Genomic DNA, 57671 nt, shown 5'->3' with positions numbered 1-57671 from the left:
CGATCTGGAAATCCTCGAAATCCAGGTAGCACAGGAACGGCGCCGGATTGACCCGGCGCAGAGAGCGGTAGAGCGCGAAGGCGGGCAGGGGAAAAGCCGACTCGAACCGCTGCGACAGCACCACCTGGAAGATGTCGCCGGCGCGGATGTAGTCCTTGGCCCTGGCGACCATGGCCTCGAATTCCTGCGGCGTCGTGTTCGAAACCGGCGGCTCGAAGCGGATCTGGGTCGGGTCGCTGCGGTCGTCGATGGGAAGCGGGCGCTCGAGGGCCGCCGTGACGTCGTCCAGGCGCGCGAGCGCCGTTTCGTAAGCCGCCTTGGCCGAGGTCCCTGCCTGTGGGCGCACCGGGGTGATGAGTGAAATCTCGTCCTTCACGGCATCGAACACCACCATCACGGTGGGCCGGATGAGGATCGCGTCCGGGACTTTCAGCACGTCCGGATTCGGCTCGGGCAAACGCTCCATGAGCCGAACCATGTCGTAGCCCAGATAGCCGAAAAGGCCTGCCGCCATGGGGGGCAGATCGTCCGACAGGGGCAGGGCGCTTTCCTTGATCAGAGCACGCAGGCTCTCCAGGGGCGGCGCCTCCTCCACGGTGAATTCCTGGAGGCGGTTTTGCGCCTGACGGTCCATGGCGGCGATGCCGTCCTGGCAGCGCCAGACGAGGTCCGGATCGAGCCCGATCATGGAAAAGCGGCCGCGAGTCGCGCCGCCTTCGACGGATTCGAGCAGGAAGGCAGACCCTTTGCGGCCATGCCGCAGTTTCAGGAAAGCCGCCACGGGAGTGAGCAGATCGCCCACGAGCGTGGCGCGCAGGACGCCGGCCTCCCCAGCCTCATAGGCCGCTGAGAACGTCTCGAAATCGGGCGTGATCGTCATGGGTTACGATTCGCCGCCCGTTGCCCGGCGCAGCGCCTGCTGGTTGATGGTGACGCCGAGATCCTGGCGCACCTGGGCGATGTACTGGTTGAGCAGGTCGTCGCTGAAGCCGGTGCGGAGCTGATTTTCGGTGTTCTGCGCGGCCTGCGTGGTTGTGACGAGCGGCGGCACCGTGGCGGAGGTGACGCTGAACACAACGCGGGCATCCGTGCCGTTCGCGGCGTGGCCCGTCTTGCTGACCGGAACGGCGAAGATCCGGTTCACCGCCTCGGCCGTGAGGGCGTCCTTCGCCGTGTTGCGGGTAAGGTCGGTCGCGCTCTGCGCGGGCGCCCCTGCAGATTGTGCGACGGCATCGATGCTCTCGCCCTTTTCCAACCGCGCTGTGAGTTCGTTCGCCTTTTCCGACAGACGCTGCGCCACCTGGTCCTCTCGCCACTGGGTCGCGACCTGATCGCGGACCTCGTCGAGATTCTTCTCGCGGGACGCTTCGATGCCGGTCACGTCGTACCAGACATAGCCGGCTGAAGTGCGCAGGGGTTCGTTGTCCACCCCGATGTCGGACGCGAAGGCGGCCTTCACCACGGCGTCCTTCTCGGGGAGGTTGACCGGGTTGCCTGCCTTGTCCAGCCCGTTGGCGTCGACAGCCGGGATCTGGACCAGGGTCAGGCCCTTTTCCTTGGCGATGTCCGCGAGAGGCTTGGCGCCGGCGCGCAAGTCCTCGATCTCGTCGTGAATTCGCTCGATCTGGTCCTTGGCGCGTTCCTGGGCCACTTCCTGGCGAAGTTCGCCGGCGACCTCCTCGAAGGGACGGACGGCCTCGGGCTGGATCTGCGTCACCCGCACGAGCACGGGGCCGAAACGGCCCGTGATCGGTGCGCTGACGGCATTCTGCTCAAGGGCAAAGGCCGCATCCGCCACGGTCTGGTCGAGCATCTCGGCCTTGGTGAAGGTGCCGAGCTCCAGATCCTGCGGGGAGACGTTGCGCTCGGCCGCGATGGCGTCGAACGTCGTGCCCTCCTTGATCTTGCCGGCCGCAGCCTCGGCCTCCGCCTGCGACGGGAAGGTGATCTGCTGGATCGTGCGGCGCTCCGGCGTGCCGTACTTCGCCTTCTGCTGCTCATAGACCTGGCGGGCGTCGGCTTCGGACACGGAATCGGGCTTGGCGAGAGCGGCAGCGTCGAGCGCGAGGGCCGAAACGGCCCGATATTCAGGCGCCCGGAAGGCGCTCCTGCGCTCGTTGAAGAACGTTTGGAGCTGTTCGGCGGTCGGCGCCGGAACGTCTCCTGCCATGGCTGGTGTCAGGAGCAGGTAGGAGGCCGCACGGCGCTCGGTTCCGTAGCGGTGGAATGCCTCCTTGGCGGCCACCGGCACGTTGACGTCGCCGGCGATGGCCTCTGCCAGGTGGAGGCGAACCATGGCGGAGCGTTGCTCCTGCACGAACCCAGCTTCGGAGAGACCGGCATTGCGCAGGGCCTGGTCGAAGAGGGCGCGGTTGAACTGACCGTCGCCGCCCTTGAAAGCCGGATTGTTCATGATCGAGCCAGCGACGAGCTGGTCGGAGACGGAGAGGCCCATCTTCTTGGCCTGCTCGGCCATCACGGCTTCGGTCACGAGATTGGAAATCACCTGCTGGTCGATGCCGAAGGCACGGGCCTGCTCGGGGCTGATGACCGTACGGAACTGCCGACCGAGCCGCTGAAGCTCGTTGGTGTAGGCAGTACGGACCTGATCGACCGTGATTTTGGTGCTACCGACCTCTGCCACCGTGGAGGCAGGGGTCACCCGGAAGATGTCGCCGATGCCCCAGATGGCGAAGCTGACGATCAGGGCGCCGAAAAAGATGGTGGCGATGGCTTTGCCGACCACGGTCTGCCCAGCCTTGCGCATGTTCCGAAGCATCGTGAACCCGTTTTCCAAAAACTCGTTAAACCTGCCGATAACCGATCAGGGGCTCTACGAAAAGGGCAAGTCTGGTTGAAAGAAGGCTCAAGCCTCTGTACTGCCGAATTATCGAGCGTGACAGGAGTGCCTTAAATGAGCGTCGATAGGCCGCGCCCGCTGGTAGCGGGAAACTGGAAGATGAATGGGCTGAAGAGTTCGGCCAAGGTTCTGACCGAAATCCATGCCGGTTACACGCCTGGTCTGAAGGCCAAGGTCGAGCTGGCGGTCTGCCCTCCAGCGACGCTTCTCTCGCTCTTCGCTTATGCATCGGTCGGCTCCCGCGTCGCCATCGGAGGCCAGGACTGCCACGCCAAGGAATCGGGGGCCTTCACGGGCAACCTCTCGGCCGAAATGCTGGCCGATGCCGGCGCGACCTACGTAATCGTCGGCCATTCCGAACGCCGCGAATACCACAAGGAGAGGGACATTGACGTCTGCGCCAAGGCGGTGGCTGCCCACCGGGCGGGCCTGACGGCTATCGTATGCGTCGGAGAGACCCGAGAAGAACGCGAAGCCGGCAAGACGCTCGCGGTCGTCCGCAAGCAGCTGCGGGGCTCTATCCCGGTCGATTCGAACAGTCACAACCTGGTGGTCGCCTATGAGCCGGTCTGGGCCATCGGCACCGGGCTGACGCCGACCGTCGCGGACGTGGCGGAGGTGCATGCGCTCATCCGTGACGAACTGCGCCGCCTCGTCGGCAAGTCGGAAGCGCCCAAGGTCCGGATCCTCTACGGCGGCTCCGTCAAACCTTCGAATGCAGCCGAGCTCATGGCGGTGGACAACGTCAACGGCGCTCTGGTCGGCGGAGCCAGTCTCGTGGCGGCCGATTTCCTCGCTATCGCAGGCGCCTATCTCGGCTAACTGAGAAAAGGCGGCTTGCGGGTCTTTGATCCTGCGCCCACCTATGCTACAGGCCGCCGCAACGAACGGATTGCGAGCGGCTGACGCCCTGTGCGCAGCCGCTTGAGGTTTTTGAAAACGATGCAAACAGTTCTCATCATTGTCCATCTGGTCATCGTGCTCGCCCTGATCGGCGTGGTTCTCCTGCAGCGCTCCGAAGGCGGCGGCATGGGACTCGGCGGCGGTGGGGGCGGAGGCGGCGTGTCCGGCTTCATGACCGGTCGCGGGCAGGCCAATGCGCTCACCCGTGCGACGGCGATCCTGGCGGGCCTCTTCTTCGTCACCAGCATCGCGCTGACCGTCATGGCGACCACGACCCGGGCTCCGCGCTCGATTCTCGATGGCGCCGCGCCGGCGGCTCCCGCTCCGGGCCAGCAGGCTCCGGCGGCTCCGCAGGGTGGCAGCGTGCTCGAGCAGCTGCAACGCCTCCAAGGGGACCAGCCGGCGGCTCCGGCCCCCGCAACGCCGGCGCCCACAGCGCCTCAGCAGTAAGTGAAAACCAGGGCCGGTCCTCCGGCCCTCTCTTTTTGTGGATGGGTTTCGGGGCACGCAGTTCGCGATTGCGAATCGGCGCCCGATCTTTATGGATAGGGGTCCATGACGCGGTACGTATTCATCACCGGCGGCGTGGTGTCTTCGCTCGGCAAGGGTCTGGCTTCGGCGGCCCTGGGAGCGCTTCTCCAAGCACGCGGCTACAAGGTTCGGCTTCGCAAGCTCGACCCATATCTCAACGTCGATCCGGGGACGATGAGTCCCTACCAGCACGGCGAGGTCTTCGTGACCGACGACGGCGCTGAAACCGATCTGGATCTCGGGCATTACGAGCGCTTCACCGGCGTGCCAGCCACCAAGGCTGACAACATCACCACCGGGCGCATCTATCTCGACATTATCACCAAAGAGCGGCGCGGCGATTATCTCGGCGCCACGATCCAGGTGATCCCGCACGTCACCAACGCCATCAAGGACTTCGTGCTCACGGGCAACGAGGGCTTCGATTTCGTGCTGGTCGAGATCGGCGGCACGGTCGGCGACATCGAGGGCTTGCCGTTCTTCGAGGCTATCCGCCAGCTCGGCAACGATCTGGACCGGGGGCAGGCGATCTACGTCCATCTGACGCTGCTGCCGTTCATCCCGTCCGCCGGCGAGCTCAAGACCAAGCCGACCCAGCATTCGGTGGCGGAGCTACGCTCCATCGGCATCCAGCCCGACATCCTTCTCTGCCGCACCGATCGCGAGATCCCGAAGGACGAGCGGCGCAAGCTCGCCCTGTTCTGCAATGTGCGCGAGACGGCGGTGATCGAGGCGCGCGACGCACGCTCGATCTACGACGTACCGCTGGCCTATCACGAGGCCGGGCTCGACAGCGAAGTCCTGGCGGCCTTCGGGCTCGACAACGCCAAGACGCCGGATCTCTCCCGCTGGACGACCATTTCGGGCCGTGTCCACAACCCGGAGGGCGAGGTCACCATCGCCGTCGTCGGCAAGTATACCGGCCTCAAGGACGCTTATAAGTCCCTGATCGAGGCCCTTCACCACGGCGGCATCGCCAACCAGGTGAAGGTGAACCTGGAATGGATCGAGAGCGAGATCTTCGAACACGAGGATCCGGCGCCGTTCCTCGAAGGGATCCACGGTATCATGGTTCCCGGCGGCTTCGGCCAGCGTGGCGCCGAGGGCAAGATCCGTGCGGCCCGCTTCGCCCGCGAGCGCAAAGTGCCGTATTTCGGCATCTGCTTCGGCATGCAGATGGCGGTCATCGAGGCTGCCCGCTCGCTTGCCGGCATCAAGGATGCCAGCTCCACGGAGTTCGGTCCGACCTCCGAGCCGGTCGTCGGCCTGATGACCGAGTGGCTGCGCGGCAATGAGCTGGAGAAGCGCGCCTCCGGTGGCGATCTCGGCGGCACCATGCGGCTCGGGGCCTATCACGCCTCGCTCGAGCCCGGCAGCAAGGTGGCCGACATCTACGGCGGCACGGAGATTTCCGAACGGCACCGGCACCGTTACGAGGTCAACATGACCTACCGCGACAAGCTGGAGCAGAAGGGCCTGCGCTTCTCGGGCGTCTCGCCGGACGGCGTTCTGCCGGAGATTGTGGAATACGAAGACCATCCCTGGTTCATCGGCGTCCAGTACCACCCGGAGCTGAAGTCGCGCCCGTTCGAGCCGCATCCGCTCTTCAAGAGCTTCATCCACGCGGCCGTGGAGCAGAGCCGGCTGGTCTAAGCGTTTCCGTTGCTATGAAATCACCGGCCGTGCGCCGGTGATTTCATTTTGGGCTCGAGCGTTCCTCAGGTCATCGGAAGCATCTATCCTGGCCAAATCCGGATTCGTGCCTAAGTCTATGCTCTCGTTACAGGAAAGAGCCCGATGACCCGCCGGATCGACCATCTCGTCATTGCCGTTCGCGACCTCGATCGAGCCGGAGATTTCTATCGGCGGCTCGGATTCCAGGTCGGGGCCCGCAACCGCCATCCCTGGGGGACGGAGAATCGGATCGTCCAGTTTCCCGGCTCCTTCATCGAGCTGATCTCGGTGGGCGAGGGGGCAGCAATCGCGCCGCATCGGGCGAGCGCCTTCAGCTTCGGCGCCTTCCTCGAGGATTATCTGAGGGACCGCGAGGGCCTCGCCATGCTGGTCCTCGACAGCCCGAATGCCGAGGCGGACGCGGCTCTGTTCTCGCAGAAGGGCATCGGATCGTTCGAGCCGTTCCATTTCGAGCGCAGCGGAAAACGGCCTGATGGCAGCGAAACGAAAGTCGCTTTCACGCTGGCTTTCGCATCGGACAAGGATGCCCCGAAGGCCGGTTTCTTCGTGTGCCAGCAGCACTTTCCGGAAAACTTCTGGAACCCGCAATTCCAACGTCACGACAACAGGGCGACCCGGATTGCTTCGGTCACCCTGGCCGCGCCCGCCCCGGAGCGGCTTCGCGCGTTCCTGGCCGCTTTCACGGGCGTCGAGCCGGCCAGTCCGGACGGCGACGACCTGTCCTTCCGGTTGAGCGAGAGCCACATCGACGTGCTCACGCCCGACGACGCGGCCGAGAACTACGGTTCGGTCGAGGCCGAGCTCGACCAGCCGTCCTTCGTGGCCTTCGCGATCCGCGTCGAGGACATTCACGCTCATGCGAAGTGGCTGGATGCGGCCGAGATTCCCTATCAGCATATCGGCAGCAGGCTCATCGTGCCAGCCAGCGCGGCCTTCGGCGTCGCAATCGCGTTCGAGCCAACGTAATATTAACCATGATCCCCTAGACGATGGAAAAACATCGTGTGGGGGACTAATCGTGGCTTCATCTCTGGCGGGCTTGGCCGACTTCCTGATTTTCTTCGTACTCGCGGTCGCCCTCGTGGGCCTCTATCTGGCGGTGTATACGCTCGCGACCATGCACAACGAGTTCGCGCTGATCCGTGAGAACGTGATCTCGGCGGCGACCGCCCTCGGTTTCAGCCTCGTGGGCTTCGCCCTTCCGCTGGCGAGCGCCATCGTCCACGCTCAGACCATCGTCGATTGCCTGGTGTGGGGATTGGTGGCCCTGGCCGTGCAGATTCTCGTCTACTGGCTGGTCCGCATCGCCATGCCAAACCTGTCCCAGCGCATCGCCGGGGGCGAAATGGCAGCAGCGCTGTTCCTCGGCGCCGCGTCCCTCGCCGCCGGAATCATCAATGCGGCGGCGATGACGTTCTGAAAAACGACTTCAAATGCTCGCTTCGACCATGCGGGCGAATTGAACGGCCTCCGCACGCAGGGCAGGCGGCACCAGCATCGGGTTCTTGTGCCGCACGGCATAGAGCATGGCGATCCGCTCGATAGCCCTGAGATAGAGATCAGGGATCTCGCTCTCGCCCCATTCGAAGGCCTGGTAGTCGCGCAGATTCAGATCGATCTCATGGGCCATTTTGCTCTGAGTGAAGCCGAGCGCCGTCCTGAGAGCCACGAGTTCGTGCACCTTGTTGTGTTCGGACATAGGAGCGCCCCCCAAGCGCTGCGATATGGTTGAACGATCCGGTTCAGGATTGTTTTTAAGGTAAATTTTCTCAATCTTTCCATGCGCATAGGAGCATGTTTTAGAGTTCACCTAAAGTAAATCGACCTTTGGTCGGAAGGAAACGACCTTTCCGGCTTTTGGTTAAGGAAGGCCCGTCGTCGCTTATCGCCGCCCATCATGAGAAGAGGTGCTATGCACATGGCCGCTTTGCATGGTGTCGCAGACAGGATAGAGACGGCCCATGACCGATACCAAACCGCACCCCGCCATCGTCGAGGCCGGCAATGTCCGCTTCGGCAACCATCTGCCGCTCAGCATCATTGCCGGGCCCTGTGCCATGGAAAGCCGCGAGCATGCGCTCGAGATGGCGGCCGCGCTCAAGGAGATCACGGGAAAGCTGGGCCTGGGCCTCGTCTACAAGTCGTCCTTTGACAAGGCGAACCGTACATCAATCACGAGTGCCCGGGGCATAGGGCTGGACAAGGCGCTCGCCATCTTCGCCGAGGTGAAGGAGACCTACGGACTGCCGGTGATCACCGACGTGCACGAGAACGACCAATGCGCTCCGGTGGGCGAGGTGGTCGACATCCTGCAGATTCCCGCCTTCCTCTGCCGCCAGACGGATCTGCTGGTCGCTGCGGCGAAGACGGGCCGGGTCGTCAACGTGAAGAAGGGGCAGTTCCTGGCTCCGTGGGACATGGCCAATGTGGCGGCCAAGGTGACGGGGGCGGGCAACCCGAACGTGATGCTCACCGAGCGTGGCGCCTCCTTCGGCTACAACACGCTCGTTTCCGACATGCGCTCCCTGCCGATCATGGCCGAGACGGGCGCCCCGGTGATCTTCGACGCCACCCATTCCGTGCAGCAGCCCGGTGGCAAGGGCACGACCTCCGGCGGCCAGCGGGAATACGTGCCGGTGCTCGCGCGCGCCGCCGTCGCGGTCGGTGTCGCGGGCGTCTTCATCGAGACACACCAGGACCCGGACAAGGCACCGTCGGATGGACCCAACATGGTGCCGTTGAAGGAATTGGAAGGGCTGCTCGCGCAGCTCAAGGCGTTCGATGCCCTGGTGAAGGGCAGATCGACCTGAGTCGGCGTTCGGCGGCAGAAGCCACCGCAACAGTGGGACAGGACTCGCAGGTCGGGTCAAGTGCCGGCCGGATGCAGGCCTTCCGACCGCACGGGAGCTGATTCCGCTCACGTGAAGTCATCTCTCTCCTTTGCTGAGCCACATTTTTTGACGGTGAGCCGGATCCACTTCACCGAAAAATGCTCTAGCCTCAAGCGCAGGGAGGCAGCCGCGAAGGGCTGGTGCGGGAGCAAAGGCCGAATTCTTCGAGCAGCAGGCTTTTCAAGCCGCCCTGTTCTTGAGTGCGCCGATCAGGATGGTCAAAATTGCACCGCCGGCGCCGCCACTGACGAGGTTGGCGATGACTCCCCCGACGCTGAAATTGCCGCTCGCGAAAGATGCAGTGATGGCCGGCATGGCAAGTGATAGGATTTGTCCGAGCACTCCGCCGCCGACCGCACCGGCAATCAAATTTCCAGCTGTGCCGAGGTCGAAATTCGGAGAGGCTTTACCGGCTGCCCCGCCTCCCGCTGCGCCCGCAATCAGATTGATGAGGATCTGTTCCATGCGCACCTCCCGCTGACCGACCACTGCCGGTCGAGTGACGGCTCCGGCCCTGGAGAAAGCCATAGTTGGCCCTCAGGGTGTAATTCCCCTTTTCAAGCTTTTGCCTAAACTGCGCTCATCGAACAAGGTTAGCAAGCCGTATGGGGCGAGGCGATGTAGTTCATGTCGAGGTACCTTGAACTCTCCGCCCGGATTCGAAGTAACGGAAGCAACGTGAGAATGGGGCTTTTGCTGTCGAGGACCATTTCGAATGATTTATACGTTTGAGACTTCATCCTCGGGCAATGGCAAGTCGTTTGAGGTGGAGAGGCGGGACCTCTTTTCGCTAACGCGCCTCTTCGGATGCAAACGATCGGGCCACACATTCATGACTTTTCGGGAGGGCAGGTCTGCGTCCCTACCGCTCGCTCGATCGCGGAGCCATGATAAGGAGTGAATACCGCCTCGCGGCCTCAATCGTTAGAGCTCCATGTCCTCCCGCAACCTGATCCTTATTCTCGCCACCAGCGGCTTTGCGAGCACCTTCTCCGGCCGTGCGGTCGAGCCGATGGTCGGGATCATAGCCCGGGACCTGGGCTCCGAACCGCAAACCATCGCTCTCCTGTCGGCTGCCTTCGCCCTGCCTTATGCCTTCATCCAGCCGGTACTGGGGCCCATCGGCGATGCGCTCGGCAAGGAGCGCGTCATGAAAGTGGCGCTGTCGATCCTTTTCCTGGCTTTGGCCTGTTCCTTTTTCGCTCCGAATGCGGCGACGCTGTTCACTCTCCGCATCATTGCGGGCGCCGCTGCGGGTGGTGCGGTGCCGCTTTCCATTGCGCTGATCGGCGACAGGGTCGAGATGGAACGGCGGCAGATCGCCCTGAGCCGCTACCTGGTGGCCGTCATCATCGGACAGCTTGCAGGCTCATCCCTTGCGGGGCTCCTCGCAGAGTGGATCGGCTGGCGCGGCGTGTTTGGCCTTTCCACCATCATGATGGCGCTGGCGCTCGCCGCGACCGTCATCGGTTTTCGGGGCGCGCTGCCGGGCGGACGGTTCGATCCGCGCGCAGCCATCCTGCGCTACAAGATTATCCTGTCCAATCCGCGCGCGCTGTTCCTCTTCGGCTCGGTCTTCGTCGAGGCTATCGCCCTGTTCGGAATCTTTCCTTATGTGGCGCCGCTGCTCGAGGAGAGGGGCGGGGGCGGAGCGGCCCAGGCGGGCTTCGCCATCGGCGGTTTTGCCCTCGGCGGCCTGGTTTATTCCGCTCTCGTGGCCTGGATGCTGCGACGGCTCGGCATCGGCAAGATCCTTCTGGGCGGAGGGCTCTTCGCCGGATCGGCGCTCCTCGTGCTTGGAACCGGCGGCGACTGGAAGCTCGATGCGGCTGCCCTGCTGCTCATGGGGCTGGGCTTCTACATGCTCCACAACACCTTCCAGGCTCAGGTGACGGAGGTGGCACCCGGCGCCCGCGCCTCGGCGGTCGCGCTTCATGCCTTCTCGTTCTTCTGCGGACAAGCGCTCGGCGTCGTCCTGATGGGCTTCGGCCTGCGTACAATCGGCCTGACCGGGGCGACGGGAATCGCCGCCCTGATCATCGTCTGCGTCGGCGTGACGGCTTCGCTCGTCCTGACGAAGACGGCCGGTCAGCGGGCGCGATAAGGCGCCACGCCCTGGTCGGGCAGCCACAGGTTCTTCGGCAGCTCGCCGGTCTGCCAGAAGACGTCGATCGGGATGCCGCCGCGCGGGTACCAGTAGCCGCCGATCCGCAGGTAGCGGGGCTCCAGCAGGTCCGCGAGGCGCTTGCCGATGGCGACCGTGCAATCCTCATGGAAGGCGCCGTGATTGCGGAAGCTGTGCATGTAGAGCTTGAGCGACTTGGATTCGACGAGCCAGGGCCCGGGAACGTAATCGATCACCAGAATCGCGAAGTCCGGCTGGCCCGTGACCGGGCAAAGCGAGGTGAATTCCGGCACGGTGAAACGTGCGAGGTAATCGGTGTCGGAATGGGGATTGGGCACCCGGTCGAGCTGCGCTTCCTCGGGCGATTGGGGCAGGGCGGATGCATGGCCGAGCTGGAGGGTGGTTTCCGTCATCTGGATTTGACCTTGGATTGATAAAGGGAAAGCTCTTGCCGTCCTTGCTCACATGGGCATTTCGGTCAATAAGCCAATTCATGACGAGAGGCCGCACCCGTCGGCGAGACGGACACGGCGGCATTCAGCCAGCAGGAGCCTGCTCATGACCGCGATTATCGACGTTTTCGCCCGCCAGATCCTCGACAGCCGGGGGAATCCCACGGTCGAGGTGGATGTGACCCTCGAAGACGGCTCCATGGGCCGCGCCGCCGTGCCCTCCGGGGCCTCCACGGGCGCACACGAGGCGGTCGAGCTGCGTGACGGCGACAAGTCGGTCTATCTCGGCAAGGGCGTGCTCAAGGCCGTCGACGCGGTCAACAACGAGATCCTGGACGCCATCGGCGGCATGGATGCGGAAGAGCAGGTCGCCATCGACGAGACCATGATCGAACTCGACGGTACGCCGAACAAGGCACGCCTCGGCGCGAACGCCATTCTCGGCGTCTCGCTCGCCGTCGCCAAGGCGGCCGCCGAGGCCTCGACCCTGCCCCTCTACCGCTATGTGGGCGGCACCCAGGCCCGGGTCCTGCCGGTGCCGATGATGAACATCATCAACGGCGGTGCTCATGCGGACAACCCGATCGATTTCCAGGAATTCATGGTCATGCCGGTCGGCGCGCCGACCCTGGCCGAAGCCGTGCGCATGGGCGCCGAGGTGTTCCACACCCTCAAGAAGGCTTTGAAGGATGCCGGCCACAACACCAATGTGGGCGACGAGGGCGGCTTCGCCCCGAACCTGCCGTCCGCCGAGGCAGCCCTCGACTTCATCATGAAGTCCATCGAGCAGGCCGGCTACAAACCCGGTCAGGACATGGTGATCGGCCTCGATTGCGCGGCCACCGAGTTCTTCAAGAACGGCACTTACGTCTATGAGGGCACGGGCGAGAAGCTGAATCCGCAGCAGCAGGCGGAGTATCTCGCCAAGCTCGTCGCAGCCTATCCCATCGCGACCATCGAGGACGGCATGTCCGAGGACGACTGGGAGGGCTGGAAGGCCGTGACCGACCTCATCGGCTCGAAGTGCCAGCTCGTGGGCGACGATCTCTTCGTCACCAACGTGAACCGCCTCTCGCAGGGCATCAAAAAGGGCGTCGCCAACTCGCTTCTCGTGAAAGTGAACCAGATCGGCTCGCTCACCGAGACCCTGGCCGCCGTCGACATGGCCCACCGCGCCGGCTACACGGCCGTCATGTCCCACCGCTCGGGCGAGACGGAAGATTCCACCATCGCAGACCTCGCGGTGGCGACGAACTGCGGACAGATCAAGACCGGCTCCCTTGCCCGCTCCGACAGACTGGCCAAGTACAACCAGCTCATCCGCATCGAGGAAGAGCTTGGTTCGCAGGCCGTGTATGCGGGCCGGGCGGCGCTGAAGGCGCTGGCTTGAATTCCGCCGACAGCAACGCAGTGAGAAAGCCGCCGCGAGGCGGCTTTTTCTTTGCCTTCTCGCACGTCATGGCTGGGACGGTCCGGGCGATCTCGATTGCTCGAAGCGCGGTGCCTTCCGGCTCGGGACCACCGGCACCGGGTAGGTGAGGACGCAGGCGTGAAACAGGGCCTTGTGTTCAATCTCTAACCCCTCCTTAACCATGCTGGCGTAAGACTCTGCCCCATGGTGATCCGCAGACGATTGAGACGATTCCTCATCCCCCTGGTGCTCTACGGCATCTCGGCGGGCGTGGCGGCCTATTTCGTGCACCACGCCCATAGCGGTGCGCGGGGTATCGAGGCTCAGCAGAAATATGAGGCGCAGGTCGCCGAACTTTCCTCGGAACTCGATAGTTTAAAGACGCAGCGCTCCGAGTGGGAGCGCCGTATCGCGCTGCTTCGGAGCGACCAGATCGACCGTGATCTGCTCGAAGAGCGCGCTCGCGTAATGTTAGGACGTGTGCACAAGAACGACCTCGTGATCATCACGGGGCCATAATTAACAATAACTTAAAAGTTCTGCTTAACTGAATTCGAGTTGATCGAAAATAAATCTGTAAAATCAGTAAGTTGCCCTTTTCATTGTGCAGCGCAAAACACCTTTTGGGCCTCTCGATTTCCGATTCCGTCTGCGCTACAACTTTCGTCGAGGAAACCCTTCGGAGGACCCGATGGCTGTTGCTGCCCGCAAGGCGGGCCGTGCCGGTGCTGGCGCGGCTAACAAGACTACTTCCGGTAAAGGCTCCAATCGCGGAGCTGCCCCCAACATCCCACAATTCGACAAGAACCAGGACCTTTCGTCCTACAACGACATGCTGCTGATCCGGCGCTTCGAGGAGAAGTCCGGTCAGATGTACGGCATGGGCCTGATCGGCGGTTTCTGTCACCTCTACATCGGCCAGGAGGCCGTGGTCGTCGGCATGCAGATGGCGACGAAAGAGGGCGACCAGGTGATCACGGGTTACCGCGATCACGGTCACATGCTGGCCTGCGGCATGGACGCCAAGGGCGTCATGGCCGAGTTGACGGGACGCCGCGGCGGCCTGTCGAAAGGCAAGGGCGGCTCCATGCACATGTTCTCCAAGGAGAAGCATTTCTATGGCGGCCACGGCATCGTCGGCGCCCAGGTGTCCCTCGGCACCGGAATCGCCTTCGCGAACCATTACCGCGAGAACGGCAATGTCTGCCTGACCTATTTCGGCGACGGCGCGGCCAACCAGGGCCAGGTCTACGAGAGCTTCAACATGGCGGCGCTCTGGAAGCTTCCGGTCGTCTACGTGATCGAGAACAACCGTTACGCCATGGGCACGGCCGTGACCCGCGCGTCGGCGCAGGTCGATTTCTCGAAGCGCGGACTGTCCTTCGGCATTCCCGGCGAGCAGGTCGACGGCATGGATGTCCGTGCGGTCTACGCCGCCGGCCAGCGCGCGATCGAACATGCCCGTTCCGGCAAGGGGCCGTACATCCTCGAGATGCAGACCTACCGCTATCGCGGCCACTCCATGTCCGATCCGGCGAAGTACCGCACGAAGGACGAAGTGACCCGCATGCGCGAGGAGTACGATCCGATCGAGCAGGTGCGCCGTCGTCTGCTGGAGAGCTGGAAGCTGTCGGAAGACGAGCTGAAGGCCATCGACAGCAAGGTGCGCGAGATCGTCAACGAGGCGGCCGAATTCGCCACGCACGATCCGGAGCCCGACCCGTCCGAGCTCTACACGGACATCCTTCTCTAAGCGGCGTGCGCAAGCGCCGCTCCCCATTTTCGCCTTAGCGACAATCAAAACGAGTCTTTCATGGCGATCGATATTCTCATGCCTGCCCTCTCGCCCACCATGGAGCAGGGCAAACTGGCCAAGTGGCTGAAAAAAGAAGGCGATCAGGTCAAGCCCGGCGACGTGCTGGCCGAGATCGAGACCGACAAGGCGACCATGGAGGTCGAGGCGATCGACGAAGGCGTCCTCGCCAAGATCCTGGTCTCCGACGGCACGGACAACGTGGCGGTCAACACGCCGATCGCGATCCTCGCCGGACAGGGTGAGGACGTATCGGCCGCCACTTCCTCCGCCAAGGCGCCAGCCGCCTCGGCCCCGGAGGCGCAGCCTGCTCCCACCCCCGACATGCAGCGGGAAGGCATGGCCGACCGGCCGTCGCCGGATTCGATCCCGGGCACGGACGTGACGCCGGTGGCGCAGCCCGCCGCTCCGTCGGTCATCACCAGCCGCACTTCCTACGATGCGATGGCGGAAATTCCGGAGGGAACGGAGCTGGTCAACATGACCGTCCGTGAGGCCCTTCGCGACGCCATGGCCGAGGAGATGCGCAAGGACGACAAGGTCTTCGTGATGGGCGAAGAGGTGGCCGAATACCAGGGCGCCTACAAGGTCACGCAAGGATTGTTGCAGGAATTCGGCGCCAAGCGCGTGATCGACACACCGATCACCGAGCACGGCTTTGCCGGCGTCGGCGTCGGCGCGGCCTTCACGGGCCTGCGCCCCGTCGTCGAGTTCATGACCTTCAACTTCGCCATGCAGGCGATCGACCAGATCATCAACTCGGCCGCCAAGACCCTCTACATGTCCGGTGGCCAGCTCGGCGCGCCCATCGTGTTCCGCGGTCCCAACGGCGCCGCCGCCCGCGTGGCCGCCCAGCACAGTCAGGACTTTGCGGCCTGGTACTCGCAGATCCCGGGCCTCAAGGTCGTGGCGCCCTATACGGCTTCCGACGCCAAGGGCCTGCTCAAGAGCGCGATCCGCGATCCGAACCCGGTGGTGTTCCTGGAGAACGAGATTCTCTACGGGCAGTCCTTCCCGGTGCCGAAGCTCGACGACTTCACCGTGCCGATCGGCAAGGCGCGCATCCATCGCGAGGGCAAGGACGTGACCATCGTGTCTTTCGCCATCGGAATGACCTACGCGCTCAAGGCGGCCGAGGAGCTGGCGAAGGAGGGCATCGAGGCTGAGGTCATCGACCTGCGCACGATCCGTCCCATGGACACCGACACCATCGTCGCCTCCGTCATGAAGACAGGCCGCTGCGTCACGGTGGAGGAAGGCTATCCGCAATCGGGCGTCGGCGCCGAGATCGCCATGCGCATCATGGAGAACGCGTTCGACTACCTCGACGCTCCCGTAGTCCGCATCACCGGCAAGGACGTGCCCATGCCTTACGCGGCCAACCTCGAGAAGCTCGCGCTTCCCTCCGTGGCCGAAGTGGTGCAGGCGGCGAAGGCCGTTTGCTACAGGTGACATCATGACCGAACGGAAATTCGAAGCCCTCAACGTTCCGCCTGACGCCCTCGAAAAGGGGGGCGTCGAGATCCTGAGGGCTTCGGTGGTCGACGGGGCGGTGAGCATCGCGCTGCGCCGCGCCTTCGATGATCCGTTCACCTGGGGCGTGCTCCTGGTGGACCTCGCCCGTCACGCCGCGCGTGTCTATGCCATGGAAACGGAGTTCTCCGAGGAGGAGGCTCTCGCCGAGATCACCGCCGGCATCCAGGCCGAGCTGGACGATCCGAGCGATCCCGGCTCGACGCAGGCCATCAACTGAACCTTTCAAGATCAGGATCCAACAACGCCATGCCCATCAATATCCTGATGCCCGCCCTGTCTCCCACCATGGAAAAGGGCAACCTTGCCAAGTGGTTGAAGAAGGAAGGCGACACGGTGAAGTCCGGCGATGTCATCGCCGAGATCGAGACCGACAAGGCAACAATGGAAGTGGAAGCGGTCGACGAGGGAATCCTCGCCAAGATCGTCGTTCCGGAAGGCACGGCGGACGTGCCGGTCAACGAGCTCATTGCGCTGATCGCCGGCGAAGGCGAGGATCCGAAGAGCATCACGGCTCCGGCCGCCGGTGGTGCTTCTCCGGCACCCGCGCCGAAGGCGGAAGCCGCACCGGCCCCTGCCTCTGCTGCTCCTGCCACGGCGTCCCAGCCGCAGGCCAATACCGTTCCGGGCGACGCCTCGGCCCACATGAGCTACGCGCGAGTCGATCAGGCGCCCGCTGGGCCCGCGCAGGCCTCCAAGCCCAACGGGGCAGGGCAGGCGACCGGCGGAAACCGCGTCTTCGCTTCTCCGCTCGCCAAGCGCATCGCCCGCGAGGCCGGCATCGACATCGGATCGCTCCAGGGCTCCGGCCCGCATGGTCGCATCGTCGAAAAGGACGTGCGCAGCGCTCTCCAGGGCGGTGGTGCCAAGCCTGCTGCCGCTCCCGCCGCAGCCGCGACTGCTCCGGCGCCCGCCGCGAAGCCCGCAGCGCCTCAGCTCGCGCCGAGCATGGGCGCCGACCAGGTCAAGGCCATGTTCGAGGCCGGCACCTACGAGGAGGTCCCCCTCGACGGCATGCGCAAGACGATTGCCAAGCGCCTCGTCGAATCGAAGCAGACGGTCCCGCACTTCTACCTGTCGCTCGATTGCGAGCTCGATGCGCTCATGGCGCTGCGCGAGCAGATCAACAATGCGGCCGGTAAGGACAAGGACGGCAAGCCCGCCTACAAGCTCTCGGTGAACGACTTCGTCATCAAGGCGCTCGCCATCGCGCTCCAGCGCGTACCGGCCGCCAATTCGATCTGGGCCGAGGACCGCATCCTGAGGATGAAGCATTCGGACGTGGGCGTCGCCGTCGCCATCGAGGGCGGCCTGTTCACGCCGGTCGTGCGCAAGGCCGAGCAGAAGACCCTCACCGCCATCTCGGCCGAGGTGAAGGACATGGCGGGCCGCGCCCGCAACCGCCGCCTGAAGCCGGAGGAATACACCGGCGGATCGACCGCCGTGTCGAACCTCGGCATGTACGGCATCAAGGACTTCCAGGCCGTCATCAACCCGCCCCACGGCACGATCCTGGCGGTCGGCGCGGGCGAGCAGCGGGTCGTGGTGAAGAGCGGCGCCCCGGCCGTCGTGCAGGCTATGACCGTGACGCTCTCCTGCGACCACCGCGTGGTCGATGGAGCGCTCGGAGCGGAACTCCTGGCAGCGTTCAAGCAGCTCATCGAGAACCCGATGGGAATGCTGGTTTAAACACGCGATGTCGTGGCCGGCCTCGCGCCGGCCACCCACACCTTCTCAACGGTCCGGCACGCCATGAGGCGGATGCCCGGGCCAAGCCCGGGCATGACGGGGGACAGTTCCATGGCAAACCAATACGACATCATCGTCATCGGCGGCGGGCCGGGCGGATATGTGGCGGCGATCCGCGCCGCGCAGCTCGGGTTCAAGACCGCGGTCGTGGAGCGCGAGCATCTGGGCGGCATCTGCCTCAACTGGGGCTGCATCCCGACCAAGGCGCTCCTGCGCTCGGCCGAGATCTACCACTACATGGAGCACGCCAAGGATTACGGCCTGTCGGCTCAGGGCATCGGCTTCGACGCGGCGGCGATCGTCAACCGCTCGCGCGGCGTCTCCGGGCGCCTCAATGGCGGCGTCGGCATGCTGCTCAAGAAGAACAAGGTCGACGTGATCTGGGGCGAGGCCACGATCTCCAAGCCCGGCGAGGTCGTCGTCACGGCGCCGAAGAAACCCGCCATGCAGCCGCAGAACCCGGTGCCGAAGGGCGTGCTGGAGCCGGGCACCTACGCAGCGAAGAACATCATCGTCGCCACCGGCGCGCGGCCGCGTGCGCTGCCCGGCATCGAGCCGGACGGCAAGCTGATCTGGACCTATTTCGAGGCCATGGTGCCGCCCGCCATGCCGAAATCCCTCATCGTCATGGGCTCGGGCGCCATCGGCATCGAGTTCGCCTCCTTCTACCGCACCATGGGCGTGGAGGTGACGGTGGTCGAGGTGATGCCGCAGATCCTGCCCGTCGAGGATGCCGAGATCGCGGCGCTGGCCCGCAAGCGCTTCGAGAAGCAGGGCATGAAGATCCTGTCAGGCGCCAAGGTCACGAAGGTGGAGAAGGGCGCAAATTCCATCACGGCCACCATCGACGACGGCAAGGGCGGCACGCAGACGATCACCGCTGACCGGATGATCTCCGCGGTCGGCGTTGTCGGCAACATCGAGAATCTCGGCCTCGAGAAGCTCGGGGTGAAGATCGAGCGCGGCGTCGTCGTAACGGACGGCCTCGGTCGCACCAACGTTCCGGGCATCTATGCCATCGGCGATGTGGCGGGCCCGCCCATGCTGGCGCACAAGGCGGAGCACGAGGGCGTGATCTGCGTCGAGACCATCAAGGGCCTGCACACGCATGCCATGGACAAGGCGAAGATCCCGGGCTGCACCTATTGCAATCCGCAGATCGCGTCCGTGGGCCTCACGGAAGCCAAGGCCAAGGAGCAGGGCTACGACATTCGCGTCGGCCGCTTCCCCTTCATCGGCAACGGCAAGGCGATTGCTCTCGGCGAGCCGGACGGCCTCGTGAAGACGATCTTCGACAAGAAGACCGGTCAGCTGCTCGGCGCCCACATGGTCGGCGCGGAAGTGACCGAGCTGATCCAGGGCTTCGTGATCGCCATGAACCTGGAGACCACCGAAGAGGAGCTGATCCACGCGGTCTTCCCGCATCCGACGCTCTCCGAGACCATGCACGAGAGCGTGCTGGACGCCTATGACCGCGTGATCCACATCTGAGCGGGCGTCTCGCACACCGCTCAGCTGAGCTTTGATGATTGATCTGTCAGCGGCCAGCCAACTCGGATCACGAGGGGCCGGCCGTTTCGTTGGCCCGCAGGGGAGATCGGGAGCCCACGGTCTTCACGCTACAGCGTCGTTCGACGCGGAAAGCGGGGCCACCTTTCCGCACGATGCTCTAAGCGGCGGTCCTTCGTGGAATGCCGGGCATTTGCGGTTCGATGCCCCTCTAGGTAGAGTGTCTGCCCGCTCGTCCTGAAATGTTCCATGAGCCGTTTCGCTTCCCAGCTCGATGATGAGACCCTCCGGTGCCTGGTGGAAGCCCTCGACGAGAGCGGCCAGGCGGTCTCGATCTATGATGCGGACGACAACCTTCGATATGCGAACAAGACCTACCAGAGCATGTTCCTGGAGGGGTAGGAGGGCCCGTTCACGTTTACGGAGATCCTCCGCCATGGCGCCAGGAACGGGGTAGGGGTCAGAATCGACGACGATGTCGAGGCCCTGATCGCCAGGACCCTGCCCCGGCGCCGGAGTGTGCCGCGGAAATCCTTCGAGACCGATTTCCTGGACGGGCGATGGTTCTGGATGGACCATACGGTCCTGCCGAACGGCTGGGTGCTCACCGTCGGGGCCGACATCACGGCCCTCAAGCACAATGAGAAGACCCTGCGCCAGGCGCACAACGCCGCCGTCCTGGCTTCCCAGACCGACCTCCTGACGGGCCTGCCGAACCGGCGCCATATCCTGACATTGCTTGAGGAGGCCATGGCCGCACGCGCGGCATCCGGCTCAAGCCTGTGCGTGACCATGATCGACATCGACAGGTTCAAGTCCATCAACGACACTCATGGTCACGATGCGGGTGACGAGGTTCTCCGGCATTTCGCATCCGTTTTTCAGGCTACCCTCGGGAGCCAGGGCTCCATCGGTCGCGTGGGCGGAGAAGAGTTCCTGATCTTCCTGCCGAACACGGGCGTCCTCGATGCAGCCCGCCTCATCGAGCAAGTCAGGCAGGCCTGCGCCAGGGGAGAGTTCTGGAAAGGAGAGGGCGCCCGGCCGTATTCCTTCAGTGCAGGCCTCGTCGAGGTCCGCTCTGAGGACGATCGGGATTCCATTCTCAGTCGAGCCGACCGCGCCTTGTACGCCGCTAAGCGCGAAGGCCGTAACCGCACCAAGCTCGGATTGCAGGCGGACGACTCCGCGAATCCGATCAGCCAGTAGCGGCACCCGTTCACGCCATCGACTTCGATACGCCACTTTCCGACAGAGCTGCTCGAAGGGAAGGGCGTATCGCAACTTCGCGTGAACCCAAGGTGAGTTCCGGGAATTAACTGCTAGGATCTGCTCGGAGGATCTGGCTGTGCCGTCTCGGAACGATGACGGCCGCCCACGCCATCTTTGGGTCAGGAGGCAGCGATGACAAGCGTTGCAGTGAGGGATCGGCTCGAAGTCGCGCGGCCCCGCAAGAAGCCCTGGTACAAGGTCCTCTACATCCAGGTGCTGATCGCCATCTTCTTCGGCATCCTCGTGGGGTGGCTTCTCCCGGACCTGGCCAAGAACGACTGGGTCAAGGCCCTCGGCGATGGCTTCATCAAGCTCATCAGGATGGTCATCGCGCCGATCATCTTCTGCACGGTGGTCTCCGGCATCGCCCATATCCAGGATGCGAAGAAGGTGGGGCGCGTCGGCATCAAGGCTCTGGTCTATTTCGAGATCGTCTCGACCTTCGCGCTCATCATCGGACTTCTGGTCGGCAATATCGTGAAACCCGGCGCCGGTTTTTCGGGAACTCCCGACCCTGCGGCGGTCGCCGGCTACGCGAAACAGGCTGCCGAGCAGAAGCCGGTCGACTTCATCCTGCACATCATCCCCGACAGTGTCGTCGGAGCCTTCGCGCAGGGCGACATTCTCCAGGTGCTCCTGTTCGCCATCCTTTTCGGATTTGCGCTGCTCGTTCTGGGAGATCGCGGCGCAACGGTGCGGAGTTTCATCGACGACGTGGCGCATGCGATGTTCGGCGTAATCGCCATCATCATGAAGGCCGCGCCGATCGGCGCCTTCGGCGCCATGGCCTACACCATCGGCCGCTACGGTCCGTCGGCACTGGGCAATCTCTTCGGCCTGATCGCGACCTTCTATGCCACGGCGGCCTTGTTCATCTTCGGCGTGCTCGGCGTGATCGCCCGGATCGCCGGGTTCAGCATCTTCAAGTTCATCGGCTACATCAAGGACGAGCTCCTGATCGTGCTCGGCACGAGTTCGTCGGAGAGTGCGCTGCCGCAGCTCATGGAGAAGCTCGAAAGGCTCGGATGCTCGAAATCCGTCGTCGGCCTCGTGGTTCCGACCGGCTATTCCTTCAACCTCGACGGCACCAACATCTACATGACCCTCGCGACCCTGTTCATCGCGCAGGCGCTCGGCTACGACCTCACCCTCAGTCAGCAGCTGACCATCCTGCTCGTGGCGCTGCTCACCTCGAAAGGCGCGAGCGGGGTCACCGGGGCAGGCTTCATCACGCTTGCGGCTACGTTGGCCGTGGTCAATCCCGCCCTCGTACCGGGCATGGCCGTCATCCTCGGAATCGACAAGTTCATGAGCGAGGTGCGCGCCCTCACCAACATCACGGGCAACGGCGTCGCGGCGGTGGTCGTGTCGTGGTGGGAGGGCGAGCTCGATCGGGATAAACTGAACGCGGGTCTCAATCGAGAGGTCGATACATCCGACGTCAAAACGGCCGTGGCAACGGATTGAGCTGCGTCGTCAGGAACGGTGACCCGCCTGCACCTTTGCGACAATCGGCATCGTCGCGGGATCTCGCTTGGCGAAACGCTTTGCGCCCGCAACGCAGAGAACGACCCCGAGAGTAACGGCGATCATGGGCCAGCCGACGACCTCGTTCAGAAGCACGGCCGACAGGGCAAGTCCGAAGAAGGGCTGCAGGAGCTGAAGCTGTCCGACCCCCGCGATGCCGCCGAGCGCCAGCCCACGGTACCAGAAGACGAAGCCGATCAGCATGGAGAACAGGGACACATAGGCGAGGCTCAGCCATGCGGGCAGGCCGATCATCGCCCAGGAGGAGGGCAGGGACAGGAGCGATAGTCCGACCATGAAGGGCAGGGACAGAACCAGAGCCCAGGAGATGACCTGCCACCCACCGAGCCGCCGCGCGAGCGTTGCACCCTCGGCGTAGCCGAGGCCGCACAGGAGAACGGCCGCGAGCATCAGGAGATCGCCGATCGGCGAGGCCGAGACGCCCTGGAACAGGGCGAAGCCGGCGACAAGGCATCCGCCGATCCCGGAGAAAATCCAGAAGGCGGGCCTGGGCCGCTCGTTGCCGCGCACGACACCGAAGATGGCCGTGGCCAGGGGCAGGAGCCCTATGAAGACGATGGAATGCGCCGCGGTGACATGCCGGAGGGCCAGCGCCGTCAGCAGCGGAAAACCCACCACCACACCCGAGGACACGATGACAAGCGGCAGGAGATCGCGCCGCGCGGGTCGCGCCTGCCGCAGGACGAGGAGAAGTGCCGCGCCGAGTAGGCCCGCGATGGAGGCCCGCGCCACGGTCAGGAACAGTGGATCGAGATCGGCCACCGCGATGCGTGTCGCCGGTAGGGAGCCGCTGAAGATCAGCACTCCGAGAAATCCACTGAGCCAGCCTTCCGTCGTCTTATCCATGTCTGCACCTCCGATGACGATTTCAGCCGACCGGCATCGCTTTTCCAGAGACAGTGCAGTACAGATGTTCTGAACTGTCATGGACTGAGGGACAGTACAGTGGATGACCTTTCTGCAACGACATCTGGCGGAACGCTCGTCGAACGGGTCATGCTTTCGATCCGTGGACAGATCGCCAACCGCTCTCTGACGCCCGGGGCGAAACTCCCGTCGATCCGTGCCGTCGCCCAAACCATGAAAGTCTCGAAATCCACCGTCGTGGAAGCCTATGACCGACTCGTGGCAGAGGGCGTGATCCGCTCCAGGCCCGGCTCCGGGTTCTACAGCGCCGCCCCGCTCGCTCCCCTGGCGCTGACGGAGCTGGCACCGCGTCTCGACCGCGCCATCGATCCGTTCTGGGTCTCGCGCCAATCCCTGGAGGCGAAGGACGAGGTGCTCAAGCCCGGCTGTGGCTGGCTCCCCGGCAGCTGGATGCCCGAAAAGGAGACGCGCCGCGCCCTGCGCAGCCTTGCACGAGCGAAGGACATTACCGCACTTACGGATTACGGCACGCCGCTTGGCCTGGGCTCCCTGCGCCAGTTTCTCTCGCGGCGCATGGCAGAGCAGGGGGCCGAAGCTCGGCCGGAGCAGATCCTGCTCACGGATTCCGGCACGCAGGCCATCGACCTCGTGTGCCGGCTCCTCATCCAGCCAGGCGACGTCGTCCTGGTCGACGACCCGTGTTACTTCAACTTTCTCGCCCTGCTGCGGGCCCAACAAGCCAATGTCGTCGGCGTGCCCTACACACCAAACGGGCCGGACCTGGGGCAGTTCGAGCACGCGCTCATTCGGCACCGGCCGCGCCTCTACATCACGAATTCCGGCCTGCACAATCCGACAGGAGCCTCGCTGTCGGTCGGCACGGCACACAGGCTCCTCAAGCTTGCCGAGGACCACGGCCTGATCGTCATCGAGGACGACATCTTCGCCGATTTCGAGACAGAGCCCGCTGTCCGTCTCGCTGCTCTCGATGGACTGGACCGCGTCGTGCGGATCGGCAGTTTCTCCAAAACCCTCTCGGCTTCTTTCCGCTGCGGTTACATTGCAGCCCGGCCGGATTGGGTCGACAAGCTGATCGATCTGCGCATCGCCACCGGTTTTGCGAGCAGTCGCCTCTCGGAGGAACTCGTCTTTTCTATCCTGGGCAGCAGCGGTTACCGGAAGTATCTGGAGGCTCTACGCTCTCGGCTCGGCAGGGTCATGGCGGCGACGATTGCTCGCCTGCAATCGCTCGGCTTCGATCCCTGGGTGACGCCGAAAGCCGGCATGCTCGTCTGGTGCAAGCTCCCGGATGGTCTCGATGGCGCCGATATGGCGCGTCATGCGCTGAACGAGGGTGTCGTGCTCGCACCCGGGAATGCCTTCAGCGCTTCGCAGACCGCCTCTGGCTTTATGCGCTTCAACGTGGCTCAGTGCACCAACGACAAGATGTTTGCCGTGATCGAAAAGGCAATGCGAAAAGCCGCATGAGGCGAGGGTGGGTGGAAGGAGGTCGTGCGATGGCGGGTCGTGATGAGGTGCTGAGCGGGCAATGCCGGTGCGCTCGCGTGAGATTTCGCGTGCGAGGCGCGCCCATTTTCACCATGGCCTGTCACTGCACCGGGTGCCAGCGCATGACCGCAAGCGCGTTCTCCTTGAGTGCCTTGTATCCGAGCGGCAACTTCGAGGTCATAGAGGGCGAGCCGGTGATCGGAGGTCTTCACGGCGCAACGCGCCATTTCTTCTGCGCTCATTGCATGAGCTGGCTTTTCACCCGGCCTGACGGCATGGACGAGTTCGTCAACGTGCGCACCACCATGCTGGACGAAGCGGCTAGTCTGGCGCCCTTCATCGAAACCTGGACCCGCGAGAAGCTGCCCTGGGCCGTGACGCCGGCAATCCACAGTTTCGAGTCCTTGCCGTCGATCGAGCAATACCCGGCACTGGTCGCCGAATTCACGGAGCGTCGGGCCTCGGATGATGCCAGAAAGCCTTGAAGTCTCGGAAGTGAGTTCGCGCTCACGTCCGAGACCCTCTCCTTCGTGATGAGTCGTAAGGATCACGATACCGGCGGAGTTGCTTCCCTGACCGGTCCACGGCGAGCGGCAGGCTTGCGAGCGCGGTACTTCGAGGAGACCGCCAGCGGAGCGAGGCTTGCGGTAACCGGATTCGGGTAGTGTTCCAGGGTCGAGCCCGTTGCCGCGTCGACGCCCATGCCGATGATGCCTCCGACAAGGATATTGCCCGCGAAGCCTGCGGCTCCGCTGCCTGCGATCCGCGTCTGAACCATGATATCCTGAGAGGCGTAGCCGTCTTTCGAGAAGGTGGCGACGAACTCGGATTTCCGGTCGACTTGAAGCGTGCAGGGTGTGGTCGGGCAGGTGAGGCCCGTGGATGTCCGCATGGCCGCCGGCGGATCGGAATCGAATGTGATCTGTTCCGTCGTGCCGCGAGTAACCGTCGCGCAGGCGCCCAAGGAGAGGCTGCCCGCGAGAACTGCGAGAAGAGAAATGCGCATATTGCCCCCAAGAAAATGGCTCTCGCTTGTGCGCACAGCGCTGTTCGAGAGCTCACGATCTGAACGCTAGATCCGAGAGCATTCGTCTGACAATTATTATTCCTAAGGGCTCGATCCAACGTTGGGGATGTGTGCTTTCGAGAATACACTCCTTTACCCATTCAACCCGATCTGTCGTTCAATATTAGAACAATATTCCACAGTCGTGCGAACCATAGGGTAGGGCGGAGACAAGCCTGGAACGGGACGTCGCAGTGAGGATGCCGTTTGGTGAAGGAATGGACCACGCCCATATGGACCAATGGCCCAAGGCGAACAGCCTGTAACCTGGATTGCAACTCTACCCGCAGCACGCAAGGTGACGGATGAAACCGCTCCAGTTCCGTTCCGATTATGCACATTCCCGGCAAGGATTGTCGGAACTGACACGGCTCATAGACGACGTGTTCGAGGTCGATGTTTCACCCCTTGACCGGATGGGCCATGATCGGAGCATCGTCGCGTTCGGCTGGTGGCTCGGGGATGAGCTGGTCGCCAATGTCAGCCTCTTTGAGCGGCGGCTGTGGCTCATGGGAGAACAAGTCCGAGGCTTCGGCGTCCAATCCGTTGCGGTTCGCCCCGAATGGCGCGGGAAAGGTCTCTTTCGTGATCTCATGGAGAGAGCGCTCGATTTCGCCGATGCTCGGGCGGATCTCGTGGTCCTGGGAACCGCCACGCCGGATCTCTACACGCCTTTCGGCTTCCGTCAGCTCACGGAAACGACGTTCAGTGCCGGCTTGGCCCCAAAGCAGGCGAGGCCGGGATATCGAATTCTAACTCTTGCCGAGAACCGGGATCTGGCATTCCTCAAGGATCTCTTCGCCCGCCGGAGCCCGGTGTCGCTGCTGGCGTCGGCTTGCGACGATCCGGCCTTGTTCATGCTGAAGGCGGTGACGACGCCTGAAATTGAATTGATCCATCTGCCGGATCTCGACGCAATCGTTGCGGTCGAAGGGCGGCATGGGCCAAGTATGACATTGCTCGATATCGTTGCGTCAACGATCCCGTCGCTCGACGCAATCGTTTCGGCGTTGGGTTATGCCGGCGAGCGGATCGAAGTACACCTGACGCCTGATCGGCTCTCGTGGACGCCAGAGCAGGAAGCCCGGGTCGACAACGGCCACATGGTTCGCGGCGTCTTCGCACCAGAGGGGCATTCGTTCATGCTGTCCTCAATGCAGGTTTAATCCGGCATGCACGACGCCGCGAGGCGGCAGGGGACGGGGTGACGCTGTGGAATCAAGCCGAAGTGCGACGGTTGGCGGGCATCGGTTCCCGGTCGGTCAGGGACTGCCGGGGCGGAGCTGATCAGGGTTGCACAGCTCCGGCAGTCCCGGATCCAGAGAACTCATCAGGACCTCTTTGGGTGTGCGATAGCCCAGGCACTTGCGCGGTGTCCCGTTGAGCCGATCACAGATCTCAAGCAGAGCCTCCTCGGGCAAAGTGGCAATGTCCGCGTCCCGTGCCAGAAAGCGCCGAACCCGGCCATTGGTGTTCTCGACCGTGCCTTTCTGCCAGGGGGCCTGTGGCTTGCAGAAATAGCTGTCCATGCCGAGCCTCTGCTTGAGCAACGGGTAATAGGCAAACTCCGTCCCGCGGTCGAACGTGATCGACAGACGCGCCGTCTCCGGCAGGACTTTCAGCTTCTCGATCATGCCGGTCATGACCCCTGTCGAGTTGCGATCTCGGTTGCGGGTCAGGATCGTGTAACGGCTCTGGCGCTCCGTAAGTGACGTAAGGTTGTGCTTGCCCAGCTCCTTGCGAAACATCATCAGATCGCCTTCCCAGTGACCAAAGCTGGTGCGGGCTGCGATCTCCGGTGGACGCTGCTCGATGGTGTTACTCGCCGGAATGAAAAGGCCGCGAGGCTTGCGCTGGTAGCGCACACGCCGCCGGCGCCGTGCCATGGGCAGATCCTGGTACAGCCCGAGCTTTTGTCCTTGGGAGCTGTAGACGAACCGGTAGATCGTCTCGTGCGACAACCGTTCAGGAGCACCGGATGCCCGCAGACGGCCAGCAATCTGCTCTGGCGACCATCCAGCTTTGAGGCGATCCATGACATAGACCGCGAGCACCGGTTTGCGGGAGAGTTTGCCCAGACGCTGACGCCGGGCGCGGGCTTGCATGTCGGCGGCCACATGGAAATAGCCGCGATACAACGGCTCTTCATCGTGAACCCAGTTCCGCTTGATCTCCCGGTAGATGGTCGACCGATGACGCTGCAGGCAGTCAGCGATCACACTGATCGGGATCTTGGCCGCGTGCATGCGGGCGATCTCACGCCGTTCAGCCAGGCTCAGATGGATGTAGGGCAGGGTCATTCAGCCTCCGAGTGCAAATCCTTTGGTTGTAACGGAATTCGCACTTCAGAATAGAATCCACCCGCCTATATCCATAATTCGCATAAGATATATTATGGAACTTATCGCTACGGTCCCATCGGGATATGGCCGTGTAAAGCGATCTTCGTTCCTGACGCGCCGGCCTCCGCTTGCCGCTTCTCGGCTCAAGGCCGGCACGCTTTGGATTGTTCAGCCTACCGCAGCCGTCAGCATGATCTCGATCAGTGTATCCTCTCCCAGGTCCGCCACCCCGACGGTCGCGCGGGCGGGAAAGCGCTCCGGCGGGAGCCAGCGCTTCCAGGCCTGATCCATCTCGGATTTGCGGTTGAGATCCGTGAGAAAGATGGTGGCGGACAGCAAGCGGGTTTTGTCCGTGCCGACGACTTTGAGATATTCGTCGAACTTCGCGAGGATCTGCGCGGTCTGGCCTTCGAGGCCGGCCGACATGTCGTCGGCGACCGTCCCGCCGATGAACACGAGCCCATTGTGAACCACGACCCGGTGCATGATCGGGGTTTGGATATGTCGTTCAGTCACTTGGTCGATCACTTGGAATATCCCTGGTCAATGGCTTGGATTGATGCGTGTCGGCCAGATCCGCCAGAACGGCGACTTTGGCCGTCTCGGACTGCGGCAAGCCGGCAAGCTCGCGCAGTTTCAAGGGCTTGATTGGAAAACGGAGCCGGTAGTAACCGACCGTTCCGGGGCTGACGCCGCGCTCGTCGGCGATCAGTTCGGTGACGGTCAGGCCGCAGAGGCGGCCCTGGCACGGTCCCATGCCGGATCGGAGAAAGACCTTCATCTGGTTGGGGCCCATGGCTCCGGCGTTCACGGATGCCCGAATCTGGCCCGCGGAAACTTCCTCGCAACGGCAGACAACCGTGTCGGGATTGGACGGAATCCGGAAGGATCGGGACGGGCGGTACAGGGTGTCGAGAAAGTCCCGCCCCCGCGTGACCGTCGCGAGCCGGGCCCTCAGTCGCGATGCCCGTTGCTCTCTGTCGCCATTGTCGATCAGCCCGAGGCGAGACGCGCATCCGAGCCCTGCCAAGGTGCCCTGAAGAGCTGCCGCTTCGGCACCTTGGATACCTGCTCCGTCACCGGCGATGGCGATCCCGGGTACGGTGGTTTCATACCAGTCGTCGACCCGAGGTCGGAACGCAAGCTGCGTCTCGTCCCATTCATGTTTGCAGCGTGCCGCATTGGAAAAGTTGATGTTGGGAGCAACACCCTGATGAAGCAGGAGCAGATCCGCAGGCATGCGGTGCTCTCGACCACCCGCCGTCCACGCGACTTCCTTCAGCTCGCCGTTGCCCTCGGCCGACAAAGACGTGACCCAACGGACCACCTTGGTGCGGCGTTGCACGATCCGCAGGAGCTTCAGGCCCTTGGCGATATAGCCCGAGGCCACGAAGGCCGGCAGATGGCGCACGGCCTTCCACCAGTTGCTTCTCGGAGTCGTATCGAAAACCGCGGAAACGGTTGCGCCGGCCTCGATCAGCTGAGCGGCCAGGAGGTAGAGAAGGGGCCCTGTCCCGGCCACGACCACCCTGCCCTGCGGAATGAGTCCCGACGTTTTCAGCGCGATCTGCGCAGCCCCCGCTGTCATGACTCCGGGCAAGGTCCATCCGGGGATCGGAAACGGCCGTTCGAGCGCGCCGGTCGCAAGCACGATCTGCCGGGCGCGGATCAGGCGCGCCGCTCCGCCTCCCGAAACGCCGACCTCGTGGCCGACGATATGGCCGGCCTCGTCGCCGGCCGGCCCGATGCTCCAGGCGGTCGTCGATGGAGCATACCGGGCGCCGGAACGCAGGAAGGTTTCGGCGATCTCGCGGCCCCGCCAGTAATCCTCTCCCAGGCGTTGACGGTCCGCCTCGCGCGCAAGAAGAACGGACCGATAGATCTGGCCTCCTGGCGTCCGGTTCTCGTCGATGAGAAGCGTTTGCGCTCCAAGTTGGGAAAGCGTCGTCGCTGCGGAAAGCCCGGCCGGCCCGGCACCGATGACGATGACGTCATAGGCATCGGCGAGATCCTCGACCGCGCAGGCCATTTCATTCCCTGTGGCGGATGTCATAGGGCAGGCTCCGCCGACAAGGCGTGGGCACCCTTCTGGGTTTCGACCTTCATTCCGTCCCGCACCTGGACAAGGCATCCTTGCCGGTTGCCTACGCCGTCGATCCTGACGAGGCATTCGAAGCAGACGCCCATCATGCAGTAGGGTCCCCGCGCCGAGCCGGAAACGGGCGTCGTGCGGCAGGCCCGAACACCGGCCGCCAGGAGTGCGGCGGCGACGCTGTCCTCGGCTGAAGCGGTGATCGGAATGCCGTCGAAGGTGAAGGTAACCTGAGCGCGGATGCGGTCAGGCGCACGCCGGAACATGGAACCTCCTGGTTGAAAAGGCAGCCATTTCGTCAGGCATAGTTCCGGCCCGCACAGCGTCCACCAGGTCATAGGCATGCTGGGGGGCCAGGGTGACGCCGGAATGAGCCATCGCCATGAAGGCACCCGGATAGGCCCGTGACTGCTCGTAGACCGGGGAACCGTCCAGCGTCATGACCCGGAAGGCCGACCAGGTTCTCACGACATTCAGCTCCTCGAGCAAGGGGAACATTCTGATGGCCCTTTCGGCCATTACGGATGAGATCGCGTGATCCATGGTGAGGTTCGCGCCATTCGCTTCCTCGCTGTCGCCGATCATGACGCCGCCTTCGTCGGTCTGGCGAACCGTTACGACCGGATAGCGCAGGAAAGGAGCGGCCTTTTCGGTGACGACGATCTGTCCCCGGCTGGATTTCATCGGGGCATCCAGGCCGACCATGGGAGCCAGCCTGGCATTTCCAAGGCCGGCGGCGAGGATGACCTTAGGCGCCCTCACCTGCCCCCAGGCCCCCTTCAACGCGAAGACACCGTCATGAGGTTCGATCGTCTCGACCGCGTGGTCGGCTCGGTAGTCGACGCCGTGGGCCTCGAAGGCCGCATGCAGGGCGCGAAAAAGCCGAAGGGAGTTCACGTGTCCGTCCAGGGGACAGTAGATCGATCCGCTCACCTCGGGACCTATCGCGGGAAGGCGCGCTTTCGTCTGAGCATGATCGAGCACTTCGTAAGGATGCGCTACCGCCCCGGGCTGGCGGTGCAAGCGCACGAGCGCGTCTACGTTGGCCTCCAGCTCGCGGTCCGAGAGGCAAACAGTGAAGCCGCCGGGCTGATCGAGACCGACGTCGATGCCGGTGTCGGATTTCAGCTCCGCAGCCAGCCGGGGCCAAGCGGCCGCGGCTGCTTTCGTCCACGCCGTGTAGGCGGGGAAGCCCAAACCCTTGCCCTGGACCCAGATGAGGGCGAAGTTGGCCCGCGACGCGCGCAGCGCAATATCGCCCTCGTCTAGGACGCAGACCCGCGATCCGTGCCGCGCGAGGCCCCAGGCCAGCGACGCGCCCATGAGACCGCCGCCGACGACGACGATGTCGGGCTCGGCATGTGTTCGATTGACTGGCATTCCTGATATCCGAAGCCGCGGAGCGCAGGATGCGCTCCGCGGGCATGGTGCATCTCAGCTCTGCGGCGTGATGTTGGTCTTGAACCACTTCATCGACAGCTTCTGGATCGTGCCGTCCTTGATGGCGCCCTGGATCGCCTCATCAAAGCTCTTCTTGAGATCGGCTTCGTCCTTGCGCAGACCCACGGCGATGCCGGCGCCGAGGAGACCGCCCGTGAGCGATGGGCCAGCAACGGCATAGTCCTTGAAGTCCGGCTTCTCGAGGGTGCCGATCACCTGGGCGGCTCCGGCGAAAACCGCATCGATGCGGCCGGCTGCGAGATCGAGGTCATGCTGTTCCGTGGTCTTGTACTCGCGGATCTCGGCCGTGCCCTTCAGGTACTTGTCGGCGAAGTTCGCCTGGATGGTCGAGCCCTGGACGCCGATGGTCTTGCCTTTGAGGAGCGGCTTGAGATCGTCGATCGCCTTCTCGGCGGCAGCCTGTTGGGTCGTGAGGTTGAAGGACTGACCCGTGCCGGGGAGCTTTGCCAGGGACGAGTCCTTCGCCGCCAGGAAGACGCTCGGCGTATCCGCATAGGGGATCGAGAAGGCGATCACCTCTTTGCGCTTATCCGTGATCGTCATTCCGGCCATGATGGCATCGTACTTCTTGGCCTGGAGCGCCGGGATGATGCCGTCCCAGTCCTGGGCGACGATCTCGCACTTCACCTTCATGCGGGCGCACAGGTCGTTGGCGAGGTCGATCTCGAAGCCCTCGAGCTTGCCGCCCGCGCCGGTGAAGTTCCACGGCGCATAGGCGCCTTCCGTGGCGATCTTGACGGTCTTTTCCTGCGCGGAGGCTCCGCCGATGGCAACCATCATGCCGAGGGCGGCCGCCCCTATGACTCCCAAGGTGTTCATGTTCTCTATCCCTCATGGAATTCTTGAGGTCTCCGGCCAAGTGCGACTCGGTTTCCCCAGATCCTCGGGAGAACAATCGGCCATGGCTTTCCATAAGGTCAAATGAGATTTAATCATTCGAGCATGCATCGATGTTATGCTTGAGGCCGCTCGTGGATATCAGCTCCCGTCAGATCGAAGCTTTCCGCATGGTGATGCTCACGGGGAGCATTACGGGCGCAGCCGAAGCCCTGTTCGTCACCCAGCCGGCCGTCAGCCGGCTCGTCCAGGGTCTCGAGGAGACGACGGGCCTGACGCTGTTCGAGCGTCGAGGAAACCACATCATCCCTACGGCCGAAGCCACGGCACTGTTGGCGGAGGTGGAGCGCTCCTTCGTCGGATTGTCGCGCATCGGCTCCTTCGCCCAGGCGCTGCGCGCCCAAACGGCCGGCTCCCTGCGGATCGCCGCCATGCCCGCGCTGGCCGGCAGCGTCCTGACCCGCTTCGCCGCGCGGTTCTCCACTGAGAGGCCCGATGTCCATATTTCGATCAGTGGAATTCCGTCCCACCTCGTGACCGATGCGGTTTCTAGCGGACAGGCCGATTTCGGATATGCGGATGGTCCGTTGGATCGGATCGGGCTGGAAATCGAAACGGTGCCGGTCGCGGCGGTGATTATCATGCCGAAGAGCCACCGCCTTGCGCAGCATGATCGCGTCACGCCAGCCGATCTCGCTGGCGAACGTTTCGTCGGGATCGGCCGGGGAACCCTGTTCCGATCGAGAATCGACACGGCCCTTGCGGGCATTCCACGAACGATCTCGCTCGAAACGCCCTTGTCCCACATAGCCTGCCTTCTGGTGGCGGAGGGCGGCGGGGTCAGTCTGGTCGATCCCTATTCGGCTGCGGAGTTTCTCGACAAGGGGATCGTCGCAAGGCCGTTCACACCTTTCATCGACGCCGGGTTCGTGGCCCTTCGCGCGCGCCAGCACACGGTCTCCGCCTTGGCCGCCACGTTCATGCGGGAGTTCCGAGAGCACGTGGAACACTGGTCGCTGCCGTAACCCTTCGTCGTGCAATAGGATCCTTCGACGATCCCTGACCCCAGCCTGATCGGGTGAAGGCCGTCTCTACGCCCTGCCCCGGCCCTTGGGCTTCAGTCCTAGCGTTTTCTCGATGACGACGTCGGTCACCCGATCGGGCGTGATCCGAGGAAGGAGCTGTTCGAGAACGGGATGCCGTGCCGGGGAGTAGCGGATCCTCGGGCGGCGGGTCGTCAGGGCGTGCAGGACCGCCTCCGCCACGCGCTTCGGCGCGAGACCCTGGCTGTGGCCAACCTCGACAATGGCGCGCACGGCCTCGTTGAACGGATCGCCGTAATCGGTTCCGTCATACCGGCCGATGGCACTCTCGGGTTCGTCCCAGATGGGAGTGTCGACGGTGGCCGGTGCGACGATGACGACGCGGATCCCATAGAGCGCCAATTCGCGGCGCATGACGTCGGAAAGTCCCTCCAGGGCATGCTTAGAGGCAACATAAGCCCCGGCAAAGGGCTGGCCGACTTTCCCGGCAATGGACGAGATGTTGACGATCCGTCCCTTCCGCCCCCTGGCCCGAGCTGCGGAACCGGCCCCGAGCAGGGAGGCAAACGCGCGGGTGACGAGGAGCGGACCCAGCAGGTTAGTATCCATGACCGCCTGGAATTCATCGAGCGGCTGGTGCAGAACAGGCCCGGCGAGCCCGATCCCTGCATTGTTCACAAGGCCGAAGAGATGTTCCCCGTTTAGGGCTTCTCCGACCGTGGAGGCCGCCCTGGCCAGAGCGGCCTCGTCACGGACATCGAACCGCAGGGGAGTGAGACGGTCGCCGAATTCTGCCACGAGCCTCGCAGCGTCACCGTCCTGACGCACACTTCCGAAGACATGGATCCCCTGTTCGATGGCGAGCCTCGCCGTCGCATGGCCGATGCCGCTGGCAACTCCCGTGATGACGACGGCCTTCATGCCCTGCCCTCTCGCGACACCGATGATCAATGTCGACGGATCCGAGGGGTTCCAGCCGGTCAGCCGACCGCGTCGGCCACCGCCTTGCCGATGGTTTCGGTAGCGGCATTCCCGCCGAGGTCGCGGGTCCGAAGGGTGCGCTCGCTCAACACGTCTTCGATGGCGCGAACGATGGCGGCTGCCGCCTCCCCTTCCCCCAGGTGCTCCAGCATCATCGCGCCTGACCAGATCTGGCCGATGGGGTTCGCGATCCCCTGCCCCGCAATGTCGGGCGCAGACCCGTGGACCGGCTCGAAGAGAGACGGGAAGGTCCGGTCCGGATTGATGTTGCCCGACGGCGCGATGCCGATGGTTCCCGTGCAGGCGGGCCCCAGATCGGACAGGATGTCGCCGAACAGATTCGACGCGACGACCACGTCGAACCAGTCCGGGTGCAGCACGAAATGGGCCGTGAGAATGTCGATATGGTACTTGTCATATTTCACATCTGGAAACTGCTTGGCCATCTCCTCCACGCGCTCGTCCCAATAGGGCATGGTGATCGAGATGCCGTTCGACTTCGTCGCAGAGGTCAGGTGCTTCCGGGGACGCATCTGGGCCAGATCGAACGCAAACCGCAGGACCCGGTCGACGCCGATCCGCGTCATAACGGTTTCCTGAATGACCACCTCCCGCTCGGTGCCGGGAAACATCTTGCCGCCGACGGAGGAGTACTCGCCCTCTGTATTCTCCCGCACCACCCAGAAGTCGATGTCGCCGGGCTTTCGATTGGCGAGCGGTGTCGGCACACCGGGCATCAGTCGCACGGGCCGCAGGTTGATGTATTGGTCGAACTCGCGCCGGAACTGGAGCAGCGAGCCCCAGAGCGAGACGTGGTCCGGGATCTTCTCCGGCCAGCCGACGGCGCCGAAGAAGATCGCCTCGTGCGAGCCGATCTTCTCCTTCCAGTCCTCAGGCAGCATGCGCCCGTGCTTGGCATAATAGTCGTAGGAGGAGAAATCGAAGTGGTCGAGCTGAAGGTCGAAACCAAACTTCTTGGCGGCTGCCTCCAGAACCCGCACGCCTTCCGGCGTCGTCTCCTTGCCGATGCCATCACCGGGAATGACCGCCAGTCGATACCGCTTCTTGGGTTCAGATGACATGATGACTCTTGCTGTTCGTTGTCCGAGGAATGTTCGGTTGGTTATTCCGCCAGCTCGCGCATGACCTTGATCAGGTCCGACTTGCCTTCGAAGCCGATCCCGGGCAGTTCCGGCATGACGATGTGGCCGTTCTCGACCCGCACGCTGTCCGGGAAACCGCCATAGGGCTGGAACAGGTCCGGATAGCTCTCGTTGCCGCCGAGACCAAGGCCCGCCGCGATGTTGAGCGACATCTGGTGTCCGCCATGCGGGATGCAACGGGAGGGTGACCAGCCGAACTGCGCCAGCACGTCGAGGGTGCGAAGGTATTCCACGAGCCCATAGGACAAAGCGCAGTCGAACTGCAGCCAGTCGCGATCCGGCCGCATGCCGCCATGGCGCAGGAGATTGCGGGCGTCCTGATGCGAGAACAGGTTCTCGCCGGTCGCCATCGGGCCGGGATAGAACTCGGAGAGTGCGGCCTGGAGGGAATAGTCGAGGGGATCGCCCGCCTCTTCGTACCAGAATAGCGGATAGTTGCGCAGCATCTTGGCATAGGCGATCGCGGTTTCGAGATCGAAGCGCCCGTTGGCGTCGACGGCGAGCTGCGCTTGCGAGCCGATTTCCGTTAGGACAGCTTCGATCCGGCGCTGGTCCTCCGCGATTGAGGCGCCGCCGATTTTCATCTTCACGGCGTTGTAGCCGCGGTCGAGATAGCTGCGCATTTCGGCCCGCAAGGCGCTGTCGTCCTTGCCCGGGTAGTAGTAGCCGCCGGCGGCATAGACGAAGACCCTCGAATTGGCCTCCCGCCCCTGGCGCTCCGCCAGCAGACGGAAGAGCGGCTTGCCGGCGATCTTGGCGGTGGCATCCCAGATCGCCATGTCGAGGGTGCCCACGGCAACCGAACGCTCGCCATGCCCGCCGGGCTTCTCGTTCTTCATCATGGTGGCCCAGATCCTCTGCGGATCCAGGTTGCTGCCGCTGTCGTCGAGCAGGCTCTCAGGGCTCGCCTCCAGGATTCGGTCGCGGAAGCGCTCGCGGATGAGGCCGCCTTGGCCGTAGCGGCCGTTCGAGTTGAAACCATAGCCGACGACGCGGCGGCCGTCGCGCACCACGTCGGTCACGACCGCAACTAGGCTCGTCGTCATCTTCGAGAAGTCGATATAGGCGTTACGGATCGGAGAGGCGATCGGCTGGGTGATCTCGCGGACGTCGATGATACGCATGTGAGCCTCGTTCAGGGGCGGTGTCGGTTTGGGCGGAAAGCCGTCAGCAGAAATCGAAGTCGCAGCCCTCGTCGGCCTGCAGAACGCTCTTCAGATACAGGCCACGATAGCCACGGCTCACTTCGGTGAGATGACGTGGCGGCTGCCATTCCTGGGCACGGCGCTTCAGCTCGTCTTCGTCCACGAGGAGTTCGAGGCGGCGCGCGGGTGCGTCCAATCGGATCATGTCCCCGCTCCGTACGAGACCGAGGGGGCCGCCGGTCGCGGATTCCGGAGCGATATGGAGCACGATCGTGCCGAAGGCGGTGCCGCTCATGCGGGCGTCGGAGATCCTGACCATGTCCTTCACGCCCGCCTGGGCGAGCTTCCTCGGGATCGGCAGGTAACCGGCCTCGGGCATGCCGGGCGCCCCTTTCGGCCCCGCATTCCGCAGGACGAGAACGTCGTCCGCCGTCACATCGAGATCCGGATCGTCGATCCGGGTGACGAGATCCTCGACCGATTCGAACACGACTGCTCGGCCGGTATGCTGCAGAAGATCGGGAGATGCCGCCGAATGCTTGATCACCGCCCCCAGGGGAGCGAGATTGCCGCGCAGGACGGCCATCGCGCCGGTGGCTTTGAGTGGTGTCTTCAGGCTGCGAATGATCGTCTGTCCCGGTACATCCTCGGCGCCGTCCGCGATGGCCCGGATGGTCTCTCCGGTCACCGTCACCGCATCCAGAGCGAGATGGTCGCGCAATTCGTGCAGCAGACGGGGCATACCGCCCGCCCAGTGAAAATGCTCCATGTACATGGCGCCGGAGGGCTTCAGATCCACGAGGACGGGGACCTCGCGGCCGATCCGGTCGAACTCCTCGAGGTCGATCTTGAGGCCGCGCCGGCGGGCGATCGCCGCCAGATGGACCAGCCCGTTGGTCGAACCCCCGATCGCCTGCAGCACCACCATGGCGTTGCGGAAAGCAGCCTCGGTCAACAGTTCGCTCGGGCGCGGCCCCTGCCCTGCCAGCGCAACGGCCTGGCGCCCGCTTGCCTCGGCGGCCCGGATTCTGTCCGCATGGGTGGCCGGGATCGTGCCTGACCCCGGCAGAGCTATGCCCAGCGCCTCGACGAGACATCCCATGGTGCTAGCCGTGCCCATCACCATGCATGTGCCCTGGGTCGGGGCGAGGCGTCCGCTGACGACCTCCACCTCGTCCTGATCCATCACGCCCGCCCTGTGCTGCCCCCACAGGCGGCGGCAATCGGTGCAGGCCCCCAGTATCTCGCCCTTGTGGTGGCCGACCAGCATCGGCCCCGTGATCAGCTGGATCGCCGGCACGTCGGCGCTCGCGGCCGCCATGAGCTGGGCCGGCACGGTCTTGTCGCAGCCCCCGATCAGCACCACCGCATCCATCGGCTGGGCGCGGATCATTTCTTCCGTGTCCATGGCCATAAGGTTGCGCAGGAACATGCTGGTCGGACTGGCGAAGGATTCGTGGATGGAGATCGTGGGGAATTCCATCGGCAGGCCGCCCGCGAGCATGACCCCGCGCTTCACCGCCTCGATGAGCCGAGGCACGTTGCCGTGGCAAGGATTGAAGTCGCTGAAGGTGTTGGTGATTCCGACGATGGGCCGCTCAAGGGCGTCATCGGAGAAGCCGGCGGCCTTGATGAAGGCCTTGCGCAGGAAGAGGGAGAACTCAGGATCGCCGTAGCTCGTCAGATTACGGCGCAGCCCAAATGCGGAAGGCTTGTGATCATGGCTCATGACGAGGGATCATCGATGTGCTATCAAGATTGTCAACAATAATGTTGGCGAAAGTGAAACTGGCATGGATGGTGCGGAGCGTCAGGCCTCGGCTGCCAGGGCGAGACAGGTGGCGCAGGCCCTGGAGGAGGACATCGTCCTCGGCTGGCTTCAGCCCCGGGAAAGGCTGATCGAGGAGGATCTCGCGACCCGGTTCGAGGTGAAACGGCATGTGGTGCGCGAGGCCATTGCCGAGCTCGAACGGATGGGCCTGGTCGAGCGCGTGCAGAACAAGGGCGCCGCGGTGCGCATGCTGAGCCCTACGGATGTGCGCCAGATTTATTTCGTCCGCGAAGCCCTGGAAACGCTGGCGGCCAAGCAAATTCCGCTGCCGCCCGGACCCGAGACGCTCGCCGCCCTCACGGACATTCACGAGCAGCATTCGGCGGCCGTCGACCAGGGCGATTCACGCGCCGCTTTCCGGACGAACATCGCCTTCCACAATGCGCTCTTCGGCGCCTGCGGCAACCCTCATCTCATCGAGCTGATCCGGAACCTGGCCCAGAAAGCCCACGGCGTGCGCTCCTACACGGCGGCGGACCCCGAGCATCTCGCCAAGGCGAAAGAGGACCACTGGGCGATGATCGAGGCTCTCAGGGCCGCGGATCGCGAGAGACTCGTTCAGCTCTGCCGCGACCACCTCAAGCCCTCTCGGGATGCATACATTGCCGCCCTGGAGCAACGCTTCGGCAAGGTTGGCTGAGAGGTTCAGGCAACCTCGATCTGCAACCCATCATAGGCGGGATCGATGTGCCGGGGCAGCTTGCTGCGCAGGATCTCGTAATCCAGGTCCGTATGTAGGTTCGTCAGGATGGCCCGCTTGGGCTTGACCCTGCCGATCAGCTCCAAGGCCTCCGATACCGAAAAATGCGTCGGGTGCGGCGTGTAGCGCAGGGCATCGAGGATCAGGACGTCCAGGCCTTCCAGGCTCGGCAGGCTTTCCTCGGGCATGCGGCTCACGTCGGGCGCGTAAGCGATTTTACCGAACCGGAAGCCCAGGGCGTCGATATCCCCGTGGATCATCCTGAACGGCAAGGCCTCGACGGTGCCGCCGGCGCCCTGGATCGCCGTCATCGTACCCGGCAGCAGATGGCGCATTTTCAGAATCGGCGGATAGCTGCTTCCGGCCGGCGTTTCGAAGCAGTAGCCGAAACGCATCTGGAGCAGTTCACTGGTCATCCGGTCCGCATAGACCGGGATGCGCTGTCGTTGGACGAGAGCGAGCGGACGCAGATCGTCGATTCCATGGATATGATCGGCGTGCTCGTGGGTAATGAGAACGGCGTCGAGGTGCCGGACGTCGGCGCCGAGGAGCTGCTCGCGCAGATCCGGGCCGGTATCGACCAGAACGGTCGTCTTCGCCCCGCCCGGCCCGATCCTCTCGACCAGGATCGAGCAGCGGTGCCGGCGGTTCTTCGGGTTCGCGGGATCGCAGGCGCCCCAGCCGACGCCCACGCGGGGCACGCCGGCCGAGGATCCGCACCCAAGAATCGTGACTTTCAACGTCATGACGCGAGCGCCTGCCCCCCGATGGAGTCGGCGGCGGCCGCCTTGGAGAACAGGCGGTAGAAATTGGCCGTCGTGAACCTGGCGACCTCTTCATCGCTCACCCCGACGACCTCCGCGAGCACATGGGCCGTATGGGCCACAAAGGCCGGCTCGTTGGTCTTTCCGCGGTACGGCACCGGGGCCAGGTAGGGCGCATCCGTCTCGACCAGCAGGCGTTCATGGGGAACGGCCGCTGCGATCCGACGGATCTCCTCCGAGTTTCGGAATGTGAGAATGCCCGAGAACGAGACGTAAAGACCGAGTTCGACCCCGACTTGGGCCAACGTCTCACCGGACGAGAAGCAGTGGAGCACCGCATCGAAGCGCCCGCGCGTCATCTCTTCGGTCAAGATCCGGATCATGTCCTCGTCGGCGTTGCGGGCATGGATGACCAAGGGCAACCCGGTTGTCCGCGCGGCCTCGATATGCGTGCGGAAGACGCGCTGCTGAACGTCGTGGGGACTCTTGTCGTAATGATAATCGAGACCGGCCTCGCCGATGGCGATGCAGCGGGGATGGACCGAGAGTTCGGCCAGCCGCTCGGCGGGAATATCCGGCTCATCGGCGGCATTGTGCGGGTGGGTGCCAACCGAGCAGAAGATGCTCTCATGCGCCTCGGCCAGGGCTCGATACGTATCGAAGCGTGCCACATGGGTCGAGATCGTCACCATCCGCCCGACCCCGGCGGCAGCGGCTGTTGCCAGGACTTCGGGGAGACGGGTCTGGAAGTCGGGGAAGTCCAGGTGGCAATGGCTGTCGACCAACATGGGTAAAGGTGCCCTCCTCTCCGGCGGCTCGCCGCCCAGGCTCATAATGATGTTCAGCCGATCCGTCTACCGACGGGCGCCCTGAGCCGTCGCCACCGGTTCGTCGTCCTCCTTGGCTTCCTTGTGCAGCATCTTGCGCATGCGATCCTGATGCCGGCGGAGCGGAGCCTCGTCATGATCCTGTGGGCGAACGACGGGCACGGTCAGGCAGACGCTTTGGGCGGGAAGCACGTCGCACCAATCGTGAATCAGCTTCCTGTAGCGGCGCCCCACGGGACGGATGTTCCGCTCGAGGTCGTAAAGGCCGACGGGTGTGACCCGGTTGTTCTCCTCCCGAAGCGCCGTATCCCAATCCATCTGGTCGGTGAGCGAGTACCAGGTAAAGCCCACGATCGGGACACCGGTGTTGCGGACCCTCAGCACGTTTGCCCATTGCTTCCAAAGCCAGTTGACCGCCTCGTCGCCGTTAGGGCCCTGCATGAGGTTCGTTTCGGTATGCATCACGGGCAGCCGATAGCGATCATAGTACTGCCGGGTGATCTCATCGTATCCGAAAACATCCCCAGCGGCCTCGGTGGTGCCGTCCTCTCGGACCCTATGCTCGTTGGTGAGGTAGTAGTCATTCCCCATGATGCAGTGGTGGCGCAAGGACGAACGACTGAGAAAGAAATGGTACTCGTCCCGGGTCATGCCGCTATCCATCAGGAACTCGTACATTTCCGAGTCGACCCGTCTTCCATAGTTCAGGTCGAGGGATAGGAAGCGCCGTGAGTTCATGATCTCGGACGGCTTGATGGCGGCGGGATTCTCCGCGTGGAAGTATTCCGACGACTCGCTTTGGATGAACAGGGCGTCCGGCCGGACCTTGAGGATCCGTTCCATGGCCAGAACATTGGCCCTCACGATGTGCTTGAGGGCGGTTACGAACGCCTGGTCGCTCGTCAGCTGCTCGTTCCACCAGCCATAGGCTGCCGAGAACTCGGCGCAGATGAACATCTCGTTGATGGGAGTATAGAGCTGAACCCAGGGAAAGCGACGCGCGAAGTCTTCCGCGTAAGATGCGAACAGGGCTGGGAAATCCGGGTTCTGGAAATTTCCGATCCAATCGGGCACGCCGAAATGACAGAGGTCGACGATGGGAATGATGTCCCGACGCTGGAGCTCGCCAAAAGTCATGTCGGCGAAGGCCCAATCGTAGCGACCGGGACCGATGAAAGTCTTATGGAGCGGCGGTCCGTAGCGGAGGACCTGGATGTCGAGATCCTCCAGGAGGTCGAAATCCGTTCGCCAATGTGTGTAATGACCGCACTTCTCCATCTGGTCGATGCGGGTGCGGCCATTGTTGATGGTCGGGATGCTGTTCTCAATCCCGGTGGCAAACATGAAGGTGGTATACATCTTCCGCTTCCGCTGAAGGCTCCGGGGAGCCCATCAAAGCGGAAGCGTTAGGATGCTTCCGCCTCGATATAACGCGGGAAAATCGGCGCAGGTTGCGGAAGCGCGGTTCCAGCCGTCAGGCGATGCTCCGGACCGACAGCCGCAAGCACCCTGCCCTCGGGCGGAATCGCCAGCAGATCGAGGAGCTTGGCCGCAGCCGTCGGGACGAAAGGCTGAGCCAGGACGCCGACCGCTCGCAGGACCTCCGCTGTCACGTACAGTACCGTGTTCATGCGCGCCGGGTCGCTCTTGCGCAGGATCCAGGGCTCCTGGGACGCGAAATAGCGGTTGGCCTCGGCCACCACCGCCCAGATCTCGGCCAGGGTCGTATGGACGGCGAAGTCCTTCACGGCCGCCCTCGTCTTGCCGGGCAAAGCATCGGCCAGCCAGAGCATGTCCTGATCGGCCTGGGTGAACTCTCCCGGCTGCGGAACGGCGGCATCGCAGTTCTTGGCGATCATCGACAGCGAGCGCTGGGCGAGGTTGCCGAGATCGTTCGCCAAGTCCGCGTTGATGCGGTTCACGATGGCCTCGTGGGAGTAGTTGCCGTCCTGGCCGAAGGGCACTTCCCGCATGAAGAAATAGCGGATCTGGTCGACCCCATAGGTGTCGGCGAGATCGAACGGGTCGACCACGTTGCCGACCGATTTCGACATCTTCTCGCCCTTGTTGAGCAGGAACCCGTGCCCGAAGACGCGCTTCGGCAGCGGCAGCTCGGCCGACATGAGGAACGCGGGCCAATAGACCGTGTGGAAGCGCACGATGTCCTTGCCGATAATGTGCACGTCCGCCGGCCAATAGTGCCAGCGCGGGTCATTCTCGTTCGGGAAGCCGCAGCCGGTCATGTAATTGTTCAGGGCGTCGATCCAGACATACATGACGTGCTTCGGATCGCCGGGAACCGGCAGGCCCCAGTTGAAGGTCGTCCGGCTGATCGAGAGATCCTGCAGGCCGGAACGGACGAAGCTCGCGATCTCGTTGCGACGGGTTTCCGGGCTGATGAAATCGGGATTGGCCTCGTAATGGGCCAGCAGCCGGTCCTGATAGGCCGAGAGGCGGAAGAAATAGCTCTCCTCCTCGATCCACTCGACTGCCGCGCCGGTCGGCGCGCGGAAACTGCCGTCGGGCTGCTTCGTCAGCTCGCTCTCGTCGAAATAGGCCTCGTCCCGGACCGAGTACCAGCCGGAGTACTTGGAGAGGTAGATATCGCCCCTCTCCTGCATCCGGCGCCACAGCTCCTGGGTCGAGGGCAGGTGATCGGAATCGGTCGTGCGGATGAAGCGGTCGTAGGAGCAGTCGAGCCGGTCGGCCATGGCCTTGAACTTCGCCGCCATCTCGTCGACGAAGGCCTTGGGCGTCGTGCCGTTCTTGTCCGCCGTCTGCTGGATCTTCAGCCCATGCTCGTCCGTGCCGGTCATGAAGAACACGTCGTAGCCGTCGATGCGCTTGAACCGCGCGATCGCGTCGGATGCGACGACCTCGTAGGCATGGCCGATATGGGGAGCCCCATTCGGGTACGAAATAGCCGTGGTGATGTAGAATTTCTGCTTGTCGGCCATGTCGAGTCCTAAGTCCTGAAATCAAAAACCCTTCGGACGATGAGGCTTCAGGCCGCCCGCCGAACAGCCTCGGCGAGATCGTCGAACATCGTCAGGATGAAGGGCCGGCGGTCGAGGTTGAACACATCGATCTCGCGCGCCGAACGGCCGATCTTGTCACATACCTCCACCAAAGGCGCAAGGCGGGACGCTCCCAGGCCCGCCCGCTCGTGAAGCCGGTCGGAGACCCAGCGCTGCACGGTTTCCAGGGCGAGTTCGTAGCTGTCGTCGGCGTCGCGCTTGGACAAGGCCTCCGCGAGTGCAAGGATCTGCTTGGTGTCGGCCTTCGGCAGGCCGTTCAGGAGCCGGTTCACCTGATCGATGAAGGCGACCTTGTCGGCGTCGAGGAACTCCAGGGTGCGCCGGACCGAGCCTTCGCCGTAGCGAAGCGCCTGATCCACCACGTCCTGCGGGATATCGGTCCAGGGCGATCCGAGGGACGCAATCGCCGCCTTGATGTCCTGATCTTCCAGGGGGCGCAGGAGAAGGCGCCGACAGCGCGAGCGGATGGTCGGCAGAACCCTCTGCGGCGCGTGACTGACGATCAGGAACAGCGAACGCGGCGGCGGCTCTTCGATCACCTTGAGCAGCGCATTGGCGCTCGAAATCGTCAGGTCCTCGGCGCTGTCGACGATGCAGACCCTGTAGCCGCCGTCGGCGGCGGTCGAGCCGAACATGCCGAGCGCCCGGCGGACCGCATCGACCGGGATCGTGGCCGACGGTCCCTTCTTGTCCGTGGCCGGCGCTCGTCTCAGGACGGAAAGATTGGGGTGCGAGAGCACCGCCACCTGACGCGCCACGTGGGAGCCGGCCGGCACGTCCAGGCTTGAAATGGCTCGCTCGTTGGATCTCTGCGGATCGAGAACCGTGCGCGCGACGCGATAAGCCAGGGTGGCCTTACCGATACCCTGAGCTCCGCCGATCAGCCAGGCATGATGAAGACGACCGCTGCGAAGCCCCTCCAGAAACGCGTCCTCGCCGTCCCGGTGGCCGAAGAACGCGAACTGTTCCCGGGGATGCGGGGCCCCGTCGAACTGATCTGGCTCCGCAAGGCCCTGCTCGTCACGCGACATCGAGTGGCCTCACGGCATGCTCGGTCATTTGAGGGAGACGCTCACGCACGGCCGCCCAGATCGCGGCCTCGACCTCGTCGGGATCCTGATCCGCATTGATCACCGCGCAGCGTCTCGGTTCGGCCCGAGCGATCGATAGGTAAGCCTGCCTCAGGGATTGGTGAAAGGAGATATCCTCCTCCTCGAACCGATCGGCGCCCTCGCCTTTTCCCGCCTGCCGGGCTCCGGCCCGGGCCAGCCCGGTTTCGGCGGGAAGATCGAGGATCAAGGTAAGATCGGGTTTCACGCCCTGCAGGGTCACCGTCTCGAGCTGATCGATCAGAGCCTTGTCGATATTGCCAAGGGAGCCCTGATACGCTCGCGTCGAATCTGCGAAACGGTCACAGAGAACGTGCGTCCCGCTCTTGAGCGCAGGCTTGATGGTCTTGTCCAGATGGTCGATCCGGGCGGCGGCAAACAGGAGAGCCTCCGCGAGAGGCCCCAGATGCTTGGCCCGGCCGCTGAGAATGAAGGCACGGATTTCCTCGGCATGCGGAGAGCCGCCTGGTTCCCGGGTCACGAGGACCGGTTGGGCGAGACGCTCCAGCCGGGTCCTGAGCCTTTGGATCTGGGTCGACTTGCCTGCGCCCTCCCCGCCTTCGAACGTAATGAAGCAGCCAGCCATCAAATGCCTTCGATCACGCTCGTGAAAGCGCGGCGGACCCACCCCGTGCTGAATTCCAGCAGGCCGTCCAGGGCACGCTGGCTCAGCGTCCCTTCCTGAACATCCTCATCGGCATAGAGCGGCATGTCGAGCGCCTGCATGTCCCCGCGGTTGACCTGGAGCCGGGCCACCTCCGCCCCTTTCTGGACGGGGGCCTTCAGCGGTCCGGTGTAGACGATGCGAGCGGTGACCCGTTCGCTCTCCCCACGGGGCACAAGTACACGAACAGGCTTCCTGGACACAAGCGGAAGCGACCGCTTGTTCCCGCCGAACACCTGAGCCTCGCCGACGACCTGGCCCTCGGCGAAGAGCTGCTGGGTCTCGAAAGCCCGGAAACCCCAGTCCAGCAGCTTGCGCGCCTCGTTGGCGCGGTCCTTCGCCGTCTTGAGGCCGTTCACGACCACGATCAGGCGCTGGTCGTTCTGCACGGCGGACCCCATCAGGCCGAAGCCGGACTCGTCGATATTGCCGGTTTTCAGGCCGTCAGCGCCGATATCCATGAACAGCAAGGGATTGCGGTTCTGCTGGCGGATCTTGTTCCAGGTAAACTCCCGCTCGCCGAACATCTTGTAGAGATCCGGATAGGTCTCGATGATGTGAAGGGCGAGCTTCGACAGATCCCGGACGGTAACCTTCTGGTCAGGGTGACCATAACCCGTGGCGTTACGGAACGTCGATTGCGACAAGCCGATCTGCTTCGCCCTCTCGTTCATCATGCGCGCGAAGTTATCTTCCGTTCCGGCAACGCCCTCGGCGATGGCGATCGCGGCATCGTTGCCCGATTGGATGATGAGTCCGCGCAGCAGATCCTCGAGGCGGACAGGGGTATTCACCTTGGCGAACATGGAAGAGCCGCCCGATCCCCCGCCGCCTTTGCGCCAGGCGTTCTCCGAGATCATGAACTCGTTGTCGAAGTTCAGGCGACCGCTTTTGATCTCGTTGAAAACGACCTCCGCCGTCATGGTCTTGGCCATGCTGGCGGGTGCGGTCAGCTCGTCGGCGTTCTTCTCGAAGAGAACCGCATGGCTTCCTGCGTCAATGAGGATGGCCGTGGGTGCGCTCGTCTGAAAATTCTGCGCCTGCGCCGCTTGCGGCCAACCAAACGGAAGAGAGATGGCACTCCACACAAATCCAACCGCCGCCAAGGCTCGGGCGACTTTAACATGACGCATCGTCAGCTTCTCCAGGCTATTCCCCTAGGAGAACCCGAATCTGTGGCGCGTCAATAACAAATCAACCGGCTGCTACGCTCTCGCCGGTCCCATCGATCGGATCCTTAGACCCGACCTCTATCGAAGAACGAACTTGGAGGGATCGGCAGACGTATAAGCGCCGTTTCTCTGGAAGCCGGAGCGGGAATCGTCAGCCGGCGATCCGTAGAGACTGGCCACAACGGGACGCGAAGCTGGAGACGCGGAGCTGATCCGGGCCACCGGGCTCGCGGCACCCGGGATGGTGCCGAGGTCGAACGGACGCTCGGGCGGCAGCGGCACATTGCTGGCAACGGCGCCGGAGCCGGCCGCCTGTGACGGACGGGCCGGTGCCGCATACGCTCCGTCATCCGGCTCGTACGTACGGAGTGCGATGGCCTGACGGGTCACGTTGGTCTGCGGCGCCGCCTGGGCAATCATGGTCGGGGCCGAACCGGTGAGTGCTGCAGGCGTTCCGTCGGTCCTCAGGCTCGCCAGGAGGATGCGGTCGTCGCTGCCATTCGTGGATGCGCGGCCAACGTAGTCGACCCGCACCCGCGCCGTTCCCGACTGCCGGAATCCGAGAGCGGCCGCGGCGCGCTCGGAAACGTCGATCACCCGGTTCCCGTGGAACGGCCCCCGGTCGTTCACGCGAACGATCATCGAATGGCCGTTCTGCAGGTTGGTCACCCGGGCATAGCTCGGGAGCGGCATGGTCGTATGGGCGGCCGCGATCGAGTCCCGGTCGAAGACCTCACCGTTCGCCGTCATGCGCCCGTGGAAGTTGGATCCGTACCAGGATGCGAGGCCCTCGGTGGAGCGAGGCGTCTCGTTGGGAACATAGGTGCGGCCGGCCACCGTGTAGGGCTTGCCGACCATCTCGCGACCGCCGCCCTTGGGAACGGGCTGGCCGTCGGCGACGACTTTCGGGCTCGGAGCAACGCCGTATTTGGGGTCGATGCCACCGCGAACATTGGAGGAGCAGTTGGCTGCGGTCAGTGCGATTGCGGTCACGCCTGCGACGCGAAGGAGGGTCCAGCGATTGAAGGAAGAGGCGCTTCCCTTCAGGTCGGTCGTCACTTCTGCGCGATTCGAAGGCATTTGGTCTCGCATTCCATTATCCGCACCGTGCATGGCAGAGCCGGGCTAGCCCGGGCCTCGCGCCAAAGTGCTTTCGGGTCCTTAAAGGAAAGTTAAATAGCCGCGCTTGTCAATGGCAAAGCTAGAAAAACAATAACAATGTATCATGATAGCAAAAAGGCCAGAAAATCATTGTCTTAAGACGAATTCCTAGCGCTCAACCTCAGAAAAACTCCGCATCCGACGACGGGGCCGAACCGGAGGGCCGACAGCATTGAAGCTGCCTGGCATCGGCGCTTCAGAGATAAAGATCTATTGAAATCAAGCCTTTAGCTCTCGGCATCGACTGTGCGGCACTTTGCGCCGATGTGGTCATGGAATTCCGCAGACAGGAGGCGGTCCAAGCTCGACCGGAGCGATGCTTTTTGAGCGGTCTTGGTTAATAATCCGGGTCCATCCAACCGTTCCCGAAGACAATCGACCGATCATGGTGAATGGCGGAGAGGGTGGGATTCGAACCCACGGTGGGCTTGCACCCACGGCGGTTTTCAAGACCGCTGCCTTAAACCACTCGGCCACCTCTCCGGAAACGGTGAGCACCGCCCTACCGTCAAATCCTCTCTAAGACCGGCACCCAGGGCGCGTCAACAGAATCGGCTCGCGATGAGCCCGACCCCGGCATCCGCCCATGGAATACTCACGACCAATGGGTCCTGGCGGATTCGAGCTGGAGGTTGTCGATCGGCTGGACGTGATCGGCAACAGGCTGGTCGAGTTCCACAGGCTGGTGCGGAGCGGCCTCCGGCGAATGGCCAATATCGATCTGATCCGTCCATGCTCCGGCGGTTCCATGACCGGGGTCGATCGTGCCGTCCGCCATGAGCAGAAGAATGTCGGACCCGGACAGGTCCTGCGTCGTCCCCGTATCCGCGGCAGCCATCAGCCCATGGGCCTCGATCGGGGATGGCGGAGGTTCGTCCACGATCACCTCGATGGTTTTCGGCGTCGAGGCAGATCCCTCGCTGTCGAAGAGCGTCACGCCGATACTGCGCGATCCGGCAGCGAGGCCGTTCGCGTCCGCGCTCTCCAGGACCAGAGATTGCAGCACTGCCGAGTAGACATCGGGTCTCGCATGTCCGCTCAGGGTCAGCGTTCCCGTCTGGGATGCATATCCGCCGCCGACGACTTCGATTCCGGTATCACCGACCATCACGCGCCCGTTTTCCTCGTGCAGCAGGTACCCGGCGAAATCGAGCCTGTCGCCTGCCTGTGCCCCGGTGAGGGTCACAGTCGCGCCGCCGAGTTGCAGGCTGTCCACGTCATGCGCCTGTGCGAGGCCCACGGCGCTTGTATGATGGGCGCCTGCCTCCGCATGGCTCGGTCCGGTCAGCACCAGTTCAGGCGCGTCGTTCACCGCATCGATCGTCACGGTGAATGGCGTGGTCGTCGTCGCGGCTTGGCCTGTCGTCTCGGTGCTCGTCGCCTGGAGCGTCAGGTGAAGCGTTCCGTTCCAGTCCTGCGCAGGATGGAGTTGCAGCCCTGAGAGCGCCTCGGCCGGAACCCGCCACACACCGCCTCCAAGGGACGTTCCGTGGGACAGGGTGAAGTCGTCGGGAACGCCCAGGATGCTGACCGACAGCGTCTCCGAACCGTCCGTATCCGCGAGGGCCGCGGACAGGTTCAGCGTGATGGCGTGGTCCTCCTTACCGGTCACGTTCTCCGCGGTGGCCACGGGTGTGTCGGCGACCGCATGGACGGTGACCACGTGCGTGCCTGTCACCTCCCGGCTGACGGAAATACCGTTGCCCGTATCCGTAATGGTCGCCTTCAGGGTCAGGGTGAAGTCCGCATCGCTGTGCTCCGCCGGATTGATCCTCACCAGGCCGGCGCGCAGATCGGCCGTGGCGACCAGCCAGGTGCCCGCCGTCAGCTGGGTTCCGAGATTGAGGCTCGCACCGGTGGGCAGACCCGACACCTGCGTGAACTCGGACCAGGTTTCCGACCCATCGTTGTCCTGGAGCGTGAAGGTCGGATTGAGGACGATCGGCGTGTCCTCGTCGCCCGTGCTCGTTCCCGCGATCGTACCGGCGTCCGCCACGGGGTTGACGCCGATGGTGAAGTCCCGGGACGTGCGGGCCACCGACCCGCCGACGCTCTCGGTCGCGATGCCGGTGAGCGTGAGCGTGAATTGCCCGGATACGTTCGCCGGAGGCGTGAAGACCAGATTGCCGAGCTGAGCCGGTGTGAGCAGCCAGCTGCCGTCGGACTGCTTGGTTCCCGCGTTCAGGCTCGCACCGGCCGGCAGGCCGCTGAGGACGAAGCTGAGGCTCTCCGATCCGTCCGTGTCGACCAGAGCGCCCGCCAGACCCGTGAGCCGGATGGAGGTGTCCTCGTTGCCGGTGAAATCGTGCACCGTGACGTTCGGCGCATCGGCCACCGCCTCGACCTGCACGCGGAAACTCGCCTCGGTTGTGGCCGTGTCGCCGTTGGGCTCCCGTGATGTGGCGCGCATGGTGAGACCGAAGGTGCCGGAGAAATTCTCCGGTGGGATGACGGCAAGATGCGGCAGGTCGGCCGGTGCCACGATCCAGCTCCCGTCGGATTGACGCGTGCCGTAGGTGAGGCTTGCCCCTGCGGGCATGCCGAGGATGACGACGGACAACACTTCCGAAGCATCGCGATCCGTCAGGGCCGCCGAGAGGCTCAGCGCGATCGGCTGGTCCTCGAGCCCGCTTGCATCGCGGGCACTGATGACGGGCGCGTCCGCGACGGCTTCAACTGACACCTGGAAGGTGGTCTGCGTGGTCGCCACCGATCCGTTCGAGATTTCCCGTGCATGAGCCTGCACGGTCAGATTCATGGTGCCGCTCCAGTCGGCCGGCGGCGTCACGGTCAGTCCGGAGAGCTGCGAGGGCGTCAGCGTCCAGCTGCCGTCGCCATTGTTGATCCCCTTGGACAGCCGTGCGCCTTCGGGCAATCCCTGGATGACCACGGAGAGTACCTCCGAACCGTCGGTGTCCACCAGAGACGCGGAGATATCGAGAGCGATCGTCCCGTCTTCCCGTCCTGATGTATCGTGCGCATTGACCGTTGGGGCATCCGCTTTCGGCACGATGGTCACGGCGATCGTCCGCTGCGTATCGTGCGTATCGCCGTTGCTGCGCTCCTGCGTCGTGGCCGTCACCGTCAGATGATACGTGCCATGACTATTGGCCGGCGGGACGAACTGCAGGCTTTCCAATTGGGCGGGATCGACTGCCCAACGGCCATTACCGAGATCGACGATACCGGCGCCCTCGAGGCGCCCCCCTTGCGGGACACCGGAGACGATCACGGCCGTGACGAACTCGCTGCCGTCACTGTCGCCGGGCGTGACAGTGAGCTTCAACGGAACGGCACCGTCCTCATCGGCGACCGAGGGATTGGCATTGATGAGGGCATCGTCCGCCACGGCGTCGACGTTGACATGGATCGTGGCCGAAACGGCTTTCTGGTCCCCTGTGGCCTCCGTCGATACGGCGACGATCTCGAGATCGATCCTGCCGGAGAAATTGGCAGGCGGAATAAGACGGACGTCTTGGAGCTGGTCCGGGTGGAGCACCCAGGCGCCCGTAAAGGGGTCCCTGACGCCGACTGAGAGGCTCGCGCCCCCAGGGACACCATTGATGCGGATGCCGAGGGTTTCGCGTCCGCCGTCCGTATCCTTGGTCGCGGCTTCAATGGAGAGGATGACGCTGCGGTCTTCGAGAGTATCCGCATCCCTGACCACCAGCCGGGGCGCCTGGGCCGAAGGCGCATCGTCCGGATCCGTGCCGGGACCCGTTCCATCGCCTCCACTTCCATCCCCACCGCCACCGCTCGGGACCGTGATGGTCACCGGGATCCGGACCGTCAGATCGGTCTGATCCCCTTCGCGCTCGACGGCAACGGCCGTGACCTTCAGCTCGAAGCTTTGGGTGAACCGAGCCCCGGGGCGGATGGCGAGGGACGGGAGGTTCTCGACCGGCACCAGCCAGATCCCTTCGCCCACCGCGATTCCGGATGACAGAACGGCCCCAGGCGGCACATTCCGCACCCACATCTGGAGGCTTTCCGATCCGTCCTTGTCTCCCGGGACGGCCGAAATCTGGAGCGGGATCCAGCCCTGACCCGGGTCCAGGCTGTTGTGTGCGCTTCCATTGGCGGGCTCGAACTTCATTTCGGGCGTATCGGCATCGCCGAGCGGATCCACTACCATTTTCCCGCCGATGGTCACCTGAACGCCGTCGCTATCCTCGATGGTCATCACGATCTTGAGGGTCCGTGCTTCATCGCTGTCGTGAGGCATGGTCAGCGTCACGCCCGCCATGTGCGAAGCGGCGATCCGGTAGATTCCGTGCTCATCGGCATCGATGACAGTGCCATCCGCCAGCCGCAGGACGGCTCCGGCGGGAATGTCTCCGATGAGAATATCGCCGACCACCGTCTCGGACCCGTCGGTGTCGCCGAGACCCGGATCGAGGCGCAGCAGGATCGGCCGGTCTTCCGTACCGTGCATGGTCCCCCAGTCGCCGGACACGCCGTCGAGGCCGCCGACTGCGGGAGCGTCGACCACGGCCTCGACCACGACGGGGAATTCCACGGTGGTCGATGCCTGATCGCCTCCCCGCTCCTCCTGCGTGATCGCCGTGACCGAAAGTTTGATGGTGCCCGAGAAGTTGGCCGGCGGCAGCAACGTCACCAGCCTGGCTTCCTCGGCAGTCAGGGACCAGACTCCCGGACCGCGATAGGTGCCGTGAGACATGACCGCACCCTCAGGCACTCCCCTGATCACGAAGCTCAGCGTCTCCGACCCATCGTTGTCCGGCATGGTCGCCGATAGATTGAGGACAATGGGGGCATCCTCGAAGCCACTGGCGCCGGTCCTGTCCATAATGGGGGCGTCGGCTACGGCCCGAACGATCACGGGAAGATCGAGTGCCGCGCTTTCGGCGGTACTGCCGTTGGGCTCCGCGGAGATCGCCGAGACCTTCAGGGTGAAATCTCCGTCCGAATTGGCAGGAGGCGTGATAGTCAGGCTGTTCGCCACGGCCGGATCCACCAGGACGCTGCCGTTGACGACGATCAGCGCTACACCGCCGGCCCGCACAACCGCGCCGTCCGGAATGCCTGCGATCCGAAACCCGACGATTCTTTCAGAACCGTCCCGATCGGTGGTCCAGGCCGTCACGGTGAGCGGAATGGCCGTGTCCTCGTTGCCCACCGCCGGCGCAACGCGCAGCCCGGGCTCGTCCGCGACCGCGTCGACCTCCACCTGAAAGGATACTTCCCCTGAAGCGGTCTTTCCGTTCGAGGTTTCGGTCGCGGTCGCCCGGATCTTGAGGTCCAGCGTGCCGGAGAAGTCAGCGGGCGGCTTAAGGGCGACGTTCGGCAGGTCTGCGGCTTGGACGATCCACGAGCCGTCGGATTGCAACACTCCCTTCGTCAGGGAGGCCGAGGCCGGAACGCCGTAGATTCTGACGGTCAGCGTTTCCGATCCATCCGTGTCGACGAGGCTTGCCGATAGATGGAGCGGTATCTCCTGGTCTTCCTTGCCCGATACGCTCGTTGCACTCACGTTCGGCCTGTCCGCAACCGCGTTGACGATGACCGGGTTCGTGCCCGTGACCTCCTGGCTGACCGACTTTCCGTTGCCGGTATCCGTAAGCGTCGCGGTGAACGTCAGCGTGAAATCTGCGTCGCTGTTCAACGGGGGCTTGATCCTGACGAGCCCCGCCTGGAGGGAGCTCGTAGCGACCTTCCATAGGCCCGGTTCCACCATCGTTCCATGATCGAGCGATGCGCCGATCGGCACCCCGGAAATCGTGGTGAATTCGGACCAGGTTTCGGAACCGTCCTTGTCGGGCGTATCGAATGTCGGCCGGAGCGTGATCCAGGTGTCCTCGTCGCCGGTGGCAGAGCCCCCGATGCTGCCCTGATCCAGCACGGGATCGAGATCGACCGTGAATGTCGCCGAGTTGCGTGCGCTGGGCACGCCGGGTTCGTTTTCGGTCGCAACCGCCGTGAGCGTGAGCTCGAACCGTCCGGAGCCGTTCGCCGGGGGCGTGAGGATCAGGCCGTTGAGCTGCGCGGGCGTCAGAAGCCAGGTGCCATCCGCCTGTTTCGTCCCGGCATTGAGCGTCGCACCGGGAGGAACGGCGAGAATGAAACTCAGGGTTTCCGAACCGTCGAGGTCACGCAGGGTGCCGCCGAGGCCGGTGAGCGCGACCGGCTCGTCCTCGCGGCCCGTGTAGTTGGCCACGGTCACGTCGGGCATGTCGGCGACCGCATGGACCTGCACCCGGAAATCCGCTGTGCTGGTTGCAGTATCGCCGTTGCTCTCCCGGGCCGTTGCTTCGATGCGCAGATCCACCGGACCGGAAAAGTCGGGTTTCGGAATGAACTTCAGATCGGTCAGATCGGCGGGATCGACGCTCCAGCTGCCGTCGGGCTGGCGCGTGCCATGCGACAGCGAGGCGCCGTCCGGCACGCCCCGGATCAGCACCGAGAGCACCTCCGAGCCGTCCCGGTCCTTCAGCAGCGCCGACAACTCCAGCGCCACCGGCGTGTCCTCCTGCCCGGCCACGTCATGGGCCGCCACCAGCGGCGCATCCGCTACCGCCGTCACGGCCACCGTGAACGGCGCCCGCACCGTCGCGGTCGAGCCGTTCGAGCTCTCCCGCGCCTGGGCCACCAGGGTCAGGTCCATGCGCCCGCTCCAGTCGAGCGGCGGCGTCAGGCTCAGGCCGGTCAGCTGGGCCGGGGTGAGCGTCCAGCTGCCGTTGCCGTTGTCGATCCCCGCCGACAGGCGCGTGCCCGGCGGCAGGCCTTCGATCACCACCGAGAGCACTTCCGAGCCGTCGGTGTCGGTCAGCGCCGCCGCAAGGTCGAGGGCGATCGGCTGGTCCTCCCGGGTGGCGGCATCGTGCACGCCGACGACCGGGGTGTCGGCCACCGCCTCGACCTGGACGCGGAACGGCGCCTCGTGGGTGGCGGTCGAGCCGTTCGGGCTCACCGCCGTGGCGCGCAGGGTCAGGGAGAGGGTGCCGGAGAAGTTCTCGGGCGGCAGGATGGCAAGATCGGCCAGATCGGCCGGCGTGACCTGCCAGCTGCCGTCCGGCGCACGCGTGCCGCGCGACAGCCGCGCCCCAGACGGTACGCCTACGATGGTCACCGACAGCGTCTCCGATCCGTCGGTATCGCTCAAAGCGGCCCGGAGATCGAGGGTGGTCCATTCGTCTTCTCGGCCTGCGGCATCGTGGACGCTCACGAGCGGAGCGTCGGACACGTCCTCCACCTTCACCTGGAAGCCGACGCTCTGGGTCGCCGTCGAACCGTTCGAGCCCTCGCGGACGGTCGCCTCGAGCGTCAGCTTGATCGTGCCTGAAAAGTCCTGGGGCGGCGTGAGGGAGAGGTGAGCCAGATCGGCCGGCGGCACATTCCAGCTGCCGTCGGGCTGGCGCGTGCCGTGCGACAGCGAGGCGCCGTCCGGCACGCCGATGATCCGGACCGTCAGGGTCTCGGATCCGTCCGTGTCGACGAGGGCGGCCGAGACATCGAGCGGGATCGGCCGGTCCTCGTCTCCCGTTACGTCATGCGCAGCGACCAGAGGTTCATCGGCCACGGCCGTGACCGCCACCGTATGGGTTCCCGTCATCACCCGGCTGGCGCTCCTGCCGTTGCCGGTATCCGTCAGGGTCGCCGTCAGAGTGAGGGTGAAATCCTCGTCGCTGTGCTCCGCCGGGCGGATCATCACGAGACCGGCGCGCAGATCAGCGGTCGAAACCTGCCACAACCCGGGAGCGATCTCGGAGCCGAGATTGAGGGAAGCGCCCGGCGGGACGCCCGCCACCTGGGTGGAGGCCGACCAGGTTTCCGAGCCGTCCTGATCCGGCGTGAAGAAGTTCGGTTGGAGCAGGATCAGGGTATCTTCCGAACCTGCGCTCGAGCCGGCGATGCTGCCCGCATCCACGACCGGATCCACGTTCACCGTGAAGGTGGCAGAGGTCTGGGCGCTGGGCACGCCGAGCTCGCTCTCGGTGGCGATGGCCGTGAGCGTGAGGGTGAAGTGGCCGGACATCTGCGCCGGCGGCGACAGGGTCAGGCCGTTGAGCTGCGCGGCTGTCAGGGCCCAGCGACCGTCGCCCAGCGGGGTGCCGGCGCTGAGAGTCGCATCGGCGGGGACGCCGCTGAGCACGAAGCTGAGGCTCTCGGAGCCGTCCGTGTCGCGCAGGGCTCCACCGAGGCCGGAGAGGCTGACCGGCATGTCCTCATAGCCGTGGGCGTCCACGACCGTCACGTCCGGCGCATCGGCGACCGCGTGCACCCGAACCTGGAAGCGAGTATCAACGGTGGCCGTCGACCCGTTCGGCTCCTGCGAGGTCGCCTGCAGCGTGAGGTTGACGGCGCCGGAGAAGTTCGCCGGCGGATTGAAGGCGAGATGTGGCAGATCGGCGGGATCGACGCTCCAGCTGCCGTCGGGCTGGCGCGTGCCATGCGACAGCGAGGCGCCGTCCGGCACGCCCCGGATCAGCACCGAGAGCACCTCCGAGCCGTCCCGGTCCTTCAGCAGCGCCGACAACTCCAGCGCCACCGGCGTGTCCTCCTGCCCGGCCACGTCATGGGCCGCCACCAGCGGCGCATCCGCTACCGCCGTCACGGCCACCGTGAACGGCGCCCGCACCGTCGCGGTCGAGCCGTTCGAGCTCTCCCGCGCCTGGGCCACCAGGGTCAGGTCCATGCGCCCGCTCCAGTCGAGCGGCGGCGTCAGGCTCAGGCCGGTCAGCTGGGCCGGGGTGAGCGTCCAGCTGCCGTTGCCGTTGTCGATCCCCGCCGACAGGCGCGTGCCCGGCGGCAGGCCTTCGATCACCACCGAGAGCACTTCCGAGCCGTCGGTGTCGGTCAGCGCCGCCGCAAGGTCGAGGGCGATCGGCTGGTCCTCCCGGGTGGCGGCATCGTGCACGCCGACGACCGGGGTGTCGGCCACCGCCTCGACCTGGACGCGGAACGGCGCCTCGTGGGTGGCGGTCGAGCCGTTCGGGCTCACCGCCGTGGCGCGCAGGGTCAGGGAGAGGGTGCCGGAGAAGTTCTCGGGCGGCAGGATGGCAAGATCGGCCAGATCGGCCGGCGTGACCTGCCAGCTGCCGTCCGGCGCACGCGTGCCGCGCGACAGCCGCGCCCCAGACGGTACGCCCATGATCGTCACGAGCAGGACTTCCGATCCGTTCGTGCCGGTCAGGGCTGCCGACAGGTCAAGAGCGATCGACTGATCCTCGCGCCCCGCCACATCGGCGACCCGGACGCCCGGAGCTGAGGCGGGGTCGTCATGGGAGTCTTCGGGTCGCGGCAGGTTTTGCTCGGGAGCCGGGATCGTAACAGACTCATTCCGTGGAACGATCCTCGTCGGTGCGGGCTCCAACAGGTCCGGTGCGTCATGCGCAGAATGCGAAGCCTCGGGCGTCGCGTGGGAGCCGCCTGCCCGAGACGCCGAGACCGGCCGAAACACCGGAGCCTCGACCGCGACCGTCGGCTCCGACCCTGCGGTCTCCAGGGAGACCGTCCTGATGACCGGAGCCGGCGCAGCAAGAGGCTCCAGCCGAGTATCCTCGGGACGAGGGGCGGCCTCTTCAGCCACCGGCGGGATGGCGGCCGGCCGACCGAGCGCCCCACCCGAGGGTGAACCCGGCATCATGCC

The 57671-nt window shown here is 64.3% G+C and carries 48 protein-coding genes and 1 tRNA gene (2 of these 49 cut by a window edge); 22 read left to right on the top strand and 27 right to left on the bottom strand.

What is annotated here, in order from left to right; genetic code table 11:
• Together trpE and U0023_RS20470 are read right to left on the bottom strand one after the other, a co-directional pair.
• Positions 1 to 880, bottom strand: partial view of an anthranilate synthase component I gene (gene trpE, locus U0023_RS20475; RefSeq protein WP_009491163.1) — the 5' portion only. Its footprint begins 641 nt before the window's first position; 880 of the gene's 1521 nt are visible here — the first part of the coding sequence; it begins with the start codon at positions 878 to 880; the stop codon falls past the left edge of the window.
• A gap of 3 nt (positions 881 to 883) precedes the next feature.
• Positions 884 to 2767 (bottom strand): SurA N-terminal domain-containing protein, encoded by a 1884-nt coding sequence (locus U0023_RS20470; protein WP_245272907.1) that lies wholly within the window; start codon positions 2765 to 2767, stop codon positions 884 to 886.
• 147 nt (positions 2768 to 2914) lie between these two features.
• Between U0023_RS20470 and tpiA the strand changes: the two genes are divergently transcribed.
• The 5 genes from tpiA to U0023_RS20445 all read left to right on the top strand — a co-directional run bounded on the left by tpiA (position 2915) and on the right by U0023_RS20445 (position 7409).
• Positions 2915 to 3682, top strand: coding sequence for a triose-phosphate isomerase (gene tpiA, locus U0023_RS20465; RefSeq protein ID WP_009491165.1), 768 nt, complete (start codon positions 2915 to 2917; stop codon positions 3680 to 3682).
• A 120-nt stretch (positions 3683 to 3802) separates the two neighbouring features.
• The gene (gene secG, locus U0023_RS20460; RefSeq protein WP_009491166.1) at positions 3803 to 4213 is read left to right on the top strand and encodes a preprotein translocase subunit SecG; all 411 of its coding nucleotides are present in this window, start codon (positions 3803 to 3805) and stop codon (positions 4211 to 4213) included.
• Positions 4214 to 4318: 105 nt separating this feature from the next.
• Positions 4319 to 5947 carry a CTP synthase gene (locus U0023_RS20455; protein ID WP_009491167.1) on the top strand — a complete coding sequence of 543 codons (1629 nt, stop codon included), beginning with the start codon at positions 4319 to 4321 and terminating at the stop codon, positions 5945 to 5947.
• Between the two features lie 144 nt (positions 5948 to 6091).
• On the top strand, positions 6092 to 6955 hold the full coding sequence (locus U0023_RS20450; RefSeq protein WP_009491168.1) for a VOC family protein: 864 nt from the start codon (positions 6092 to 6094) through the stop codon (positions 6953 to 6955).
• A gap of 49 nt (positions 6956 to 7004) precedes the next feature.
• Positions 7005 to 7409, top strand: coding sequence for a DUF350 domain-containing protein (locus tag U0023_RS20445; protein ID WP_195904177.1), 405 nt, complete (start codon positions 7005 to 7007; stop codon positions 7407 to 7409).
• A 9-nt stretch (positions 7410 to 7418) separates the two neighbouring features.
• Here U0023_RS20445 and U0023_RS20440 read toward each other — a convergent pair whose 3' ends face one another.
• Positions 7419 to 7688 carry a transcriptional regulator gene (locus tag U0023_RS20440; protein WP_009491170.1) on the bottom strand — a complete coding sequence of 90 codons (270 nt, stop codon included), beginning with the start codon at positions 7686 to 7688 and terminating at the stop codon, positions 7419 to 7421.
• Positions 7689 to 7950: 262 nt separating this feature from the next.
• Between U0023_RS20440 and kdsA the strand changes: the two genes are divergently transcribed.
• Complete coding sequence (kdsA, locus tag U0023_RS20435) at positions 7951 to 8799, top strand: 3-deoxy-8-phosphooctulonate synthase (RefSeq protein WP_009491171.1); 849 nt, start codon at positions 7951 to 7953, stop codon at positions 8797 to 8799.
• A 261-nt stretch (positions 8800 to 9060) separates the two neighbouring features.
• Here the strand turns inward: kdsA and U0023_RS20430 are convergent, their stop codons facing one another.
• A complete protein-coding gene (locus U0023_RS20430) occupies positions 9061 to 9345 on the bottom strand; it encodes a hypothetical protein (protein WP_040638270.1) in 285 nt (94 codons plus the stop codon).
• Positions 9346 to 9814: 469 nt separating this feature from the next.
• On the opposite strand from U0023_RS20430, the gene U0023_RS20425 reads away from it, so the two are divergent.
• A complete protein-coding gene (locus U0023_RS20425) occupies positions 9815 to 10984 on the top strand; it encodes an MFS transporter (protein ID WP_009491173.1) in 1170 nt (389 codons plus the stop codon).
• Here U0023_RS20425 and queF read toward each other — a convergent pair.
• A complete protein-coding gene (gene queF / locus U0023_RS20420; RefSeq protein WP_009491174.1) occupies positions 10969 to 11418 on the bottom strand; it encodes a preQ(1) synthase in 450 nt (149 codons plus the stop codon). The two genes, U0023_RS20425 and queF, sit on opposite strands and share 16 nt — an antisense overlap.
• A gap of 145 nt (positions 11419 to 11563) precedes the next feature.
• Here queF and eno point away from each other — a divergent pair, with 145 nt between their 5' ends.
• The 10 genes from eno to U0023_RS20370 all read left to right on the top strand — a co-directional run bounded on the left by eno (position 11564) and on the right by U0023_RS20370 (position 22208).
• On the top strand, positions 11564 to 12847 hold the full coding sequence (eno, locus tag U0023_RS20415) for a phosphopyruvate hydratase (protein WP_009491175.1): 1284 nt from the start codon (positions 11564 to 11566) through the stop codon (positions 12845 to 12847).
• Between the two features lie 225 nt (positions 12848 to 13072).
• Positions 13073 to 13387: an FtsB family cell division protein gene (locus U0023_RS20410; RefSeq protein ID WP_009491176.1), complete on the top strand. Its 315-nt coding sequence runs from the start codon at positions 13073 to 13075 to the stop codon at positions 13385 to 13387.
• Positions 13388 to 13559: 172 nt separating this feature from the next.
• Entirely contained in the window at positions 13560 to 14621 is a 1062-nt protein-coding gene (gene pdhA / locus U0023_RS20405) for a pyruvate dehydrogenase (acetyl-transferring) E1 component subunit alpha (RefSeq protein WP_009491177.1), read from the top strand.
• Positions 14622 to 14681: 60 nt separating this feature from the next.
• The gene (locus U0023_RS20400; RefSeq protein ID WP_009491178.1) at positions 14682 to 16133 is read left to right on the top strand and encodes a pyruvate dehydrogenase complex E1 component subunit beta; all 1452 of its coding nucleotides are present in this window, start codon (positions 14682 to 14684) and stop codon (positions 16131 to 16133) included.
• A 4-nt stretch (positions 16134 to 16137) separates the two neighbouring features.
• Positions 16138 to 16434: a DUF5076 domain-containing protein gene (locus U0023_RS20395; protein ID WP_009491179.1), complete on the top strand. Its 297-nt coding sequence runs from the start codon at positions 16138 to 16140 to the stop codon at positions 16432 to 16434.
• 29 nt (positions 16435 to 16463) lie between these two features.
• The gene (locus U0023_RS20390) at positions 16464 to 17903 is read left to right on the top strand and encodes a pyruvate dehydrogenase complex dihydrolipoamide acetyltransferase (protein WP_009491180.1); all 1440 of its coding nucleotides are present in this window, start codon (positions 16464 to 16466) and stop codon (positions 17901 to 17903) included.
• A 111-nt stretch (positions 17904 to 18014) separates the two neighbouring features.
• The gene (gene lpdA, locus U0023_RS20385; RefSeq protein ID WP_009491181.1) at positions 18015 to 19454 is read left to right on the top strand and encodes a dihydrolipoyl dehydrogenase; all 1440 of its coding nucleotides are present in this window, start codon (positions 18015 to 18017) and stop codon (positions 19452 to 19454) included.
• Positions 19455 to 19721: 267 nt separating this feature from the next.
• Positions 19722 to 19874, top strand: a complete 153-nt coding sequence (locus U0023_RS20380; RefSeq protein WP_009491182.1) for a hypothetical protein — start codon at positions 19722 to 19724, stop codon at positions 19872 to 19874.
• Between the two features lie 117 nt (positions 19875 to 19991).
• Positions 19992 to 20678, top strand: coding sequence for a GGDEF domain-containing protein (locus U0023_RS20375; RefSeq protein WP_052600491.1), 687 nt, complete (start codon positions 19992 to 19994; stop codon positions 20676 to 20678).
• Positions 20679 to 20873: 195 nt separating this feature from the next.
• Entirely contained in the window at positions 20874 to 22208 is a 1335-nt protein-coding gene (locus U0023_RS20370) for a dicarboxylate/amino acid:cation symporter (RefSeq protein WP_009491184.1), read from the top strand.
• Between the two features lie 9 nt (positions 22209 to 22217).
• Here the strand turns inward: U0023_RS20370 and U0023_RS20365 are convergent, their stop codons facing one another.
• On the bottom strand, positions 22218 to 23135 hold the full coding sequence (locus tag U0023_RS20365) for a DMT family transporter (RefSeq protein ID WP_009491185.1): 918 nt from the start codon (positions 23133 to 23135) through the stop codon (positions 22218 to 22220).
• A 150-nt stretch (positions 23136 to 23285) separates the two neighbouring features.
• Here U0023_RS20365 and U0023_RS20360 point away from each other — a divergent pair, with 150 nt between their 5' ends.
• Positions 23286 to 24644 carry an aminotransferase-like domain-containing protein gene (locus U0023_RS20360; protein ID WP_052600492.1) on the top strand — a complete coding sequence of 453 codons (1359 nt, stop codon included), beginning with the start codon at positions 23286 to 23288 and terminating at the stop codon, positions 24642 to 24644.
• Between the two features lie 29 nt (positions 24645 to 24673).
• Entirely contained in the window at positions 24674 to 25150 is a 477-nt protein-coding gene (locus U0023_RS20355) for a GFA family protein (RefSeq protein WP_009491187.1), read from the top strand.
• 62 nt (positions 25151 to 25212) lie between these two features.
• Here the strand turns inward: U0023_RS20355 and U0023_RS20350 are convergent, their stop codons facing one another.
• Positions 25213 to 25671, bottom strand: a complete 459-nt coding sequence (locus U0023_RS20350) for a hypothetical protein (RefSeq protein WP_009491188.1) — start codon at positions 25669 to 25671, stop codon at positions 25213 to 25215.
• 365 nt (positions 25672 to 26036) lie between these two features.
• On the opposite strand from U0023_RS20350, the gene U0023_RS20345 reads away from it, so the two are divergent.
• Entirely contained in the window at positions 26037 to 26897 is an 861-nt protein-coding gene (locus U0023_RS20345) for a GNAT family N-acetyltransferase (RefSeq protein WP_009491189.1), read from the top strand.
• Between the two features lie 96 nt (positions 26898 to 26993).
• On the opposite strand, the gene U0023_RS20340 is transcribed toward U0023_RS20345, so the two are convergent.
• The 6 genes from U0023_RS20340 to U0023_RS20315 form a co-directional block, all read right to left on the bottom strand.
• Positions 26994 to 28031 (bottom strand): IS30 family transposase, encoded by a 1038-nt coding sequence (locus tag U0023_RS20340; RefSeq protein WP_322883761.1) that lies wholly within the window; start codon positions 28029 to 28031, stop codon positions 26994 to 26996.
• 210 nt (positions 28032 to 28241) lie between these two features.
• Positions 28242 to 28589: a RidA family protein gene (locus U0023_RS20335; protein WP_040638401.1), complete on the bottom strand. Its 348-nt coding sequence runs from the start codon at positions 28587 to 28589 to the stop codon at positions 28242 to 28244.
• Positions 28582 to 30126 (bottom strand): NAD(P)/FAD-dependent oxidoreductase, encoded by a 1545-nt coding sequence (locus U0023_RS20330; RefSeq protein ID WP_009491191.1) that lies wholly within the window; start codon positions 30124 to 30126, stop codon positions 28582 to 28584. Before U0023_RS20330 ends, U0023_RS20335 begins: the two co-directional genes overlap by 8 nt.
• Positions 30123 to 30431, bottom strand: a complete 309-nt coding sequence (locus U0023_RS20325; RefSeq protein WP_009491192.1) for a (2Fe-2S)-binding protein — start codon at positions 30429 to 30431, stop codon at positions 30123 to 30125. Before U0023_RS20325 ends, U0023_RS20330 begins: the two co-directional genes overlap by 4 nt.
• Complete coding sequence (locus tag U0023_RS20320) at positions 30412 to 31545, bottom strand: NAD(P)/FAD-dependent oxidoreductase (RefSeq protein ID WP_009491193.1); 1134 nt, start codon at positions 31543 to 31545, stop codon at positions 30412 to 30414. Before U0023_RS20320 ends, U0023_RS20325 begins: the two co-directional genes overlap by 20 nt.
• A 54-nt stretch (positions 31546 to 31599) precedes the next feature.
• Positions 31600 to 32445, bottom strand: coding sequence for a lysine/arginine/ornithine ABC transporter substrate-binding protein (locus U0023_RS20315; protein ID WP_009491194.1), 846 nt, complete (start codon positions 32443 to 32445; stop codon positions 31600 to 31602).
• A gap of 152 nt (positions 32446 to 32597) precedes the next feature.
• Here U0023_RS20315 and U0023_RS20310 point away from each other — a divergent pair, with 152 nt between their 5' ends.
• Positions 32598 to 33488, top strand: coding sequence for a LysR family transcriptional regulator (locus U0023_RS20310; protein WP_009491195.1), 891 nt, complete (start codon positions 32598 to 32600; stop codon positions 33486 to 33488).
• 66 nt (positions 33489 to 33554) lie between these two features.
• On the opposite strand, the gene U0023_RS20305 is transcribed toward U0023_RS20310, so the two are convergent.
• Genes U0023_RS20305 through U0023_RS20290 form a run of 4 tightly spaced genes read right to left on the bottom strand, consistent with a single transcriptional unit; the run spans position 33555 to position 38524 of the window.
• Positions 33555 to 34427: an SDR family NAD(P)-dependent oxidoreductase gene (locus tag U0023_RS20305; protein ID WP_009491196.1), complete on the bottom strand. Its 873-nt coding sequence runs from the start codon at positions 34425 to 34427 to the stop codon at positions 33555 to 33557.
• Between the two features lie 59 nt (positions 34428 to 34486).
• Positions 34487 to 35569: a tartrate dehydrogenase gene (locus U0023_RS20300; protein ID WP_009491197.1), complete on the bottom strand. Its 1083-nt coding sequence runs from the start codon at positions 35567 to 35569 to the stop codon at positions 34487 to 34489.
• A 41-nt stretch (positions 35570 to 35610) separates the two neighbouring features.
• A complete protein-coding gene (locus tag U0023_RS20295) occupies positions 35611 to 36774 on the bottom strand; it encodes a mandelate racemase/muconate lactonizing enzyme family protein (RefSeq protein ID WP_009491198.1) in 1164 nt (387 codons plus the stop codon).
• A 43-nt stretch (positions 36775 to 36817) separates the two neighbouring features.
• Positions 36818 to 38524, bottom strand: a complete 1707-nt coding sequence (locus tag U0023_RS20290; protein ID WP_009491199.1) for an IlvD/Edd family dehydratase — start codon at positions 38522 to 38524, stop codon at positions 36818 to 36820.
• Between the two features lie 64 nt (positions 38525 to 38588).
• Here U0023_RS20290 and U0023_RS20285 point away from each other — a divergent pair, with 64 nt between their 5' ends.
• A complete protein-coding gene (locus U0023_RS20285) occupies positions 38589 to 39266 on the top strand; it encodes a GntR family transcriptional regulator (protein WP_009491200.1) in 678 nt (225 codons plus the stop codon).
• A 5-nt stretch (positions 39267 to 39271) separates the two neighbouring features.
• On the opposite strand, the gene U0023_RS20280 is transcribed toward U0023_RS20285, so the two are convergent.
• The 10 genes from U0023_RS20280 to U0023_RS20235 form a co-directional block, all read right to left on the bottom strand.
• Complete coding sequence (locus U0023_RS20280; RefSeq protein WP_009491201.1) at positions 39272 to 40072, bottom strand: MBL fold metallo-hydrolase; 801 nt, start codon at positions 40070 to 40072, stop codon at positions 39272 to 39274.
• A complete protein-coding gene (locus tag U0023_RS20275) occupies positions 40069 to 40878 on the bottom strand; it encodes a TatD family hydrolase (protein WP_009491202.1) in 810 nt (269 codons plus the stop codon). The genes U0023_RS20280 and U0023_RS20275 overlap by 4 nt, the downstream gene beginning before the upstream one ends.
• 66 nt (positions 40879 to 40944) lie before the next feature.
• On the bottom strand, positions 40945 to 42276 hold the full coding sequence (locus U0023_RS20270; RefSeq protein WP_009491203.1) for a family 1 glycosylhydrolase: 1332 nt from the start codon (positions 42274 to 42276) through the stop codon (positions 40945 to 40947).
• Positions 42277 to 42323: 47 nt separating this feature from the next.
• Positions 42324 to 43874, bottom strand: coding sequence for a methionine--tRNA ligase (gene metG / locus U0023_RS20265; protein ID WP_009491204.1), 1551 nt, complete (start codon positions 43872 to 43874; stop codon positions 42324 to 42326).
• Between the two features lie 47 nt (positions 43875 to 43921).
• On the bottom strand, positions 43922 to 44986 hold the full coding sequence (locus tag U0023_RS20260; RefSeq protein WP_009491205.1) for a DNA polymerase III subunit delta': 1065 nt from the start codon (positions 44984 to 44986) through the stop codon (positions 43922 to 43924).
• Entirely contained in the window at positions 44976 to 45650 is a 675-nt protein-coding gene (gene tmk / locus U0023_RS20255) for a dTMP kinase (protein ID WP_009491206.1), read from the bottom strand. Before tmk ends, U0023_RS20260 begins: the two co-directional genes overlap by 11 nt.
• Positions 45650 to 46861: a D-alanyl-D-alanine carboxypeptidase family protein gene (locus U0023_RS20250; RefSeq protein ID WP_009491207.1), complete on the bottom strand. Its 1212-nt coding sequence runs from the start codon at positions 46859 to 46861 to the stop codon at positions 45650 to 45652. Before U0023_RS20250 ends, tmk begins: the two co-directional genes overlap by 1 nt.
• Before the next feature lie 117 nt (positions 46862 to 46978).
• Positions 46979 to 47980: a septal ring lytic transglycosylase RlpA family protein gene (locus U0023_RS20245; RefSeq protein WP_009491208.1), complete on the bottom strand. Its 1002-nt coding sequence runs from the start codon at positions 47978 to 47980 to the stop codon at positions 46979 to 46981.
• 474 nt (positions 47981 to 48454) lie between these two features.
• Positions 48455 to 48544 (bottom strand) — tRNA-Ser (locus U0023_RS20240).
• 112 nt (positions 48545 to 48656) lie between these two features.
• Positions 48657 to 57671, bottom strand: partial view of a DUF4429 domain-containing protein gene (locus U0023_RS20235; protein WP_009491209.1) — the 3' portion only. The gene runs 156 nt beyond the window's last position; the window shows 9015 of its 9171 coding nt (coding positions 157-9171); its start codon lies beyond the right edge, outside the window; its stop codon occupies positions 48657 to 48659.

This window comes from Microvirga lotononidis (genome assembly GCF_034627025.1).
GTDB classification, from domain to species: domain Bacteria; phylum Pseudomonadota; class Alphaproteobacteria; order Rhizobiales; family Beijerinckiaceae; genus Microvirga; species Microvirga lotononidis.
The sequence above is the reverse complement of the archived record's forward strand: the minus strand, read 5'-3'. Positions and strand labels throughout refer to the sequence as shown.

Coding starts and splice junctions, on each gene's coding strand:
- U0023_RS20470 (WP_245272907.1), bottom strand. CDS start 2,767: ATGCGCAAGGCTGGGCAGACCGTGGTCGGCAAAGCCATCGCCACCATC.
- tpiA (WP_009491165.1), top strand. CDS start 2,915: ATGAGCGTCGATAGGCCGCGCCCGCTGGTAGCGGGAAACTGGAAGATG.
- secG (WP_009491166.1), top strand. CDS start 3,803: ATGCAAACAGTTCTCATCATTGTCCATCTGGTCATCGTGCTCGCCCTG.
- U0023_RS20455 (WP_009491167.1), top strand. CDS start 4,319: ATGACGCGGTACGTATTCATCACCGGCGGCGTGGTGTCTTCGCTCGGC.
- U0023_RS20450 (WP_009491168.1), top strand. CDS start 6,092: ATGACCCGCCGGATCGACCATCTCGTCATTGCCGTTCGCGACCTCGAT.
- U0023_RS20440 (WP_009491170.1), bottom strand. CDS start 7,688: ATGTCCGAACACAACAAGGTGCACGAACTCGTGGCTCTCAGGACGGCG.
- kdsA (WP_009491171.1), top strand. CDS start 7,951: ATGACCGATACCAAACCGCACCCCGCCATCGTCGAGGCCGGCAATGTC.
- U0023_RS20430 (WP_040638270.1), bottom strand. CDS start 9,345: ATGGAACAGATCCTCATCAATCTGATTGCGGGCGCAGCGGGAGGCGGG.
- U0023_RS20425 (WP_009491173.1), top strand. CDS start 9,815: ATGTCCTCCCGCAACCTGATCCTTATTCTCGCCACCAGCGGCTTTGCG.
- queF (WP_009491174.1), bottom strand. CDS start 11,418: ATGACGGAAACCACCCTCCAGCTCGGCCATGCATCCGCCCTGCCCCAA.
- eno (WP_009491175.1), top strand. CDS start 11,564: ATGACCGCGATTATCGACGTTTTCGCCCGCCAGATCCTCGACAGCCGG.
- U0023_RS20410 (WP_009491176.1), top strand. CDS start 13,073: ATGGTGATCCGCAGACGATTGAGACGATTCCTCATCCCCCTGGTGCTC.
- pdhA (WP_009491177.1), top strand. CDS start 13,560: ATGGCTGTTGCTGCCCGCAAGGCGGGCCGTGCCGGTGCTGGCGCGGCT.
- U0023_RS20400 (WP_009491178.1), top strand. CDS start 14,682: ATGGCGATCGATATTCTCATGCCTGCCCTCTCGCCCACCATGGAGCAG.
- U0023_RS20395 (WP_009491179.1), top strand. CDS start 16,138: ATGACCGAACGGAAATTCGAAGCCCTCAACGTTCCGCCTGACGCCCTC.
- U0023_RS20390 (WP_009491180.1), top strand. CDS start 16,464: ATGCCCATCAATATCCTGATGCCCGCCCTGTCTCCCACCATGGAAAAG.
- lpdA (WP_009491181.1), top strand. CDS start 18,015: ATGGCAAACCAATACGACATCATCGTCATCGGCGGCGGGCCGGGCGGA.
- U0023_RS20380 (WP_009491182.1), top strand. CDS start 19,722: ATGAGCCGTTTCGCTTCCCAGCTCGATGATGAGACCCTCCGGTGCCTG.
- U0023_RS20370 (WP_009491184.1), top strand. CDS start 20,874: ATGACAAGCGTTGCAGTGAGGGATCGGCTCGAAGTCGCGCGGCCCCGC.
- U0023_RS20365 (WP_009491185.1), bottom strand. CDS start 23,135: ATGGATAAGACGACGGAAGGCTGGCTCAGTGGATTTCTCGGAGTGCTG.
- U0023_RS20360 (WP_052600492.1), top strand. CDS start 23,286: ATGCTTTCGATCCGTGGACAGATCGCCAACCGCTCTCTGACGCCCGGG.
- U0023_RS20355 (WP_009491187.1), top strand. CDS start 24,674: ATGGCGGGTCGTGATGAGGTGCTGAGCGGGCAATGCCGGTGCGCTCGC.
- U0023_RS20350 (WP_009491188.1), bottom strand. CDS start 25,671: ATGCGCATTTCTCTTCTCGCAGTTCTCGCGGGCAGCCTCTCCTTGGGC.
- U0023_RS20345 (WP_009491189.1), top strand. CDS start 26,037: ATGAAACCGCTCCAGTTCCGTTCCGATTATGCACATTCCCGGCAAGGA.
- U0023_RS20340 (WP_322883761.1), bottom strand. CDS start 28,031: ATGACCCTGCCCTACATCCATCTGAGCCTGGCTGAACGGCGTGAGATC.
- U0023_RS20330 (WP_009491191.1), bottom strand. CDS start 30,126: ATGACATCCGCCACAGGGAATGAAATGGCCTGCGCGGTCGAGGATCTC.
- U0023_RS20325 (WP_009491192.1), bottom strand. CDS start 30,431: ATGTTCCGGCGTGCGCCTGACCGCATCCGCGCTCAGGTTACCTTCACC.
- U0023_RS20320 (WP_009491193.1), bottom strand. CDS start 31,545: ATGCCAGTCAATCGAACACATGCCGAGCCCGACATCGTCGTCGTCGGC.
- U0023_RS20315 (WP_009491194.1), bottom strand. CDS start 32,445: ATGAACACCTTGGGAGTCATAGGGGCGGCCGCCCTCGGCATGATGGTT.
- U0023_RS20305 (WP_009491196.1), bottom strand. CDS start 34,427: ATGAAGGCCGTCGTCATCACGGGAGTTGCCAGCGGCATCGGCCATGCG.
- U0023_RS20300 (WP_009491197.1), bottom strand. CDS start 35,569: ATGTCATCTGAACCCAAGAAGCGGTATCGACTGGCGGTCATTCCCGGT.
- U0023_RS20295 (WP_009491198.1), bottom strand. CDS start 36,774: ATGCGTATCATCGACGTCCGCGAGATCACCCAGCCGATCGCCTCTCCG.
- U0023_RS20290 (WP_009491199.1), bottom strand. CDS start 38,524: ATGAGCCATGATCACAAGCCTTCCGCATTTGGGCTGCGCCGTAATCTG.
- U0023_RS20285 (WP_009491200.1), top strand. CDS start 38,589: ATGGATGGTGCGGAGCGTCAGGCCTCGGCTGCCAGGGCGAGACAGGTG.
- U0023_RS20280 (WP_009491201.1), bottom strand. CDS start 40,072: ATGACGTTGAAAGTCACGATTCTTGGGTGCGGATCCTCGGCCGGCGTG.
- U0023_RS20275 (WP_009491202.1), bottom strand. CDS start 40,878: ATGTTGGTCGACAGCCATTGCCACCTGGACTTCCCCGACTTCCAGACC.
- U0023_RS20270 (WP_009491203.1), bottom strand. CDS start 42,276: ATGTATACCACCTTCATGTTTGCCACCGGGATTGAGAACAGCATCCCG.
- metG (WP_009491204.1), bottom strand. CDS start 43,874: ATGGCCGACAAGCAGAAATTCTACATCACCACGGCTATTTCGTACCCG.
- U0023_RS20260 (WP_009491205.1), bottom strand. CDS start 44,986: ATGTCGCGTGACGAGCAGGGCCTTGCGGAGCCAGATCAGTTCGACGGG.
- tmk (WP_009491206.1), bottom strand. CDS start 45,650: ATGGCTGGCTGCTTCATTACGTTCGAAGGCGGGGAGGGCGCAGGCAAG.
- U0023_RS20250 (WP_009491207.1), bottom strand. CDS start 46,861: ATGCGTCATGTTAAAGTCGCCCGAGCCTTGGCGGCGGTTGGATTTGTG.
- U0023_RS20245 (WP_009491208.1), bottom strand. CDS start 47,980: ATGCCTTCGAATCGCGCAGAAGTGACGACCGACCTGAAGGGAAGCGCC.